Genomic DNA, 57,671 nt, shown 5'->3' with positions numbered 1-57,671 from the left:
ATACAATTTTAATTTGTAGTGCCACTGGATTTATTATCTTAGCAGCAGGTGGCTTTGCGGGCAGTGAAGCAGATGGAATCCAGTTAACACAAGATGCCTTTGCATTTCATTTGGGAGATTGGGCAGCTGCGTTTATTGCTATAGCTATTTTATTGTTTGCTTACAGCTCGATTTTAGGGAACTATTACTACGGGGAAAGCAATATCGCTTACGTGAGAAATAGCAAAATTGGTTTATTTATTTATCGATTAGCAGTGCTTGCAATGGTTATCTTCGGTGCAGTTGCTACATTTGATCTCGTTTGGGCTTTAGCAGATTTGACGATGGCATTTATGGCACTGATTAACCTTTATGCAATTACAAAGCTATATAAAATAGTAAATGTTGTTCTGAAGGACTATAGAAAACAACGAAAAGCGGGAAAGGATCCTGTATTCTACCGGGATACACTGGAGAATCAGGATGGAATTGAGTTTTGGGGACGTGAGCAGACGTCTGAAAAAGAAAAATAAATTATGATGCTGTCTATCTCTTGTGAGGTAGGCGGCTTTTTAATGTCTCTCTATGCCCAAATCGAGCTGAATCTGGTGCAAGCGTAGGATAATACGCCTCTCATGGACAAAACAGCCGAAATCAGAGCCGGAACTGTCCATGATCCCGCCTCTCATGGACAAAACAGCCGAAATCAGAGCCGGAACTGTCCATGATCCCGCCTCTCATGGACAAAACAGCCGAAATCTGGGCCGGAACTGTCCAAGAGAACGCCTCTCATGGACAAAACAGCCGAAATCAGAGCCAGAACTGTCCATGATCCCGCCTCTCAAGGACAAAACAGCCGAAATCAGAGCCGGAACTGTCCATGAGACCACCTCTCATGGACAAAACAGCCGAAATCAGAGCCGGAACTGTCCAAGAGAACGCCTCTCACGGACAAAACAGCCGAAATCAGAGCCGGAACTGTCCAAGAGAACGCCTCTCACGGACAAAACAGCGCAAATCTGAGACTAGATTGTCCATGAGATCACCTCTCACGGACAAAACAGCTGAAATCAGAGACTAGATTGTCCAAGAGAACGCCTCTCACGGACAAAACAGCTGAAATCAGAGCCAGAACTGTCCAAGAGAACGCCTCTCACGGACAAAACAGCCGAAATCTGAGCCAGAACTGTGTATGTAGCTGAAAGAATAAGATGTGAATGTGAGTTTCCCTCTGAAATATCAATTTTGCTGCCAACTCCAGGATAACTTGGAATGATGGAAAATGTTTTAGAAATGTGTGTAAAGTATGAAGGTGAATGAAGCGAAAGTTACTCGCCATTGTTTGGATTGCAATATATGGAGCGGAAAAAGACGAATTTTGAGGAATGGGTTTTATGGTTCCATAACATATACAATTGGAAACTAGATGAGAGAGCTCTAATAACGACATGTAAGATTGCAAAAATTTAAAAAACCGTATAATTAAATTAGGAACAGGTATTTTATCATCAACTAGTTATGGGAATTTAAAGAAATGGGCTTCTTTGTGTTCCTATCGTTAAAAGCAAGAAAAGAAAGCCGTGTTGTGACTAGTCCCCACACATTGCTTTCCTTTTTTATGCGACGCTTAACAACCAAATAGCTTTATTGGATTAACCGAATACTTTGCAACTTATGAGGATGAGTAAAAGAAAAAACAGAGGATGCAACTGGTAAGTAGTTCACTTGCTGTGAAGAAAAAACAAAATTACAAAACATTTAGCGTACTAAACTAAATCGCACATATATCTAGTACGCTGTTTTTAACTGATATGACAACGTTTGAATGAATTACTCAACATTTCCCCATCCTTATTAGCACCATAAACACTAATCATTGACCTAAAGTGCTGATAAAACGGATCCAAATTGCTTTGCTAAAATACATTTTAATATAAGTGCTGATTTAGCGTGCATTGTGCAAAAATAGGGATGCAATTTTAAATATTAACCAAGCTTTTGAATATTTATGTTAAAATAAATCAAAACATTGTAATAAAATGATCTTGAAATAGACGTATTGGGTTGAAACTTTATGCAACAAACGGGACAGTTAGTGAAAATGTTGTAGTGGTGTAAATCCGTAATAATCTGAGGAGGGATAATGTGAAAATTTTACTCTTTGTTATAGTATCCAGTTTACTTGTGTATATGAATATCACCCCCCATTTAACGGGTTTGCGTTTACGGCGGTCAATAAAAGTAAATAAGCAAAAATGCTAACCAATCGTTCCATTATAGGGTGCTTATCTGGAATAAGAAATGCCTTCCATATTCGGTTAAATAGCGGTTTAATTTGTAAAGGAATTTAACATTATTCTTTCAAGTTACTGCGAGGAGGTTAGTGTAGAATTGCCAAAATGTAAATCTTGTAACCGACAGCTTAAGTGGAAAAGAGTCTATACATCATTATGGTTTCCACGTAAGGTAATAAAATGTAGTGAATGTGGAACTAACCATAATATATCTTCACATACACATAGATATATTTCGTTATCCATTCTTATACCGATGCTATTATTAGGGTTGGTGCTAACTAGTTTATTATCACTCACATTTCCTATGAATCTTATTGTTGGTATAGTGCTGATCTTATTTTTAGGGATGCTTATTTCATTATTTATACCATATTTTATAAAACTAAAATCTAATTCAGTTTAATTAATCATTACAAAGCTAAACAAATGGGCGCTTTACAGGAACAAATTCCAAAGCGGCTATACTATGTGTGAAGAAAACAGAAAACTAACGATCCATAAATTATGAATCATGATGTAGGAGGTTTAACTAGATGGAGGTAAGTATTTTCAAAAAATGTGATTTCGAGGAAACGAAAAAACTATTTCTAGATGTATTTTCAAATGAACCTTGGTTTGATAAATGGAATAATGAAAAACAGTTAAATTCATATTTGAAAGATTTGACCGAAAATAATAACTCGCTTTCATTAGCTCTCTATGATGAAAAAGATGAGCTCATTGGTTGCTCATTAGGTTATATTTTTAACTGGTGGGAAGGTCGGGAATATTTTATTAAGGAATTTTTTATTTCGAGAAAAAAGCAAAATCAAGGATCAGGTAGTACTTTTCTTACTCTAATAAATGATATATTGAAAACTGAAGAGATTAAGCATATAACATTAGCCACTGAAAAGACGGTTCCAGCTTATCAATTTTATCAAAAAAATGGATTTTCAGTTTTGAAAGATTCAGCGTTCCTGGTAAAAAAAATCTCTGAATGAAATGACGTTTATCTGTAGATCTTAGTTATTCCACTATAGGGCCGATTGTTGAAGAATCAAATGAAAATAATAAAAGAAGCAGCTCAATTCAATGTGATTTGAGCTATTTTATTTTTATGATAAAAACCTTATTACTATAAAGTAATTTTTTAAAATGCATTATTTTCCTTGTTAATTAGCCTATTAATAATGGTCTATTAATGTTGATATTTAATAAGGTAATCATATTGATATTATAAGTATTTTCCACGTTAAGTGAACATCTTATGCAACTGGTACTAACTCTTTATGTTCATACTTTTTATGGTTGCTATCACTTGTGGATCGAGTAGAATATAAAAAGCTCTAGCAGGTTACATCTTGATAAAAAAATACCTTTCACTTTCAGAAGTCTTGCTTTATTTCCGGAAAACGCTTACAATAATAATAAGCTTATGAATAGAATAAGTACTGGAGGGCTGACATGATTTTAATTGTAAAGGCAGCGAACCCATTTAAATGTGATATAGCAAGGAGGCGTGGTTGATAACCATAGCCTCCTTTTACTTTGTCTGCTTTACTGTGATAAAGCAGTACCATGGAGGTGCAGTAATGTGATCAATTTAACTGGAAAAACGTTAACGCTGGATGAAGTGAAACGGGTCGTTTTTAAAAATGAATCTGTACGTTTATCTGCTGAGGCAATGACGAAAGTAGAAGAAAATAGATATACCGTTGAAGCAATGCTAACTGAAAAAAGGACAATGTATGGGATTAATACAGGATTTGGTAAATTTAGTGATGTCATCATTGAGGATAAAGATTTGGATGAGCTGCAGCTGAACCTTATTCATTCCCATGCCTGTGGGGTGGGCGAACCTTTTTCAGAAAAAATTAGTCGGGCCATGCTGCTGCTTCGTGCCAATGCATTATCGCAAGGACATTCTGGTGTAAGACCGGTATTGATTGAGCAATTAATTAATTTTATAAACGTAGGGATACATCCGGTTATTCCTCGTCAAGGTTCGCTCGGTGCCAGTGGCGATTTGGCACCTCTATCCCATTTGGCATTAGCTCTGTTAGGGGAAGGTGAAGTGTATTACCAGGGAGAGCGAGTAGAAACGAGGTATGTACTTCAGGAAGAAGACCTAACCCCATTAATATTAAAAGCGAAGGAAGGCCTGGCGTTAATTAATGGGACACAGGCTATGACAGCCGTTGGTGTGGTCACCTATTTGGAAATGGAGAAGCTTTTACATCAAAGTGAGCATATTGCTGCGATGACGTTAGAGGGACTTCAGGGAATTATGGATGCATTTGATCAGGATTTGCACCAAGTTCGAGGACATCAGGAGCAAATTGATGTAGCAGAAAGAATCCGCCAAATTCTATCTGATAGCAAACTGACAACAAGACAAGGAGAACAGCGCGTTCAGGATGCTTACTCACTAAGGTGCATCCCGCAAGTGCTGGGGGCATGCTGGCAATCTGCGCTATATGCTAAAGAAAAGCTCGAAATAGAAATGAATGCCGTGACAGATAATCCGTTAATTTTTTCCGAATCTAACAAGGTAATCTCAGGCGGGAATTTCCATGGTCAGCCAATCGCATTTGCAATGGATTTTATAAAACTGGGAATTGCTGAAACTGCAAATATTTCTGAAAGAAGAATTGAACGATTAGTAAACCCGCAGCTCAACGATTTACCTCCATTTTTAAGTCCAAATCCCGGACTTGAATCTGGTGCGATGATTATGCAATACAGTGCTGCATCACTTGTTTCGGAAAATAAAACTCTTGCTCATCCTGCGAGTGTTGATTCGATTCCGTCCTCGGCAAATCAGGAGGATCACGTGAGCATGGGAACAATTGCTGCAAGGCATGCACTGCAAATGCTTACAAATACGAGAAGGGTTGTAGCGATCGAGCTTATTTGTGCCATGCAGGCGGTGGAATATCGGGGGATTGAAAGAATGGCTACATCCACCAGAAAATTGTATAAAAAAACCCGGAATATTGTGGCAGGTATTACAAAAGACAGGGTATTTTCAACAGATATTGAAAAACTGACAGATTGGCTTAAAAACAGTGAAGAAAGTGATGTTAGACAAATGACAGTGGTTGAGAGGAGAGAAGCTTATGAACGATCGGAGTGTAAAAGCAAAAAAAGGACTTGAACTTGAATGTAAAGGATGGGAACAGGAAGCGACTTTACGAATGCTCTACAATAACCTGGATCCTGAAGTGGCAGAAAATCCAGATGAACTTGTCGTTTATGGTGGTATCGGAAAGGCAGCACGAAATTGGGAAGCCTTTCAAGCCATTGTTAAAACATTGCGTAAGCTGGAAAATGATGAAACGATGCTGATTCAGTCAGGAAAGCCTGTTGGTGTTTTTAAAACACATCAGCATGCACCACGAGTACTTCTTTCTAATTCCGTGCTTGTTCCAAAGTGGTCCACATGGGAGCATTTCCATGAACTTGATCAAAAGGGTTTAATGATGTACGGGCAAATGACTGCAGGCAGCTGGATTTATATTGGGACACAAGGGATTCTTCAAGGTACCTATGAAACATTCTCGGCACTTGCAAAAAAGCATTATAATGGAACGCTGAAGCATACAATCACGCTGACGGCAGGACTTGGTGGAATGGGCGGTGCACAGCCACTTGCCGTGACCATGAATGAAGGTATTGTGATAGCTGTTGAAGTTGATCAGAGCCGCATCGAAAAAAGGTTGAAAACCAACTATTGTGATGTTATGACAGATGATTTGGCTGAAGCAATCAATCTTGCAAAGGAAGCCAAAAAGGATGGGAAGGCTTTATCTATTGCGCTTCTGGGAAATGCAGCAGAGGTTCATCATGAACTTCTCAACAAAGATATCCAAATTGATATTGTAACAGATCAGACTTCTGCACATGATCCTTTGAATGGCTATGTTCCAATAGGATTCACGATAGAAGAAGCAGCGAAATTACGCAAGGATAATCCGAATAAATACACCCAGCTTTCCAAACAGAGTATGGCAAAACATGTGGAAGCGATGCTGGCATTTCAAAAAGCAGGATCAATCGTTTTTGATTATGGAAATAACATCAGACAGGTAGCGAAAAATGAAGGGGTTAAAGACGCTTTTAACTTCCCGGGGTTTGTTCCTGCATATATTCGTCCATTATTCACAGAAGGAAAAGGCCCGTTCCGCTGGGCAGCACTCTCGGGGGATCCAGAAGACATTTACAGAACAGATCAACTAATCAAGGAGCTTTTTCCCGAGAATGATGCCCTAATACGCTGGATTGACTTGGCACGTGAAAAAGTTGCTTTTCAAGGACTGCCATCCAGAATTTGCTGGCTTGGCTATGGTGAGCGTATGAAAATGGGCTTGGCTATAAATGAATTAGTCCGCAAAGGGGAAATAAAAGCACCGATCGTGATTGGGCGTGATCATTTGGATAGTGGATCTGTTGCATCACCAAATCGTGAAACAGAAGGGATGAAGGATGGCAGTGATGCAGTTGCGGATTGGGCTGTTTTGAATGCACTAATCAACACGGCAGCTGGTGGCTCATGGATATCCTTCCATCATGGTGGAGGTGTCGGTATGGGATATTCCCTGCATGCAGGAATGGTCGTAGTAGCTGATGGAACAGAGCTGGCTAAAGAACGTCTGGAGCGTGTATTAACAACAGATCCGGGCATGGGAGTTATCCGTCATGCAGATGCGGGCTATCAGACAGCGATCGATTTTGCTGAAAATCATGATATAACGATTCCGATGAAGGGGTGAGATCATGCAAGTGGATATAGTCATAACAAATATTGGTCAGCTTTTGACAATGGATAAAAAAGGTCCCGTTAAGGGGAGCGATATGAATGATTTAGCCATTTTGGAAAATGCTGCTATAGGCATTAAAAATGGAAAAATAGAATGGATTGGAACAGCTGATGTGGCAAAAAACATCCAAGCAAATACTACCACAGATGCCCAAGGAAAGCTTGTCACACCAGGACTTGTAGAGCCACATACCCATCTTGTCTTCGGTGGATCACGGGAGCAGGAAATGGCACTGAAGCAGCAGGGTGTACCTTATTTGGAGATTCTAAAGCAAGGCGGCGGCATATTATCAACGGTAAATGCTACAAAAAAAGCTTCCTACGATGAATTACTGGAAAAGGCCCTCTTTCATTTAGACAGAATGGCTGCGTACGGGATTACAACAGTGGAAGCTAAAAGCGGCTATGGACTTGATAAAGATACAGAACTTAAACAGTTGAAGGTTGCCAAGGAAGCTGGAGAAAAACATCCACTCGACATCGTTTCTACCTTTCTGGGGGCACATGCGATTCCACCAGAGTACAAAGATGATTCTGAAAGCTTCCTCTATCTAATGGCAGAGCTTTTTGATGAAATAAAAGCTGAAAATCTAGCAGAATTTGTTGATATTTTTACAGAAACTGGTGTTTTTTCGGTTGACCAGTCCCGACCTTATTTGCAAAAAGCGAAGGAAAAAGGATTTGGGGTTAAAATTCATGCAGATGAAATTGACCCACTTGGTGGAACGGAGCTTGCTGTCGAATTAGGTGCGATTAGTGGCGATCATTTGGCTGTTACTTCGGATGAGGGAATAAAGCAGCTCGCAGGATCTGACACGATTGGTGTTATTTTACCGGGAACAAGCTTTTATCTTGGAAAAGATACGTATTCCAGGGCAAGGGAAATGATTGATGCGGGTGCGGCAATTGCTATTTCGACAGACTTTAATCCGGGCAGTTCTGTAACGGAAAACCTGCAGCTAATCATGTCACTTGCTGCATTAAAGCTGAAGCTGTCACCTGAAGAAATTTGGCATGCAGTTACGGTAAATGCAGCACATGCGATTGGGCGTGGGGATGAGGCAGGATCGATTACAGTTGGAAGAAATGCAGACGTTGTCATATGGGATGCACCGAATTATATGTACATTCCCTATCATTATGGGGTGAATCATGTAAATACAGTGATAAAAAAGGGCTCGGTTATATTTGAAAGGCAGGAGATACGATGAAAGAATTACGTCATTTAAAACCAGCTGGCGAGGCTGTTTTTAAAGATAGGTATACAACAAAGGCAAGGGAGCTGTTAGAAAATTATGCGCCAGGAGTGAAGCGTGAATTTGCAGTTGTTGGTGTTCCTTTATCTAAGCCGTCCATCAGTCATTCGGGTGCTTCTTTTGCGCCCACTGCCATTCGCACAGCACTGCAAAGCTACACAACCTATTCTGGAGAAGAGAGGATGGAGTTAACGAATCGAATCATTGACTTTGGTGATATTTACATGAACCCAACAGATATTATAGGAAATCAAGCACGAATTACGGAAGGACTTACAGATGTTTTTGCAACTAATGCGGCAAACAACTGGATGATCTTAGGCGGGGATCATTCGATCAGCTATTCCTCGATTAAAGCATTTGCTGAAAAGAAAAAGGTTGGTGTTATTCAATTTGATGCACACCATGATTTACGTAATACAGCGGATGGAGGGCCGACAAATGGCACCCCGTTTCGCAGGTTGCTGGAAGATAACGTAATAAAAGGAGAAAATTTATCGCAAATAGGCATACGCGATTTTACAAATGCTGGGGCTTATGATGAATATGCCAAGGAACAAGGGGTTACAGTCTATACGATGGCGGATGTGGAACGTTTATCATTAACAAAACTATTGGAGATTGAGATACAGAGATTGGCTGAGGTCGTTGATGTGATTTATTTATCTGTGGATATGGATGTACTTGATCAGGCATTTGCCCCCGGCTGCCCGGCAATTGGCCCTGGTGGAATGGATAGCAAAACCTTATTACAGGGAATTTTACTTGCAGCACATCATGAAAAGGTGCAGGCAATGGATATTGTGGAAATAGATCCAACGATTGACTTTCGTAATATGACAAGTCGGCTAGCAGCTTATGTGATGTTGCAGTTTATCAAGGGGAAAACGAATAAATAATTTTAACTATTGAAGAAAATCAAAGAGCTGTGAACGTCAACAGCTCTATAAATTATGCATTTTGTTCACCTGTTTGCACGGCTGGTACATAGTCATCAGCCCAGGATTGTATTTCCTTGATAACTGGCTCCAGAGCTTTTCCTTTATCAGACAAGGAATATTCGATCCGAACAGGAAATTCAGAATATATATTTCGCTCAACAATACCTTCTTTTTCGAGCATTTTTAGTCGATCAGAGAGTAACCGTCCGCTAATAGGCAAATCCGCTTCCATTTCTGAGAAACGTTTTGTGCCTTTTAATAAATCAAATAAAATAAGCCCGACCCAGCGTGTGCTAAGAAGCCCCATTGCTTTTTCGAAACGGGGACATAACTCTTCCATGATCATCACCTCGCTCTACTTTATTAGGATACGCATGAGTAGTGAAAAATTAATAACATAGATTACAAAAAGTAACCTATTACAATAATAGCATACACTTATTGCTGAGTAAATAGTCATGACTTATATAGTAGGGTAGTATCGGGTTTTTATAAACAATTAGAATTTTGTAATTTCCTTGATTTTGTGAAATAATAACGGTAGATAAAATAACAATTATTTGGAGGTAACCATATGGTAAGTCAACGAACACAAGAGAAATATGCTGAACTGGCACTGCGCACAGGAGTTAATTTGCAAAAAAATCAGGCATTGATGATTAATGCACCAATTGAAGGAGCAGATTTTACAAGGATTGTTGTTCGCAAGGCCTATGAAATGGGTGCTAAAGATGTACATATTAATTGGGTTGATGATGAACTGACCTTGTTAAAGTATGAAAATGCGCCAGACGAAGTAATCACCAATTATCCTGAGTGGCGGGTGCTATTACATGATAATTTTGCCAAAGATGGTGGAGCAGTATTAAATATTCGCTCCACAAATCCTGATTTATTAAAAGATATTGATCCAACACGTGTAGCGAAAGCGAATAAAGCTGCCGCACAAGCAATGAAGAATTTCCGAAAGTACACAATGAATGACCGGATTGCATGGTCGATTATTTCTATTCCAACAGGCGATTGGGCACAGAAAATCTTTCCGAATAAGTCACGAGCGGATGCGGTGGAAAGTCTATGGGAGGCAATTGTGAAAATTGTTCGTGTTGATCAGGATGACCCGGTTGCAGCTTGGGATGCGCATAATGCAACATTAAAAACTGCCCGTGAAGTATTAAATGAGAAGAATTATAAAAAACTAATATTCAAAGCACCAGGAACAGAACTGGAAATGGAGCTTCCCGAAGGACATATTTGGAAAGGCGGATCAGCCGAAACGGAGGGTGGCGTGACATTTAATCCAAATATGCCGACAGAAGAGGTTTTCTCCTTGCCACATAAATATGGCGTTAATGGAACTGTTTCAAGTACAAAACCACTGAATTACGGTGGCAGCTTAATCGATAATTTCAGCCTAACCTTCAAGGATGGCAAAGTGGTTGATTTTAAAGCAGAACAAGGTGAAGACACATTAAAACACCTGCTTGAGACAGATGAGGGAGCTCGTCACTTAGGGGAAATTGCACTCGTGCCGCACGAATCACCTGTATCACAATCTGGTTTGATTTTTTATAATACATTATTTGATGAAAATGCCTCCTGCCATATTGCGCTCGGAAAAGCCTATCCGACAAATTTAGAGGGCGGCTCAGCAATGGATGATGAGCAGCTTGATGAACATGGGGTAAATGACAGCTTAACACATGTTGATTTCATGATTGGCTCAGAGGAACTGGATATTGATGGTGTAAAAGCAGATGGAACCACAGAAGCCGTTTTCCGAAGTGGAACATGGGCTTTGGATGTGAAGGGATAAATAAATAGTGTAATGTGAAACGCTGTGCCTTTTGGGGCATGGCGTTTGTTGTTGGGTTTGAAATAAAAAATGATCGGTTGATAAAAAGTGCAGGATAGTTTTTTATTAGTTAATTTAAACCAAGAGAAACTTTAAGTAGAGTGGATCTAACATTTCATAAAAGATGTGAAGAAGATTTAAAAGGGATTCCAATGACAAACTTGATATTGCATCAAATACCACCAACACTTCCTACATTAATCCTTAAGGTATTCATCACTAGCTTTATCAAACTTTATCAAAAAAAAACCACATCAAGGATAAACCAGCACAACCTTAATCCTAACCTGTCCATGAGACTGCCGCTCAAGGACAAAACAGCTCAAATCCAAGCGTAACCTGTCCATGAGAGTGTCCCTCAAGGACAAACCAGCCCAAATCCAAGCGTAACCTGTCCATGAGACTGCCGCTCAAGGACAAAACAGCTCAAATCCAAGCGTAACCTGTCCATGAGACTGCCTCTCAAGGACAAAACAGTTCAAATCCAAGCGTAACCTGTCCATGAGTGCGCACTTCCCATGCCACAAAATAGCTATAGTTCTTTACATATACCCATTCTTCACAAGCACAGCCTTAATCTTCGTATAATCAAATTCCTCAGGCAAAGCTTCTTTCAATGGTTTCAACCGTGGTTCATCAATTTCCTCGCGTGCTGCAAGTACAGCTGTCTCTTCTTCATCATTAAAGAAAATTCCCCACGCAACAGGATAGCCATCCTTGAATGCTTTGAAAATATGATTTTCTATTGTTTGCTTGGAAAATTCACGGATAACAGCAATATCCTTCATGGACTTTCCGGATTGAAGCATTTGATAGCTGATTAAATGACTTGGTCGATCATCATCCATTTTCCTAGGTCTTGGCTTAGATGCAGTTGATGGACCATCAGAGATACGAATTTTCTTCTTCACATCCGTATTTCCTTCACGCCATTCCTTAATAACAGCCAGGAAGTCTTCCCCAAATTGTTCAAATTTTTTCTCGCCGACACCTTTAATTTCAAGCATATCTTCCTTCGTCAAAGGGAAGTAGCGGCTTAATTCTTTGAGGGTTGCGTCCGAGAATAATACGTATGGTGGGACGTTTTTGGCATCGGCAATTTCTTTCCGGATTTTGCGTAATGCCTGGAACAGATCTTCATGATAATCAGCATCATCACTTGTCGGAATTGGTGCTGTAAACATTTCGACTGGTCTAATGCCTTTTAACACAGCAACTGAATTTTGATTTAAGCGTAATGTAGGAAATTTTCCTTCTTCTATAGATAATAGCTGCTCAGCGATTAAAAAGTGGATCCATTCAGTTAAATCCTTCTCTGTATAAGCGGATAATATTCCGTAGGTGGAAATGCTGTTGAGTTGAAAATCCTTGATCTTTTTGTCTCTGGATCCTTTTAAAACCTTCGCAGTCATGCCTACACCAAAACGCTCACCCATCCGTTTTACGCAAGAAAGGATCATCTGCGCCTCTTCGGTAATATCCATTTTCTCCTGACGTTCCATACAATTGCTACAGCGACCGCAGGAGTCCTTCGCAGTCGAATCATCAAAATAGTCAAGAATAAATGAAGTCAAACAGCCATGTGTATGACAATAATTGATCATAGACTGTAATTTTCGGTACTCTTTCTGCTTGGATACATCATCCATAAAGGATTGCTCAATTAGAAATTTTTGTAATTGAACATCCTGTGGGGAAAATAGCAAAATACAATCACTTGGTTCCCCATCACGGCCTGCTCTGCCTGCTTCCTGATAGTAGGATTCAATATTCATCGGCATCGCATAGTGAATGACGTAGCGGACATTCGATTTATCGATTCCCATCCCAAAGGCATTTGTTGCAATCATAATAGATTTCTCATCATGGATAAATGCCGCTTGGGCTTGTTTGCGCTCTATTTCAGATAAACCAGCATGGTATTTGGAAACAGAGAGACCCCGTTTTGTAAGTTGATCATGTAAGGCATCTGCCTGTTTCCGAGTAGCGGTGTAAATGATGCCTGATTCATCCTGGTGTTCCTCTAAAAAAGAACGAATATAAGATGGTTTGTCCTTCCCTTTTACAATATGAAAGGATAAATTTTCACGCTCAAAGCCAGTATTAACAACATGATCACGATTAATCTGCAGCAATTCCTGAATATCAGAAATAACCTCATCCGTAGCTGTGGCAGTCAATGCAACGTATACAGGGATGTTCGGCAATTTTTTCAAGGCAGGTACGATGGATCGATAGCTTGGTCTGAAATCATGCCCCCATTGAGAAATACAATGGGCCTCATCGAAAGCTACTAATGCAATCGGGATATTTTTAATGACATTTACAAAGCTCATGGATTCAAACCGTTCTGGAGCAACATAGACGAACTTATATCGACTTGCAGCTGTTTCGTGCAGCCGGGATTGCTGTTCTGCCGCCGTGAGTGAGCTATTAATATATGTAGCGGGGATACCTAAGGAATTGAGTGCATCCACCTGATCCTTCATAAGAGAAATTAATGGGGATATAATAATTGCTGTTCCATCAAGTGATAACCCGGGAATTTGGTAGCAAAGAGACTTTCCGCCACCTGTTGGCATGACAGCAAGTGTATTGTTCATTTGTAATATTTGATTAATGGTTTCCTTTTGACCAGGGCGAAAGGATTCATAACCAAAATAGGTTTGCAGGATTTTTTCTTCTTTTACTAGCATATGTGGGCCCTCCTTTTCCTAGGTTAATCCTAACATATTTTCCCTAAGGGTAGGGCAGGATTATTAAAAATAGAATTTTACATAAAATAACTTGCTAGATTTGAAGTAATTATTCTGAGAAGTAGTAAAAAAAGTACTATATTTTAGGTTAAACGATTGACTTCTATTTTTAGAAAATACATACTATTTTAAAGTGGATAAATGAAGTTAAATGGGGGAGTTAATGATGGATTATGACGTTATCGTAGTGGGAGCAGGTCTTGCGGGGTTGGTTGCAACAGCGGAAATTGCTGATGCTGGAAAAAAGGTTTTACTTTTAGATCAGGAACCGGAAAGTTCAATTGGTGGCCAGGCATGGTGGTCTTTTGGTGGTTTATTTCTAGTAGATTCACCGGAACAGCGACGGATGGGGATAAAGGATTCTAAGGAATTGGCACTTCAAGACTGGATGGGTTCTGCTGGTTTTGATAGAGATGAAGAGGATTATTGGGGGAAGAAGTGGGCAGAGGCATATGTGGACTTTGCTGCAGGTGAGAAGCGGGCATGGTTACATGATATGGGACTCCGCTTTTTTCCAGTAATCGGATGGGCAGAACGAGGCGGTTATCTTGCTGAGGGGCACGGAAATTCTGTACCACGATTTCATATTGTTTGGGGAACAGGGCCTGCAATTGTCGAACCATTTGAGCGATGTGTACGGGGACATATGAAAAGTGGATTAGTAGATTATCTGCCACGTCACCGGGTTGATGAGCTTATACATGAAAAAGGGTCGATTATTGGTGTAAGGGGTGTAGTTCTTGAAGCAAGTCCAGCTGCCAGAGGAGAGGAAAGCTCCAGAAAAGTGATAGGAGAGTTTGAATATCATGCTGAAGCTGTCATAGTATCTAGTGGTGGCATAGGTGCTAATTTTGAGTTAATCCGTAAAAATTGGCCAAAGCGACTTGGTGAACCTCCGAAAAATATGATTTCCGGTGTGCCTGCACATGTCGATGGTAGGATGCTTGCTATTACGGAAGAAGCTGGTGGTAAAATCGTTAACCGTGACCGTATGTGGCATTATACGGAAGGAATAAAAAATTGGAATTCAGTTTGGAAGAACCATGGGATCCGAATTCTTCCAGGTCCATCTTCCGTTTGGCTTGATGCAGAGGGACAACGTTTACCAGCCCCCAATTTCCCGGGGTTTGATACACTGGGAACGTTAGAAGCCATCCAAAAAACTGGCTATGATTATTCTTGGTTTATTTTGACGCAAAAAATTATTGAACGGGAATTTGCGCTCTCTGGATCGGAACAAAATCCTGATCTGACAGGCAAAAGTATTCAAAAGCTGTTATCCCGTTTATTGCCGGGTGCTCCATCCCCAGTAAAAGCATTCATGGATAAAGGAGAAGACTTTATTGTTGCTGACAATATCGATAATCTAGTTATTGGCATGAATAAATTAACTGGAGAAAAGCTAATAAAGACAGTGGATGTTGAACGGCAAATCCAGGCAAGAGACCGGGAAATTGAACATAAATTTACGAAGGATCTGCAAATAGCAGCACTTCGTGGAGCACGAAATTATCTAGGTGACAAACTTATTCGTGTTGCGGACCCGCATAAAATTCTTGATCCAAAAAATGGCCCTTTAATTGCTGTTCGTTTACATATTATTAGCCGCAAAACGCTGGGGGGACTGCAAACAAACTTGGATGCACAAATATTAAATGATGCCGGAGAGGCAATTCCAGGCCTTTATGCAGCAGGAGAAGTTTCTGGCTTTGGAGGTGGCGGTATGCATGGCTACAGAGCATTAGAAGGGTCCTTCCTTGGAGGATGCCTATTTACCGGTCGTGTTGCAGGTCGTGCTGTTGTGAAGGAATTAGGAAGGAAATAGGACTGCCCCCTATTGAAGGATAGTCATATACTAAATCACTTCTAAACTGAATACACAAAAGCACTTGGGGGAATTGCGCCCAAGCGCTTTTGACTTATTTTTGTACTAACTTCCAGACTGCATATCATAATTCCTGAAAATCATACCATTTGTTCTCATCATACCAAACTTTTCATAGTAAGGAACCAAATCATCATCACAGCATAAATCAATCATATATATGTCCTTAAGTTCTTTTAGCATCTGATTTACTAATTCCTTGCCTATACCTGAATTTTTGTATTCTGGTAAAACTTCAAGGAATGGAATGTAGGCAGATAGCACCCCATCACTGGTTGCGGTAATAAATCCAACTATCTGATTCGTTTGATCATCTAACGCAATAACCACTTTACTGCTATTTTTTAGCAGTTTTAAATGAGTTTGTGGATTTGGAGAATTAGGCCAATCCACGAAAAAACCTTCCAACATATCAGATGTAATACCATCAAGAGAATTTTTGTATATCATCCATATCAACCCCTAAATTGTTTTATAAAAAATGATTGGGCAGATGATTTAATATCAAGAGTATAATAACAAAACAGTTACCTCCAAACATTTCTAAAGATACTATAAGCTATTCTATATTAAAACTGAAAATCTTTGCTATTTTTAAATAAAAGACCAGATTCTTAAAAGACCTGGTCATAAAATTGATATACTATTTAACAAGTTCCTCCATAACAACCGCAACTACTTACCTCAAATTTAAACGGTTCTCCTCCCAGAAAACAACAATCCAATCAATCCCCCGACAATTGCCGGAACAAGCCAGCCTAATCCCAGGGAGAAGAATGGAAGTTTTTCCATGAATGGTGTAATTGCTGATAAATCCACATTAAATGCTGCAAGTCCATCATACAGGCTTACAATCGCTGTAAGCAGAATGGCACTACGGTATACGCCTTGCGAGCCGCCAAATAGCCTATGCATAAATGTAAGCAGGATAAGTACAATGGCAATTGGATATATAAATGTAAGTACTGGTACCGAAATACTTATAATTGTATTTAATCCTTGATTTGCAATGATGTAGCTTGCAATGGTTACGATTAAAATGATCCAGTTATAAGAAATCCCTGTAATTTTAGTGAAAAATTGCCCTGCAGCTACTACTAAACCAACGGATGTCGTGAAGCAGGCTAATGTAACGATTATTCCAAGTAATAGTGCCCCAAAACTGCCAAACATCAAATTTGCTGCACCTGATAAAATCTCTCCACCATTTGTGAACGTTCCATGTGCAGCCATTTTTGCTCCGATCCAGCCAATGGAGGCATACACAGCTATTAAACCAATTCCGGTAATGAGTCCGGCTTTCAAGGTTGATTTTACAAGTCCCTGTTTGGTTGTAATACCGCGATCCTTAAATGCATTTACGACAATAATTCCAAAAGCTAATGCTGCGATCGCATCCATCGTTAAGTAACCCTCCACAAACCCTGTGAAGAAGGGGGAGGAAGTATACTTTTCTGTTGGTGCAGATAATGGATTATCCAGTAATAAATATCCCCCGACACTTAAAGCAACGATGGCTATTAATAAAATTGGAGTCAGATATTGTCCAATCCGATTCACCATTTTTGAAGGATTCAAGCTGACGATAAATACAAAAAAGAAGAAAACGGTTGTAAAGATTAATAAAGCAATCGTTGAAGTTCCATCTAAAAATGGCTCCAAACTCATTTCATAGCCTACAGTTGCTGCACGTGGTATCCCGAAAAAAGGACCTATTGCAAGGTAAACGACGGAGGTGAAAATGAGTCCAAACATCGGATGAACCCGATCCGCCAACTCCCTTGCGTCATTTTTCACAAATGAAATGGCTGTAACTGCAAGGATTGGCAAGCCAACACCAGTGATAACAAAGCCACTGATTGCTGCCCAATAGGTAGTTCCGGAATTAATACCGAGTGTTGGTGGATAAATTAAATTTCCTGCACCGAAGAATAATGCAAAAAGCATAAATCCAATGATAAACGTATCTTTATTCATAATGAAGGTCCCCCTGATAATTTGTTTAAATCCTTGGCTTATATGATATTTAAAAGTTATACGGCTATATTATTTAGTATAATTTAATATTGGGAGAATATAATTTTCGATATTATCAGATAATAAACGTTGTACTTACTTATTGAATTGACTAGATGATGTGGTGAATTTGAGAGATGAAGCGATAATGTTGAGAGGCTTTCTGCATAAGTTGAGAGAGGGGGTGTTAAAGTTGAGAGATAAACAGGTTTTTCACATTTATCTCTCAACTACCTAGAGTTATCTCTCAAGTTTCAGTATTATCTCTCAACAATCTGAGGCTATCTCTCAAGTCTGAGCACTATCTCTCAACAATCTGAGGCTATCTCTCAAGTCTGAGCACTATCTCTCAACTACCCTGCACTATCTCTTAAGTTTTTAGTGCCGTAACTTTTTCTATTTATAAACCGAAATGAATATTTTCAGAACTATCATAAAGCATGGTAATCTTAACAATAACGATTTAGACTGTCAATTGATTTTTTTATTTATTTATAACATTTTCATGACAAAATATCAGAATGTTTCTTTTTAACTTTTTAAGGACAGAATTGTTTACATTCAGTGCTTTCCTATATAGAATGTCTTTATAAAAATTATTTGAGTGGGGGGATGAAATGATTCCGTCTTTATTGTTTGAAATAACGCTAATAGGGCTCTTGGGGATTGGATCACAATGGATAGCATGGCGTTACAGTATGCCGGCTATTGTAATAATGTCTGTTGCGGGACTGATCGTTGGTCCAATTTTCGGTATTATTAATCCTGGAGAAGATTTTGGCGGTTTGTATAGTCCAATTATATCTGTTGCTGTTGCAATTATTCTTTTTGAAGGTAGCTTAAATTTAAGCTTTAAAGAACTTCGCGGGATTGGTAAACCAATCTTTAGAATTTCTACGGTGGGAGCCTTTTTAGCTTGGATACTTGGTTCATTAACAGCACATTATATAGCAGGCTTGTCATGGGCGGTGGCATTTGTTATTGGTGGCTTGTTCATTGTTACAGGACCTACTGTTATTTTACCATTGCTAAGACAATCAAAATTAAAACCGAGACCTGCGAAAATATTGAAATGGGAAGGCATAATCGTTGATCCAATAGGAGCATTGCTTGCTGTTTTTGCATTTGAAATTATTGTATATATCACTGCTGTTGATCCAGATGGAACTAAGCTATTACTGTTCTTCGCTGCATCCTTCTTCGCAATTGTGTTAGGATGGGCACTTGGCAGAGGGCTGGGATGGATGTTTGAAACAGGTCATATCCCGGAATTCCTCAAGTCACCAGCAGTTATTGTCACAGTTATTTTCTGTTTCACAGGGGCAGATTTGGTCATGCATGAGACAGGGCTGCTATCTGTAACGGCAATGGGGATAACATTAGCAAATATGGGAATAAGTTCCATTTCTGATATGCGTCATTTTAAGGAAAACATTTCAATTCTGTTAATTTCGACCATATTTATTATGCTGACAGCTTCTTTAGAATTGGAAACATTGCTTCATATATTTGAACCGAATATTTTAGGGTATGTCCTGTTAATGATGTTCATTGTTCGTCCACTATCGATATTTCTATCGACCATTGGAACAGGGTTAACATTCAATGAAAAAGCATTGGTTGGCTGGATTGCACCAAGAGGAATTGTGGCCTTAACCGTATCTGGCTACTTTGCAACAATTTTATTGGAAGCCGGTTATGAAGATGCAAATATCTTAACTACATTAACTTTTGCATTAGTATTTTTTACTGTTCTTGCACATGGTTTCACGATCGGGCCATTGGCGAAAAGACTTGGACTTTCAATGGAGGGGAAACCAGGAACATTGATTGTTGGTAGTAATCCATTCACTGTTGAGCTTGCTAAGTCATTGTCTAAGGAGAACGTTCCTGTTCTGATTGTAGACTCTTCATGGCAGAATTTACGCAAAGCACGTGAGGCGGGAGTACCATTCTATCATGGGAATATGCTTTCTGAACAGACAGAATATAACCTGGATACGATCCCATACGACTTTTTACTTGCTGTAACTGATGATCATGCCTTTAACTCATTAGTATGTACTACATTCATGCCGGAATATGGCAGAACCAATGTATTTAAAATAAGTCCGTATACGAAACAAAGAAATGAATATTCCAGTGGGATTGTCTCCAAGGTTGGAGGAAGAATTTTATTTGATAAGAAATTTTCAATGGATGATTTAAATGATAAACTGAGCAATGGCTATGTGTTTAGAATAACGAATTTAACGAAGGCATTTAATTACAAGCAGTATGTAGAAGAAAAAGATAACTCGACTGTATTCCTATATTTGATTAAACCGTCCGGTCAGCTTAAATTCTATTCTGAGGAAATGCGAACCGTACCGCAAGTTGGTGATAAAATAATTAGCCTGACACCTCCGAGTAAAGAAAAGGCAAAAATACAGGCAAGGTTAGAAAATCAACGAAACAATAATGGAAATGGAAGTTAACATAAAGAGGCTGTCTTCGGGCAGCCTCTTCTATTTACGCTTCCATTTCGTCCAATTTCCGGTTAACCTCCGCTATTTCCCCTTCTAACCGGATGAGCTGCTCCTCAGCGGATGATACTCTTCCCCGAACATACTCCAATTTATCCATATCACTTTGTATCCGAACATAGTCTGACTTCAATTCAATTAATTTTTCCTCTAATTCTTTTCTTCCCATAATTAATCACCTCTGTAATCTAGTGTAGCTGAATTTGTCTTTACAATACAAGAAAATTAGCGAAATCATTGATGAGATCTAACGCATATAAAGGTGAATATTAATTAAATGCTGACTAAATACTTCATGCATTCATTTGGTGTATCAGTTTACCTTCTACATCAAAACAGTACGTAGCAATAATTCCTTTTCTATTTAATATTCACAGGCATAATGGTAGAATACAGTGAACAAATAGTTTTGTGGAGACGTTTTAGTCGATTGGGGGGATTATCAATGAAAGTAATATTCGCAGCATCTATTCATGACTACGCAGAAAAGGTTGAATCTTTGCTATTAAAAAAAGAAGCGTGCAATAATTTGATGCTTGGGTTGATGGGGCGACTGGTAGATAATAAAATGCATTGTTATCTGGGTTATGTTGAAAATGAGGGGGAAGTCGTTTATGCGTTTATGCAAACACCTCCAAACAACTGGATACTAGCCGATGTTGGCAATCAGGATCCGAGTATAATTGAAGCAATAGTAAAATTTATTTATCAGAAAGACCTGGAAGTTCCAGGAGTATTGGGACCTCTGGCTGAGACTGAGAAATTCGCAAAATTTTGGCAGGGCTTGACGAATAAAGAGACAGTTATACATATGAATCAATTAATATACCAATTAGATGAAGTGAAGATTGAACTATCTACAAGTGGAAAATTAATTAGAGCAACAGAAGAAAATCATCCATTAATAACAGATTGGCTATATAACTTTGGGCGTGAAGCAAATGAAAGAATAACGCATAATAAAGCGGAGGAAATAGCAAGTGGATTTATCAATAATCAAAGCATTTATTTATGGGAGATAGATGGACAGCTTGTTTCCATGGCAAATCGATCCAGAAAGACAAAAAATGGTGCAACAATTAATGCGGTATACACACCAGATGAGTTTAAACGAAAAGGGTACGCAACAAGTACTGTAGCGCACCTGAGTCAAAGGATACTCGATCAAGGGTTCCAATTTTGCAGTCTGTACACGGACAGTGCAAACCCAACCTCAAACAGCATTTATAAAAAAATTGGCTATTATGACGTGGGTTCATCGATTGTGTATAAATTTTAAAAAAGCGAGCAGCAGTGCTCGCTTTCTTTATATCAATGCATCATCTTTCCTTTTTTTCGATTTTTCATAGGTTTTGTAAAAATGGATAATGGTTGTTTTTACAACCGAATAAAATGGCACTGCGAATAGAATGCCTAAAAAGCCTGCAATACTTCCCGCAGCCAAGATAACGGTAATAACGGTTAACGGGTGCAGATCCAGTGCACGCCCCATAACATTAGGCGAAATTAAATTACTTTCAATCTGCTGTGCAACGATCATCACAATGGAAACCCAAACAATCATCATGGGATCCTGAAAGGCACCAACAATCAAAGCAGGGATGACAGAAATAAAAGGTCCGACAAACGGAATGACGTTCATCAGCATTCCGAATAAGGCGAGTGTTAACGAATAATCCAACCCAATAATGAGATAACCAATAAATAATAATACACCGACAGCAAAGCTAACAATTAACTGACCCTGTATAAAGGAGGTTAATGTTTCATCAACCTTGGAAAACAATGAACGAATATTATTCGCTTTTTTTGTGGTAAAAATTTGCGTTATAAATGGCAAGAATTTATCTCCATCCTTTAACAAAAAGAAAAGGAAAAAGGGTATTAACACAATCCCGGCAACAATATTAATCACCTGTCCAATAAACCCACCGATAAATCCAAAGATGTTTTTAGATATATTTTCAATATGGGATGGAATACTAGCAGTAAAGTCATTTATTGCCGTCACTACCTGGTCAGGAATACTTGTGTAATTTTCTTGCCAGTAATCAATAAACTTTTCCCCTGATGTGATCATGCCAGGAATACTATCAATAAGATTGGTAAATTGCTTTTGTGCGATTGGCCAAATGTACATCACAAATAAAAATAAAAGCAAAATTAATAATAGAAATACAAGTAAGATAGAAAAGATCCGATTGATTTTAAATCTTTCAAAAAAATGCATGACAGGTTTGGTTAAATAATACAAAATACCTGCCCCGATAAATGGAAAGGCAACAGCTCCAACATATTTCAGAACCGGAGCAAAGATAAAATCAGCTGTAGACATTAGCAAAATTAGCAGGAACACTAAAATAAAAAATACTAGAATCTGAAACCACCGTTTGTTGACCAAAACTATCACAACTTTCTTCCGTAAATTATATATCTATTATTTTACCGATAAATGCTAATAAAAGGAAGTAAACTTTATTACAGCTTTATTATTTTTACCAGAAAGCAATCAACTTAAACGACTTGGTTAATGGAATCATAGAATATTGATCAAAAGTATGCTAAAATTTGAACATATATAATTAATTAGAACTTGTTGGGGGATACCTTATATGAACAGTTGGGAGAAAGTCTATCAAAAATGGAATACCTTTCAAAACCTTGATCCATCACTAAAATTGGATTTGGATACTATAAAAGATAATCAAGTAGCATTAGAGGATGCTTTTTATAAAGAACTAACTTTCGGTACTGGTGGCATGCGAGGAGTTCTTGGACCTGGTATTAATCGAATGAATATATATACAATTAGGAAGGCTGTTAATGGACTGGCTAACTATTTACTCATTAACACGGTAAATGTGAAGGACCGTGGGGTTGTTGTTGCATATGACTCTAGGTACATGTCGCGTGAATTTGCAATAGAAACCGCAAAAGTCCTCGGCTCCTATGGAATAAGAACACATGTATTTAATACATTACGTCCAACACCACTGCTTTCATATGCAGTACGCTATTTGGGTACGGTGGCAGGCGTATTGATTACGGCAAGTCATAATCCCCCTGAATACAATGGTTTTAAAGTATACAATGAAGACGGTGGGCAGATTACACCAGATGAAGCATCAAAAGTTATCGCTTCCATTCAACAAACAAAAGACGAGTTATCCGTACCTTTTATGGAAAGAGAAGAATTGGAAAAGCAGGAATTAATGAAGTGGCAAGGCAAAGAAATTGATGATGCATACCTGAAACAGTTAAAGCAAATTTCCAAACTGAAACCGAATGAAGTGGAGAAAAGCAAGGATCTGCAAATTGTTTTTACACCATTGCACGGGACCGCCTATGACCTTGTAACAAGAGGATTGGATCAATTAAATTTCACAAATGTTGATGTCGTGCAAGAACAAGCAAAACCAGATCCGGAGTTTTCTACGGTTGAATCACCGAATCCAGAAGAGCATCAAGCCTTTACATTGGCGATCAAGCTTGGAAAGGAAACGAATGCGGATGTTTTGCTGGGTACGGATCCAGATGGCGACCGTCTAGGAGTTGCAGTGAAAGATGGTACTGGTGAATACAGGGTTTTAACAGGAAATCAACTGGGATCATTGTTGCTGGACTACATTCTCTCACACAGTGATCCAATTATTTTAAAATCTGCACGAATGGTAAAAACCGTTGTAACATCTGAGCTTGGCCGTGCTGTTGCAGATGCCTATGGTGTAAAAACAATCGATACATTAACTGGATTTAAATATATTGGTGAGAAAATCCGTCAATTTGATGCTACCGGAAAGACATTCATATTTGGCTATGAAGAAAGCTATGGTTATTTAATCAGTAGCTTTGCACGTGATAAAGATGCGGTTCAAGCAGCTGTAATGGCCTGTGAAATGGCTTATTTTTGGAAGAAACAAGGCAAAACACTGCTAGATGCATTAGATGTCTTGTATGAGAAGCACGGGTATTATTTGGAAGGAATGTCTTCACTAACATTAAAAGGAAAAGAAGGATCACAGCAAATAGCTAAAATTATGGAGGAAATCCGACATAATCCATTAACAGAGATTGCGCAATTTAAGGTAGAAAAAGTAGAAGATTATTTAGCAGGTGAACGGACTTTGACTGGAGGAGAAAAAGAAACCATTCAACTACCAAGCGAAAATATGTTGAAATTCATTTTGGAAAAGAACAGCTGGATTTGCCTGCGTCCATCAGGTACAGAACCAAAGATTAAATGTTACTTTGGTGTTTGTACTAGCAGTTCCGAAGATAGCAAGCAAAAATTAGCTGCATTAAAAGGGAAAATGGATGGGCTGATTCAAAGTATTATTTCATCTAATTAATGTGCGGGTTGCATAGATCTCAAAAATACCGGGAAAAATAGTTAAAAACATATAGCCTGGTAGGGTCATGGTTTGACATTTTTTACAAAAAGGGCTTTAATAGAGTCAATATAATATTCCTAAAGGGGAGTAGCTGTACAATTAAAGTCGTCATTACGAGATATTATCTCCGGCTTGATTGGCAACGAACGTTGTTTGCGAGACCTTTACCACTTAACAGGTAAGGGTCTTTTTCTATGGTCTTTACCTGTTGGTAGGATCATTTTTTATTTTAAGGAGAATAAGTATGGGAGCAGAATTATTAATTGAGTATTTATGGGTATTAGTTGTGTTAATTGGTCTTGAAGGTCTATTGGCTGCAGATAATGCATTGGTGTTAGCGATAATGGTTAAGCATCTTCCGCCAAAACAAAGAAAAAGAGCTTTATTCTATGGGTTGGCCGGAGCATTTGTTTTACGTTTTGGTTCATTATTTGTTATATCGTTCCTTGTGGATGTTTGGCAGGTGCAAGCATTAGGGGCACTTTACTTACTAGGTATATCAGTTAAGAATTTATATGACAGATTTAAACCGAAAAAACAAGAAGAAGAGACAAAAGAGCTGCAAAAGAAATCCGGAAGCGGTTTTTGGATGACCGTTTTAAAAGTGGAATTTGCCGATTTAGCTTTTGCAGTGGATTCCATTCTTGCCGCTGTAGCATTGGCGGTAGCCCTTCCACCAACTGGGTTAGGTACTATTGGAAGCCTGGATACCGGCCAGTTCATAGTTGTGTTTGCTGGTGGTATGATTGGTCTGATAATTATGCGGTTTGCAGCAAATATATTTGTTGAGTTGCTCCATAAACGTCCAGGTCTTGAAATAGCAGCATTTGTTATTGTGGGCTGGGTTGGTGTAAAGCTTGCATTAATGGTATTTGCCCATGATGATATTGCCTGGATTCCACATGAATTCCCGCACTCTACCGTATGGAAGGTTATATTCTATGGTGTGTTGGTTGCAATTGCAGTCATTGGCTGGTTCGCATCAGGACGTATGGTTAAAGAAGAGTCAACAAAAGAGCAATAATTTTTCTAAGCAATCATCCCTTGGGTGGTTGCTTATTTTTAATGAAATAGGGTAATGAAAAAGGAAAGGAGAGATATGTTAAATGCCTGTACAAATTAAAAGAATATACGAGGATTCGAATAAAAGTGATGGGGTTCGTGTATTGGTGGATCGTGTGTGGCCAAGAGGAATGTTGAAGGAAGATGCTGAGCTTGATCACTGGATGAAGGAAGTAGGACCGACAAACGACCTCAGAAAATGGTTTGGCCATGATCCAAGCAAATATGACGACTTTAAGGAAAAATATAAAAAAGAGCTTACAAGCGGAAATCAGCAGGAAGAGCTGGAAAAATTAAAGGATATTACAAAAAAACATAATAAAAATGTGACCTTGCTATATGCAGCTAAGGATGAAAAGCATAATCAGGCACAGGTGTTGAAGGAGATCTTGGATCATCAGTGATGGAAGGAAAGCTTTGTTATTTGCTTTTAGAATACGAATGAAAAGATAATGAACTGTACTTATTCCAGTGCATTCAATTAAGAAGGAGAAGTAACCTTTATTATTGAATTTATAAATAACAGGGCAGGTTAGGTTTAGGCAAAAAGCTAACCCCTGACCGACCACGTATTGCTACAGCATTGGCAGTTGCTTTAATTATGCTGCTCTTTCCATCAGCTATTGTATAAATTTCGATAATTATAGGTGCGGCAATACTAGGTTACTTTTTGTTTTCAAAACAAGCAGAGACAAAGCTACCATCCTTTTCTGATTCTATTACAAAAAAACAAGGAGTTATTTCATTATCCATTGTTATCCTAGGCGAAATAATTGCTTATCTCTTTATTTAACAGATAAAATGAAGTGTGAGGTGAGTACATTGGCAGAACATCATTTTTATTTAAAAGCAGACTGGCCAGGTGGGAGAAATAGTGAGGGGTACATCGAAGCAGGGAATCTGCAGACAAAAATCTCAATTCCACCTGAAATGGATGGGCCAGGGATTGGGACAAATCCTGATGAAATGCTGTTAGGAGCCGCAGCAACTTGCTATATTATAACACTGGCTGCCATGATGGAGCGCCTTGATCTCCCGCTTGAAGAGATGTCGCTTGAATCGGAGGGGATTGTCGATGTGACAAAAGGTATATTTACCTATAAAAAAATCATTCACAAGCCTTCAGTTGTTTTAAAAGCAAACGCATCAGATAAGGAACATAATTTGTTAAAAAAATTAGTCGAAAAAGCGGAGAAAGGTTGTATGATTTCACGTGCTATTGAGGGAAATGTTGAAATCGAACTCCTGCCTGATTTGCACTGAAATGAGGGGTACTTCTTCAGGTGAGGGGGTATCTTTTTTGTTAGCAGGGATTTTTAAAATAGAATCATATAATTTATGCATTATAATAATCAGGGAATCATATCAGTTCTGAAAATACAAATGAATCACAGTGAAATCATTTCCTTGACACTTCAGCAAAATCGTTGTATCTTATTAAAAGTCATACTAATTTTATCGGAATTATATAATATAAGTGGTACGACAAATCCATTGGTTGCATATGATAAGTTCAACATTAGTTGCAAACAATAGGGGTAATGATAATAAAAGGGAGGTAAGTGAAATGGATTTATTTTTTGTTTCATTAAATATAGCGATTTTATTAGGGATCATTGGCGTACTTCTTTGGATGCAAAAGAAGCATTTTTCATTTACGAAACGCGTATTCACAGGTCTAGGAGCAGGTATTGTGCTTGGAGCTTTATTGCAAATGGCTTACGGTGCTGGCTCCGAAGTATTGGCTGAAACAACTGAATGGTACAATATTGTAGGTAGGGGTTATATTAATTTCCTAATGATGATTGTTGTGCCAATTGTTATGGTATCAATTATTCAATCGATAATTAATCTAGAAAAGACTGCGGAGCTTGGAAAGATGTCTGTATGGATTATCGGAATTCTTATCGGAACTACTATGATCGCAGCAATAATTGGTATTGGAACTGCAGTTGTATTTGATCTGGATGCAGGACAAATTGAAGCAGGCACTGCAGAGACAGAACGGGGAACAATGCTGGAAACTCGTGCGGCAGAAGATCAGTCAGCACCACAGAAAATTCTTAACTTCATTCCGTCCAATATATTCTTGGATATGACTGGGCAAAGATCTACATCAGTCATTGCAGTCGTTATATTCTCCATTCTTGTTGGTATTGCTGTACTAGGGGTTCGCAGGAAAAATCCGGAGCAAGCTGAAATGTTTACGAAAATAATTAATTCACTTTATGCTGTCGTTATGCGTATCGTTACATTGGTATTACGCTTAACCCCATTTGGCATTTTGGCATTGATGGCAAACACAGTGGCAGGTACAGATTTTGCAGGGGTTTTGGAGCTAGGCAAATTTGTTATTGCTTCCTATGTTGCATTATTTATTATGTTTATTATCCATTTAATATTAGTAGCTGTATTTGGTTTAAGTCCGATGACCTATTTGAAAAAGGTAATCCCAGTACTGGGCTTTGCTTTCACATCTCGTTCAAGTGCCGGTACGATCCCATTGAATATTCAAGCGCAAAAGAATTCTCTCGGTGTTGATCAGGGGATTGCAAACATGTCAGCCTCCTTTGGGGCAACAATGGGGCAAAACGGCTGTGCTGGGATTTATCCAGCTATGTTAGCAGTAATGATTGCTCCAACAATGGGTATCGATCCATTATCACCAGGGTTTATCATCCAATTAGTGCTTATTATTGGTGTTAGTTCCTTTGGTGTAGCCGGTGTTGGTGGTGGAGCAACCTTTGCAGCAATTATCGTATTGTCTTCTATGGGTATGCCTGTAGCATTAGCTGGTCTGCTAATCTCGATTGAAGCATTAATCGATATGGGTCGTACTGCACTTAATGTAAATGGTTCCATGCTTTCAGGAACATTAACATCACGTATATTGAAGAATTTAAATCTAAAAAAATTTAATGATAAAAATGCAATTGAAGAAAATGCTTCACTATAATTATTACAGTCGTTCCTAGATGGGAGCGGCTGTTTTTTTATGGGGTTTTGTGGGAAATTTGTCGTTTGTGTCTGGTTTGCTGATGTTATACGATTGCAGTTCTCTCCGCGGTGAGATTATCTTAATTTGATGCAGTATCCAGAGCAGTTTTGTCCATGAGGGATGCAGTCACGGACATTTTGTGTCTGGATTAGAGCAGTTTTGTCCAAGAGGGGTGCTGTCACGGACAGTTTGAGCATGGATTAGAGTAGTTTTGTCCGTGTACAGGCTATAACATAGTTTATTCAGCCCAATTCCTGAATTTAAAGCTCTCTATATATAAATATTATTTATTTTTTAACAAGCTTCAAAACCTTATCCAGCTTTTGCTCTTTTCCTACATCAAAATATTCCTTGAACGGACAACCAAGCTTTTGCACACGTTCCACCACATTTTTGATTGTAAAATGTTCTGGCTTTAAATCTTCGTTTACTTCTTGCCAAAATAATGGTGTCGCAACAGTTGCATCTTCAGTTTTTCGCGGAGAATAGGGGGCTATTATTGTTTTATCCATCCCATGCTGTACGTAATCAATATATAACCGCTCATTTCTATTTTTTTTCAGACGTTCTGTTGTAAATTGACCTGGATAGGCGCTTTCAACCGTCCAGGCGATGGCTTGGGTAAAAATAGCTGTTTCGTCATAAGTCATACTTTCTTTTGGAATAGGAATGTGAATTTGTAATCCCTTATTTCCGGAAGTTTTTACAAAAGAAACAAGCCCGAGGTCATTAAGCAATGGCTTTATCAAAAGTGCTGCCTGTATTGCCAGTCCAAATCTATCTCTATCAGGCGGATCTAAATCAAAAACAATTTCTTCAGGATGACCGCTCCCCACCGTTTGAAAAGGAACATGAAATTCAATTGTTCCATGATTGGCAAACCAAACTAATGAATCCAGATCATTACAAATAATCAGGTTACCCTCATCTGTTTTAATTGAATTTATATAGGAAGGTGCATAATCAGGGAGATGTTTTTGAAAAAAGTGCTTTTCGCTTACACCATCAGGACAGCGGACGAGTGTTAACATGCGACCTTGCAAAAAAGGAAGCATGTATGGAGAGATTTCCCTTATGTATGCAAGCAAATCCCCCTTTGTTAAGCGCTGATCCGGCCAAAATATCTTAGTCGTATTTGAAAGTCCAACACGAGGGGGAAGCAATGCTAGATCTAGATTTAATTTTTGAATTGTAACGTCTTTAGGTGAAGCATCTGGAAGTAAAGAGGAAAATCGGGGTTCCCGAAGCTCGCTTTTATCCATATCAAGTGTATGAATTGCAGCGCAAATAGCTGGAGGAAGTTTGAGAACTCCCGAATCTTTTTCTCCTTTTGCAACAAATAATTGTTTAAGTGTTTGAAATGTTTCTGGATCAAGACCATGTTTACATTTTCCAATTTCCCTTGTCGAATTATTTTCATAAACTTGTATCGTAAAATAGCTATTTTTTGTATCAAAATGAGTTAGTAACCCATGAATGGTTCGCCAGTTTTTGATTTTAAACCAGTCATGATGTTTTTTTCCGGTACTATAAATGCTTTTCTTGCGTTTGGCAATGATTCCTTCTGCTTTGTAGTCAAAGATAATTTTCCATAATTTCATAGGGTTCTTATAACTTGGAATAAACTGAAGACGATTAGTTTGGCTGAACTTTTTCATTAATTTTTCTAACAAAGCTTTTCGCTTGGAAAAACTTTCATTTGTTTGTGATTTTGCAGATTGCTCTAACATGTCAAAAACTAAAAAGCTTGCAGGTCGGGATGCTGCTGCTTTTTTATGGAATCTTTGCTTTTTAATCTGCCACGCTGCTGAATTAGGGAGAAATTTGCCTGGTAGGAATTATTTAAAATGACCAGTTCTCCATCAAGCTTTATCGGTAGAAGCGAATGAATCAGGGATTGTTGTTCCGAACAAGAGTCAACTATTTCTGGAAAGTTAGCCGTTAAATCCTTATCGTTTCTGCTGACTAGACGGATACTATCTTTTTTCCAATTTAAAACGCATCGAAAACCATCGTATTTCACTTCATATAACCACTCATCTCCAGTAGGAATTTCTGAACTTGGCTTTGGTTTCATTATATCCATTAAAACTCACTCCCTCTTATCTTTTAAAATGGCTCATAATGAAAAAAATAAACTACTGTCAGGATAAAAATAATCATTACTGACAAACTAAAACCAACGTTGCCTGGCTATAGTGTCAAATTTTTACAAGAACCGAAGTTGTAAAAGGGAGGTTTTTACATGCATACGATGTGGAAGGGAACGATTAGTTTTGGGCTGGTCAATATTCCCGTAAAAATGCATGCTGCAACAGAAAATAAAGATGTTAAACTGCGGCAGCTGCATAGAGAATATCAGTCGCCGATTCAATATGAAAAGGTTTGTCCCGTTTGTGAGCAGGAGGTAAAAAATGAAGACATTGTAAAAGCATATGAATATGCAAAAAACAAATTTGTTATTTTGGATGAAGAAGAATTAGAAGCATTACAGAAAGAACAGGCAGATAAGGCAGTAGAGATTGTTGATTTTGTAAAATTGGAAGAGATTGATCCCATTTATTTTGAGAAAAGCTATTATTTATCTCCTAATGAAGGGGCAGGAAAAGCCTATGGATTGTTACGCAATGCGCTAAAAGATACGGGGAAAATTGGTGTTGCAAAAATGATCATCCGGTCAAAAGAACAGATGGCTGTGATCCGTGTGTACGAAAACACTTTAGTAGCGGAAACGATTCATTTTCCGGATGAAGTGCGCAGTGTTCAGGATGTTCCAAATATTCCAGAGGAAGTGGACACGGCAAAAAAAGAATTAGATACAGCGAAAATGCTTATTGACCAATTGACTACAGAGTTTGATCCCGAAAAATATAAAGACGAATACCGTTCAGCACTGCTAGATCTAATTGAAGAAAAGAAAAACGAAGATCTAACAACAACTGCAAAAGAAAAACCGACACCTGATGCTGCAACCAATTTAATGGACGCTCTACAGGCGTCACTTGCCCGGGCAAAAAAGGAAAAACCAACGAGGCCGGCTAAGCGGAAAACAAAGACAACAACTGCAAAAAAGAAAAAAACAGCAACTTAAAAATGTCTCCTTAAATGGGGCATTTTTATTTTCCGCAACTTTATAGCGCAAGAGGGGTGGAATTAATGAAGTAATAGTGATGAACTTTAGAGCGAAAGCGGTAAAGCTGAGAGATCGTACGTAAAAGTTGAGAGACAAACCGGTTTTACCCATGTATCGCTCAACTATCCATGTTTATCTCTCAAGTTCCAGCGCTATCACTTCCTGCCATCCAATTTCCGCCAATCATTTTACAAAATTACTTCATTATTTCACTCCACTTACAAATCAATAACAACTCCATGAAATCGGTTCACATTAATTTAAAAACGGGTAAAGTTGATAATACACATGTTATGAACATAAAAGGGATGAAAAACAATGAAGAGGAATGCATTTTTAGATAATGCAAAAGTAGTATTGATTTTTTTAGTCGTTTTTGGTCACATAATTCAGCCGTTTGTTGAAGGATCACAAGAGATGAATACACTGTATATGTGGATTTACACATTTCATATGCCGGCATTTATCTTGCTTTCAGGTTTTTTTGCGAAAGGATCAGGGAATAAGGAGTATATCATCAAATTAGCAAAAAAATTATTGCTACCATATTTGATTTTTCAGCTTCTCTATACAGGATATTACTTCTTCATAGGGAAAGAAGGCTGGCAGACGGGAATGTTTTATCCGCATTGGTCATTATGGTTCCTGTTTAGCTTATTCAGCTGGCATATCCTCTTATTTTGGTTTAAAAAAATACCAGCTGCACTAAGTGTTATGATTGCTGTTTTAATAGGTGTTATTGTTGGCTATTTTGGTGAAATTGGTCATGCATTTAGCCTGTCACGTACATTTGTCTTTTTCCCGTTTTTCCTGATTGGTTATTGGATCACGGAAAATCAGATGATGTGGGTGAAACACAGAGCTGTAAAAGCAGCATCACTGGTGATGATGGTCTTAGTAGCTACAGCAATCTATTACGCCCCCGAGTTTAATTCAGGATGGCTGTTGGCTTCGAAATCCTATGGTGATTTAGGAATGGCGGAATTTGGTGGATTTGCTCGACTTGCAGTCTATCTAACTGCAACCGTTATGACAGTTAGTATTCTGGCATGGGTGCCTGCTAAACATTTGAAAATATCCAAGCTGGGCACAAGAACATTGTATGTATATCTTTTACATGGATTTTTCATTCAATATTTTCGTCAGGCAGATTTATTTGAAGTCAATAATGTGGTGGATTTAATTGGTTTAGCTGCGATCTCAGCGTTAATTGTACTTGTTTTATCAAGCAAACCGGTTCTGGGAGTGTGGCAGCCAATGATTGAAGGGAAGTTTTCCATTATTAAAAATGCAATGAAACAAAAGGCGAACAAGAATTCAACACAGACAGACTCTTAATATTACAATAGTAGTAAAGGGAAGGTGTTATCATGAAGGTTTGTGTATTTGGCGCGAATGGGTATGTCGGGGCTTCGGTATATAAAAGCTTGAAGAAGGTACCAACGATCGATGTAAGCGGAACGTATTTAAGTGAACCGCCATTATTTGATGAGCTTTATAAGCTTGATATTAATGAACCTGAATCATTTTCAAGTTATTACAAACAAGAAAACCCGGATGTGGTCATTTGGTCGGTAATGGACGGTCCGAAAGAACATATGCTAATAGACCAGGGATTGATGCATCTGCTCACTTTTCTAACGCCGCAAACAAAGCTTATTTATATTTCTTCGGATTTTGTATATAGTGAAGGTAAAGGTCCTTATGATGAGGAGGATTCCTTATCAACATTGCCTGATGACCATCTATTCAGTAATTATACAAATGCAAAAGTAAAAGCAGAGTACCTGATAAACAATGAACGATCAAATTACGTGATTCTCAGAGCAGGACCAATTTATGGAGAAAACCAAATTGGCAAATTGGATGATCGAACAGATAAGTTATCCTATCATTTACGATCAGATAAAACGATTGCCTTTCGAGATGATCTAATTCGAACCTTTGTCCACGTAGAGGATCTGGCGAGTGTTATAACTGAATTGGTTCAAAATGATGTGACAGGTGTGTATAATATCGGCCAATCTGAAGGCAAAAGTTACTATCAATTCATGAGGTTATTGGCAGAACAAATGGGCTATAATCCAGAACTTGTTGAAAAGGAATCGGAATATGAAAAGGTTGATCAGGAAATTCCAAAAGATACTTCATTAATTACGAAAAAAATAACAGAAATTACGAAACAAAAGTTCAGATGAAACGTATAACTAATTACCCCCCCTTTTTTTAAAATATAGAAAAGCAGACAATCAATTGCTGGTTGTCTGCTTTTTGTATTAATTATCTTTTTGAACAGGGGCTTTAGTGTTTGTTCGTAATGCAGCAAACGATCGCATAGAGTGCCTCTTTAACCCGATTTCGCTCCGTTGGTTAATAGATATCGGTGGGACGGGCAGTGCCGCGCAGTCTTGAATTAAAATATCATGTGTGCAATTAGCGTAATGATCGGTAGTGTTATGAGTGTACGCAGTAAAAATATAATAAATAAATCTTTAAACGACACGGGAACTTTTGATCCTAATAGCAATCCACCGACCTCAGACATGTAGATTAACTGTGTGACAGATAGTGCTGCGATGATGAACCTGGTAATTTCTGCCTCGATTGATGAACCGATAATAGCCGGCAGGAACATATCTGCAAAGCCGATTAGAATTGTTTCGGAAGCGGCAGCGGCATGTGGAATTTGCATCAATTCCAATAGGGGAATAAATGGCATTCCGAGCCACTGAAATACAGGTGTGAATTCAGCGATAATCAACGCAACTAAGCCGAACGCCATTACAACGGGAGCAACACCCATCCACATATCTAAAATATTTTGACCGCCTTCTTTAAAGAACTTAAAGACACTCGATTCTTTCTTTCCGCGATCCAGCGCTTTTTGATAACCATATGTAAAAACATTATGCTCCTTAGGAATTTCTTCATCTATACCAGTTGCTGAATCTGTTATATAAGTGTTTACTTTCCTGGAAAGAGGTGGAATCCGTGGCATGATTAATGCTGCAACCAACCCGGCTACAAAGACGGTAGCATAAAAAGGAACAAACATATGCTCAAGGCCAACCTCAGTAATAACAACTAACGTAAACGTAATCGAAACGATCGAGAATGTCGTCCCAATAACAGCTGCTTCCCTTTTTGTATAATAGCCATCCTCATATTGTTTACTTGTTAAAAGCACGCCAATTGTTCCATCACCAATCCAGGATGCTAAAGCATCAATTGATGAACGTCCAGGCAGTTTGAATAACGGCCGCATAATTTTTGTCATTAATGTACCAAATAGCTCAAGTAAACCAAAGTTCATTAACAATGGCAAAAATAGCCCGGCGAATAAAAAGACAGAAAACAATACATGCAATAGACCCATAAGCGTTTGCCCGGTTAACTCTCCATGAATTGCTTCAGGACCTAATTCGAAATAGATCATAATCGCAAAAACGGCTGCAATAGCTCTCGTTACCGTCCAAAATCCACTGGTGTAGAAGAGTTTTTGAAAAAAAGGAGTTTGTGCAAAAGCATTATTCCCTATGACCTTGGCCATTATAGTAAAAACAGCTGTAATAAAAATAATAAATGTCATGATGGCTGATAGCTGATTTGCGAGTATTTCCTGAACCCAGTTCGCTAAAAGAGCGATCGGAATGGTGAATCCATCATCTGTTTTCACTGGTGACATGAATAAAAATATTCCAAGTAATGATGGGATGATGAATTTTATATGATCAGCTATAGAATAATTATGTTTCATAGGTACCTCCTTAGATGCTGTTTTTTCCTATTATAATGGAAGAATAGAAAGATGTATATTATTTTACGGAAATGATAAAGTGTTATAATAAATTTATGATAGGGTAAAGTATGATGAGGTGTTATTGGTGAAGAATTCTTTAAAATATAGTCTGATTTATCGTTGCACCGTTATTGTTTGGCTGGCGGTGAAGTTTATCTTCCAAATATCTTTATTTCATTTTCTTCATCGAACCTGGGATGAACGAACAAAGAAAAAATGGGATAAACTATTAGTGAAACTGGCGAAGGAATATCGAATAAAAGCTGTTAGACTAGGTGGCGTTTTAATTAAGGTAGGACAGTTTCTGAGTACAAGAACTGATTTTATGCCTGATGTGTTTATCAAGGAGCTTACTGGATTAGTGGATCGTGTACCGCCAATGGAATTCAGTTATGCCAATTTTCTACTGGAAAAGGAATGGGGAACGGAAATTGATGAGCATATAATGGAAATAGAAAAGTCATCCATTGCCTCTGCTTCGATTGGTGAGGTGTACCGGGCGATATTAAAGGATGGAACACAGGTAGCGATAAAAGTACAGCGCTACCGGATTCAAGAGATTTTTCATAAGGATTTTAGAGCATTAAATATTGTTTTCTGGATTTTATCTGTTTTTACGTCATTCGGTAAAAAGGCAGATTTGAAGGCACTATACCGTGAACTTATTTATGTAATGGACAGGGAACTGGACTTTGAAAAGGAATTAAGCTTCGGGGAATATTTCAAAGAACGTTATAAAGATAATAAATCCATACATATTCCGTTTTATTGTAATGAGTTATGTACGAAAAGGGTACTTGTGATGGAGTGGATAGCTGGAAAGAAAATTACGGATCTTGCATTTATGAATAAACATGATATAGATGTGCAGCAAACAGCAAAATGTTTGTTTGATTTTTATCTGGATCAGTTTTTAAATGTCGGTAAATTCCATGCAGACCCTCATGCGGGAAATGTTTTAATTAAAAAGGATGGCACGATTGGGATCATTGATTTTGGTATGGTTGGAGAGATAACCAAACAGGATACGTATTATTTTAAACTGCTTGTCCAAGGGTTAATTATCGACAATTATGATATCGTATTTGAAGCGCTGAATGAAATGAATTTTATCCTACCAAATGCAAATAAAAAGAAACTGAAAAAAACAATCAAGCAAACGTTGGAAATGTATCAGAATGGGTCATTTAACCATATGGATGCTCAAATATTGGATCAAATTAAAGAAGAAATAATTGATCTCATAAAAGATCAGCCAATTCAATTGCCTGCAGATTATGCTTATCTAGGTAGAGCGATATCGATTGTAATAGGGATATTATTTGCAATATATCCTGATTTCGATATGGAAGCATGGGCCAAGCCAAAAGTGAAGAAATGGTTTGGCAGTAAAAATTTAGTGGAAATATTTTATAAGCAATATGCAAAAGAAACGGTAGAACCTCTTTTATCATTTCCACGGGCGATGTTAAATTGGCTGGAGCGTGGGGAAAAGGATAGACAATGGGAGAAAGAAAAACAGCAGATACAAATGAAGCATCACTTTTATTTACTCCTTGAGGTGATTTCATTTATTATGATAGTATTAGGGATTGCAGCAGTGAGTTATGGTTTTCTTTTTAGTCTGCCTGGTATGATAATAATTGCGTCCGTACTAACAGTCATATTTATTGTTATAATAAGTATTATTCTGTTTAAGCATTTTCGAATGATTAAGCTCAGAATGTGAGGGGGTGTTGGAGATGAATGAAATTCTCAAAAAAGGATTCTTGCTAGGACTTGGAGCAGCAGTAAGCAGCAAGGAAAAATTTGATCAAAAACTGCAGGAATTAGTTGAAAAAAATGAACTAACCCAGGATCAGGCACGATCTGTCATGCAAAAATTTGTTGAAAAAGGCGAAATGAAAAAGGACGAATGGAATACAAAGCAATTCGAACAAACACAGAAAATGGCAAAAGACTTAGGCCTTGCAACAAAAGAAGACATTAATGAACTCAGAGCACGTATAACAGAACTGGAAGAAAAATTAAATGAAAAAGAATAATACATTGAAAAAAAGTGAACCTGTAAAAGGGTTCATTTTTTGTCTGGGAAGCGAGCGTATATCGTCCGGAGAGCGGGGAATATCGCCTGGATCGAGCGTATATCGCCGTGAAGAGCGGGGATATCGCCGGGAGATCGAGGATATCGCCGTGAGAGCGGAAATATCGCTGGGAGATCGAGAGATATCGCCGTGAGATTGAGAAATATCGCCCGGAGCGAGCGTATATCACCCGGAGCACAGAAGTATTGATGGGGAACCATCATAAAGTGAGCTCAAGAAGTGTTTATAGGTAACTTCATTAGGGAAAGTGCTAAGCAACTATAATATAAAAAGGTTTGAGATCAGCGATGAAAAAATTAGCATAACTACCGAGTCTATTATTTTTAACCGGATGCAATATAGCGGTTTTGGAACCACAAAGTGAAACAGCCAATGACCAGGCTTTTTTAATAGTTTTTAGTTTTTTGCTTATGATGATCGTTGTATTAACGGTCTTTATTTTATTTGTGCGATTTGTATATAAATACCGTTATACAGAAAATAAAAAGGATTTAATGCCAAAGGATGTGAAGGGTAATAAAAAACTGGAAGCCACGTGGATCATTCTCCCAATTCTGCTATTGGCTGTTTTAGCGGTCCCAACAATTGCGATTACATATGAACAATCGCCGGTAGCAGGTGACCAGACCGATCATGAAAATGAAGGTACACATATTTACGTGACTGCACAGCAATTTACCTGGAACTTTGAACATGAAACTGGCAAGGAAGTGCAAAATGATTTGGTTATTCCTGAAGGGGAGTCGATTATCCTGCACTTCACCTCCAAGGATGTGATTCACTCATTCTGGGTGCCTCAATTAGGTGGTAAAGTGGATGTGTTGCCTGAGAAAGAACTCGTTTATATTATTGAAAATCCGGAAATAGGCACCTATCAAGGTAAATGTGCGGAGTATTGTGGAGTGCAGCATGCCAAGATGACTTTTACAGCAAATGTGGTATCAATGGAGGACTATGAACGGTATGTGAATGAAGAATAGACTGTCTATTTGTGAAGAAGAGGTGAGCTAAAAATGGATATACCATTGTTTGGAGATACACTATTTGTACCAACAGATGTTATAGCTGCATGGGTTTTCACAATACTTTTGGCAATTCCAATTGGTTTATTTATACTTAAAAAGAAAATAGTTGGACTCATTTTTGATTATGTTAAAACGACAAATCATCGGAAAATAGGAACATTATATATTTTATTTGGGATTGTTTACTTTTTTAGAGCCGGGGTGGATGCACTGTTTATTCGGGCGCAGCTGGCATTTCCCAATAACGACTTTTGGGTGTTTCAGGGTGAAAAGTATAATGAGGTATTTACAACACATGGCACATTAATGATATTTTTTGTGGCAATGCCTTTATTGCTTGGATTGATGAATGTTGTTGTTCCATTGCAAATTGGTGCAAGGGATCTGGCATTTCCACTTTTAAATGCGGTTGGGTTCTGGCTGTTCTTTGCAGGATCTGTCTTCTTAAATGTCTCATTCTTTATTAATATGACACCAGAGGTAGGATGGACAGGCTATGCCCCATTATCAACAGAACAGTTTACCCCTGGGCCTGGAACAGATTTCTATGTATTTGGCTTGCAAATAGCGGGACTTGGTACAATCTTCACAGCACTTAACCTGATTGTGACGATTATTAGGCATCGTGCACCGGGAATGAAGATGACAAGAATGCCTCTTTTTACGTGGGCAACTCTGATTACTTCATTTCTCATATTAATCGCATTCACCGTACTGGCAATTGCTCTTTACTTACTTATGTTTGATCGACAATTTGGAACAGGATTTTTCTCCGGAAGTGAAGGGAATCCTGTATTTTGGCAGCATTTATTTTGGATTTTTGGCCATCCGGAAGTTTATATTCTGGCATTGCCGGCATTTGGGATTTTTTCCGATATTATTTCAACCTTTTCGAAAAAAGTCATTTTTGGTTATCCCATTATGGTAATATCCATCGCATTAATTGGCTTTTTAGGATTTATGGTCTGGGCACATCATATGTTTACGGTTGGACTAGGCCCAATGGCAAATACCTTTTTTGCGATAACAACGATGGCTATTGCTGTACCGACAGGGATAAAAGTCTTTAACTGGTTATTTACAATCCGGGGCGGGGTGGTTCGGTTTACGACACCAATGTTATTTGCATTAGGATTTATTCCTTCCTTTGTCATGGGAGGAGTTACGGGAGTTATGCTTTCCGTCTCTGCTGCAAACTTTCAATTTCATGATACACACTTTGTTGTAGCACATTTTCATTATGTCATTATTGCCTCAACGATTTTTGGGATTTTTGCAGGGCTTTATTATTGGTATCCAAAAATTACCGGATTTGTATTGGGTGAAAAATTGGGAAGATGGCATTTTTGGACATTTCTTATTGGGTTTCATTTAACATTTTTCCCTATGCATATAACAGGTCTTGAAGGTATGCCACGCCGTGTATATACGTATACAGAGGCAGATGGAATTTTCCTTCTGAATTTCACAAGTACAATTGGTGCATTTCTAATGGGGATCAGCATGTTATTTCTTGTATGGAATGTATATAAGACACATACAAACGGTGAAAAAGTGGGCAATGACCCATGGGATGGTAGAACGTTGGAATGGTATGTGCCGTCACCTGCACCTGTCCAGACATTTGATCCAATGCCAATCGTTAAGGAAATGGATCCACTATGGTATACAAAGTTGGAAAATAGATCCTTGCGCACAACGACAAATACACGTCCTGCTCCAATCGAAACAGAATCCTTTATCCCGATTTCGATGGCTATGGCTGTATTTATACTAAGTCTTGGATTAACTTTTTCCTTGTACCGGCTGGCTATTATGGGTGGAATAGGAATCTTAAGTCTATTCATTGTTCGTTCGTTTACGGATGAACGTGAGCATGTGTATGGGAAGGGGGATTCTCATGAATGACTATGAATCAGCTTTGTTTAAGGATAAACAAATTGGCTTCTTGATTTATTTGGGCGCTGAGGCAATCATGTTTACCGTATTGTTTGCTACCTATTTGATATTTACACCAGCCGAACAGGGACCACATCCAACAGAAGTTTTCAAAGCTGTCAGTGTAATTTTATCCTCCTTCTTTCTGTTGTCGAGCAGTGGAACATTAATAGCTGCTGAAAAGGGTTTGGCAAAAAATAATCAAAGGAAATTTATCACTTGGTTTGCAATAACTCTATTATTTGCCATGATTTTTCTTGGCTTGGAAATTCATGAGTTTTATACATTAGTCAGTGATGGTTACGGAATTAGCGTAAATGTTTTTATGTCTTCCTTTTATGTGTTGGTTGGACTCCACGCAGCCCATGTCGCCTTTGGGATCGGTTGGATGATTGTGTTGTTCATCCATTACATGAGAAAAATACCCATGTCCTTATTTAGCGAAAAACACAAGATATTTTCCTGCTACTGGCATTTTGTTGATGTAATCTGGGTGTTTATTATTTTGTTGGTCTATCTTCCGTATCTATTTTGACAGAATGATTGATAATATTATGTAATTATATTTTGTGAAATGCCGACTGCTGCAGGAATCGTTTCACTAATTATTTTAGGCTCAATATAATGCTTTTTAGTACAAAATAATATTAAATAATGTCGTAATAAATAGGAAACCATTGTCAGGAAAAGTAGTTTTCTGTAAATTCTGGTTATTTACAACATTTTTATTGATTCTCTGGACAAACCACGTTACAATAGAAACATAAAACTCGAGGAATACACGTTTAGGGGGTATCTTGGCGTTATGAAGAGCTTATTGCAGATATGTAAAGAGACAGAAAAAAAGCTTGGCAGACAATTGCACAAAAATGAAGTGGAATTTTTGCAATGGATGTATGAACGCTATGAGGCGGAAAGCTCAGGGGAGATCTGCGAGTATTCTAATGTGTAGAGGGAGGAAGCGCATATGATGCAGTTTTTACTGTATATAATTGTGGCAATCATAGTCGGGTTAATTGTCGCAGCACTATTTGGCTTTAAAATCGCAGGTGGCTGGTTTGGCGCCATTATAGCTGGTTTATTAGGAGCATGGATCGGTGATATACTGATACGGGAGCTTGGCCCTACAGTAGGTGACTATTATGTACTGCCTGCAGTCATTGGTGCATTTGTAGTAACTTTAATTATCGGGCTTTTGGGGAGAAGAGCTAATATTAGAACATAAGGTTGTAGTATAAAGTCCTGGTGTAGCCTTGGACCAGCTCTGAGGAGTAAAAATTCTTCGTGCTAATTTCAAATATTAATCCCCCTAAGATATGTTAAATATGGGATAATATAACATATTTTAGGGGGAGTTTCATTTGGTGACTAGAAAAGAAAAAAGAACAGGAAAAAGACCAAAAATATTATTTCTAGTTTCTAAAAGTAAAAAATCATTTTTACAAAGACTTAAACAAGAAATTAATACAAGTAAAAGATCCAAGACATCAAAGTTATACCACGTACGAACCGGATATTAAATTAATGATGGTTATCATGAAAAATGCATTTAGCATAGAGACCATGCGAGATATGACGGATGAATATAATATCGATGCAAGTATTGAAAATCTATCAACTATTTTAGACATAACACCAACCACCCTATCCGACATCAAAAGATGAAACTCGAATGAATATCTGACTCTATTATACCACAAATACCCATAAACTACCTTCCCATTTATCACTAAAACCCTGTTCTATCAGGGCTTTTCTTTGTTTCGAACCATCCTTTCAGAAGTATCGTTTATTCCAAATACAAAAAAAATTGGATTAGCGTTTGATTTTAACGTATCTATTTCTCTTTTTATAATGCAACAAAATAATGAGAGAAAGGAGAATGAATATGGCACACTATAATCTTATTTATGATTTCAAGCACACGCTAGTGGGAAAGAGTAGGACGTTAAATGACAAGGGTCACGACCAGACCATTACATTAAGGCTGAGTTCACAAGAAATGGATTCAGGTGGTCGTTCAGATACCTTCGTCGTTCAATTACAGGCGCAAGTTCAGCGTATGTGGTTTACCGTAAAAACAGCCTCATTTCCAAGGAATGGATTGAAAGAGGTAAAGTGGACTGGTATGGCTGGGACCGCTTACCGACTCCGATTTGAGAAATCAACGGACGATGTCCAAGTTATCGGTGTTGGGGTCATCCATAACTAAGATAACCCCAAGCCAACTAACCGGCGCATTTTACATAAGATGTGCCGGTATTCTATTAATCTAGGTGCTTGCTGTAAAAATTGTTACATTCGTTTTGATTATATCGGGTCACACGGCTCTTTTTAATTATGAGGGAGGTGGAAAAGAAATGAATGACGTGACCGTGTATGTTGAAGCGCATTGTGGGTATTGCGGCCAGTTGAAGGATTTTCTGAAAAAGAACCAAATTGATTACACCGAGAAGGATGTCTCTAACCTTGAGTATTTCGATGAGTTGATGGAATTGAAAGGACAAGGGTTCCGTTAACATTGATACACAATAAGCCATATGCAGGCTTCAATGAGAGAGTAAAAACAGCTCTCATGAATTATAAATCTCAAAATCAGTAAAAAATAATAATAGAGGTGATTGGAATGAATAAATTTTCTCGTTTTATCCCAAGTTACGAGAAAGAACAATGTGAAGCTATTTTTACGCAAGCTGCTTTTACAGACGTTTTAAACGAATTAAATCTGGGCGAACCGGAAAAGACAGATATCGTGAAGGTTACGCATACAGATGAAGAAATCAAGGGTACCGTAATCGAAACCAATAAGCTAATGAGCTTTGGTAGCAAAGCCCAAGTAATCTTAAAACAATATGAAGCGAAGTTGGAAAATCAAACAGACACAGCAGAAGTAGTACAAGTCTGGGTGCAAAACGATGATAATGTTGTTGTTAAGGAATATGTGAATGGAGAACTTAATTCAGAACAACCCGTAGAAGAAGTACAAGATGTCTATAAGGATTATGTAAAAACTCCAGAAGTAGCGGGGGAACACGAAGAAATTTTAGCTGAAATTATGTATGATCCAGCCAGCTGTGTGACATCTGGTTCCTGCTGCTACTTTGAGAGTCAGCGCTATGAGCATTGCGGGTATTCATGCGGCACTTATAATAATGCGGGTGGAGGGTCCCCAATCAATGTATTTGACCGTTGTTGCCGAGGTCATGACAGGGAACTCCAAGGTCCACCGCCGCGCCTATCCACATGTGACGCTCATAAAAATTTCATGAGTTGTACGAAGAATTTAAAGGCACCAGGTGATGGTACGATACGCGCTGGAATCCGACTTAAAGCTCTTTGGGATGGTTGCGGGCTTATCTGATAAAAACGTCGTAAAAGAATGGTATGCCCACATCCAGGATAAGCAAAGTGATGGCGACGAACAGGACAGTTCCGGCTATTGGTAGAAACCATTTTCTTTTCCTGACTTGGAACCAGTAATTGATTGCCCACATTACGGTTAGGATAGCAAGAGTAACGAATGCTATCATGCCAGAGGTGAAGTTTTTGTTTGGGCTAATATTCACCATAGAGAAAAACGCGAGAAAACCGATAGCTCCCAATAGGATTAAATTGACAACATGCACGACAATATTATAAATATTATAGTTGTTTTTCATTAAATCTCCACCCCGTTAATTTGTAGTGTATTCCCTTACAGAATACTACGAATGCCCTGTATAAACAACAGAAAATTGTAATAGAGATAAAGTAGGGTTTTCCGAATAAGCGTTGGAATACAGGGCGAATTCCAAAAAACACAGTCAGATTTGGCTGTGTTTTTTTATTAAGTCGTGTTTAAATACATACTTTCCCCGTTCTTGTTTAATGAAATCTTTGTAACGATGCAACGAAAACGGATGTGTTAAATGAAAATACCGTTGCATTTCTTTGTCATTCTGACCACTTTTGACGTGATCCAGAATGCAGCTGTTTCGTAAATGCTTTGCAGAAAGTTTACGAAGACCTGCCAGCTTCACCTCATCTTTAATCATTTCCTGTATGCTTCGTGTCGATAAGTTGCTTTTCCGTCAGGCGGTCAATATAAGCGGTCACATGAGTAGTATTGATGTGTAAAAGGTCTTTTTTGATGGTGTCGTCCATCCACGAAATGAATTGCTTGAGGTCTGATGCGTATTGCTTTAACGACCCCTGCTTTTTCCTTCTTTTTTCAATGCTTAGAGATAGTGATTCAGATGAAAACCATTTTCCATGATATAAGCCCCTTTACGACAAATTCTACGCATCCAATGTATTACCTATTCTACTATAGTGCTCGTCTGGATGAGAGTTTAGTCATGTTTAGGTGGAACTCGTTTCGATAGAGTGGTTGATTCATCAGTCACCGGATATATAAAATTTTAATTAAATTGCACGCCCCGTTTGAAGATGTGGTTTATTTTCCCGCTCAACTATCTCTTTATCTAATGAAATACCAGGTTTGTGACTCTTAGAAAGGATGGGGGTGAGAGAAATGAAGGATGCAAATAAGCCACAAGAGGACATCAAAGTGCAACCAATGGCGATTCCTTATTGTCACAAGCACCCAAATTGTTGTTACGTTCAAGGTTGTCCTGCAGAATTTGAACACTATCCAATTACAGGAGCCGACATGTTTAAGCGATGCGGTTGCTCATTCTAACGCGAAATGAATTAATTAGACCCTTCTTTTCATTGGAATCGATACGTATTCCTTTAAAAGAGGGGTCTTTTTTGTTTTTAGGGTGGACAGCTACATGCTGCGAATATTATAGTGGAAATGTCATAATGTATTACCGGATCTACGGGGTTATGATATATTGGATGAAAGTCACGATAAAAGGAATAGGTGATGTGATGCGGGTTCTTTATTTGAGCATTTCTTTAATTTTTTTGATATTAAGTATACTGCCGCCAATTATGATTCAATTTAGTTATGAATCGTATCTCTTATTTACCTTTGGCCAAAAGGGGCTTGTCGGGTTGCTGCTTCCCGTTATTTACGGTCTGATAAGTTTAGTGTTTGCATGGCTGTCAAGAAGTAAGCACCGTACACTAATAGTTATCTTTTGTGTTATCTTTTTGGTCGTCAACGCAGCTTTTGCATTTATCGGTATGTTTGGTTTTAGGGAGCCATAATAGTTGCGGTACGGGGTATCGTTTTTCGTTGAGCACAAAGAACTTCTTCTATTACAGAAGAAGTTCTTTGTGGAGTTAGCATCCTTGGTATGCCATTTTAAGTCTGAATGCCGTAGAAATCAGACTGGCGGCACGATAACCTGTTCCGGATACACAATTAATTAGATTTCTGTCGCAAGAACAGCGATCCGGGTAACTTCTGAAACTCTGATAGCAATAATCATGAGTTCGGCAGCAAGTGTCTACGCTATTGACCGGCGTTCCGCTACCACAACCTGATCCACACCATTTATAAATGATTGGGATGGTTGGAGATGCACCAGGGTATAGAGGCTCTTTGATGATACAACAACCACTGCCGACACAAGGAAGACCACTGTACCAAGCGTTAGTGGAAATACTACCATCGTCCTCCTCCACATTGAATAAATCATTGTAAATCTCCATCAGCTCCGGGTTATCCAATGCATCATTCTGATAGACTTCTTTCGTATCGGCAATGATTTCGCCTCCTAAATTGGAGACAAATCGAAGCGTGGATTCTCCTGGTTCAGCTTCCTCCAAATGAAAGACCTTTACACCAAATAGGGATAGATCACCAGGCGTAGAAATAACTTCTAAACGCGTTTTTTCATCGAATTGGATATTTTGCAGCGTAATCGTTGCAGGTTCTTCTTCGTCTGTAGTCTGATTAATCATGTTGATGGTATTCGATGCCTTACTTTGATGCCTTACTTTCCGTGTTTAGAGCGATTTCCAGATTAAGGTATTTCAAGGTGGTTTTGACTACTTCTTTTTCTTCCTGTGAAAGCCAATGAAGGTCTTTCAGCTGCACACTTTCCGCTTTCATGTTTTGAAATTCTTGTGCTTCGCTCATATTATCATCCTCCTGCTATGATTTCAGGTAAATGCGTTTACCTGTTACACCTTAAAGAGAAAAATTTATATTTTTATTAACCGTTTAATACAAAAAAAAGAACCTCGGTGTGTTGGGGCTCTCCAGGCGTTATTCTTTCGCCTTTACCTCGCAATATTCTTTCACCAGACAAGATGAATAACTCGCATGTTGGATGAGTTTGTATAACAATTCTTTCTCTTTATCTGTTAGGTCCTGGTCCGTAAGACAGTTCGTATAAAATGCTTGGGTTTCTCTGGCTTTACAGTAACAAGTCATAATATCCTCTATTTTGATAGTTATCGCTCCCCTCATTTATTTTTATCAGTCGCTTTAATGACATCGGATAGATGCTGGATGACAGCTTCTAAATCATCTAATTTGCGTTCAAATCGAACGAACAGGTAAATGGTTATGGCGATTGGGAATCCAAAGTTCCCTACTAATGAGATCCAAATCGGTATCGTTTCAGAAGTCATTCGGTCTCCTCTCCATTCTCTATATTATTTTTAAGGTGATACCCGGATTCGAACCGAGGATAAAGGTTTTGCAGACCTTCGCCTTACCGCTTGGCTATATCACCATGCTGTGTCGTATATAATCAGTAAAGTGATGACGCCTCGTAAAAATAAACCATACGATTAATTTTTTGATGTGGTGTATTTTCGGAATACCTCCCTCTCTTTTTTTAAAGGGAAATGTATAAGCTATAAACTAACGGTATATTCTAGCGATACATGTCATCATTGCGTTAATTTGAAAAAGTGGTTGAATGATAACAATTATCCTTACATCAATAAGGATGTAAACGATGCGGATGTGAGGAAGGAACTTGCGGAATATAATGTAAACGCCATTCCATTTACTATCTTTCGAGACGAGAATATCAAGAAAGAAAAAGAGATTATTGGGTATCATCCTGAAAGAATAGCTGAGTTAGTAAATAACTGATAGAAAAACCATCTACTCTATGGAAGTGGGTGGTTTTTTTACATAATGCGGGACTAATGGACTGATTTTGAAAATACATGTGGAACATAGGTTCTTTTGGTTTATAATAGAAGGGAAGCGTCTCTTTAATATATGTGGTAAAAAAAGTCAAAAAGATCAAAAAATCGAAGGGGTGATTCATACATGCATAAAGAGCAAGAGAAAAAGTTGATAGACGACTTTTTCCGCAGGAATCAACAAAACTTAGAGAACCCAATAATAAAGAGTTTTTTAAAGAACAGTGAAAACTACCAACTGGTGTTACAAGCGTTTTTGGAACCTACGCTAACGAATATGGAAAAAGTGGATCGTTCGTTTCAAGCCCATTATATGAAGGTCAAGAAAATCAAATATATCAGTAATTTGATTCACTTTTTTAGTATTGATTACGATAAGAGAAAAAGAAGGGATGACCAGAGGAATTTGTTGGTTCTGGACAAACCTCTGTCAGAGGATAACACGGCGTTGCCCAAAGACTTAATCATCGATGAACAAAGTCCACCTATGACATTTGGTAGCAGTTTATTAGACCATATAGAGGATGAAAAGCTGGCCGAAGCATTAAAGAAATTAAATTCGAAGCAGCTGAGGATACTCGAAATGCTCTATCTGGAAAATCGTCCATTAAAGGAAGTTGCCGAAATACTAAAATTATCCCCCCAGAACACATCCAACCACCACAGAAAAGCGCTGAGAAAGATTTATAAATACTGTACAGGGGTTGAGCAAGATGACTAAACCGCCAAAACAAGAGAATTCAGAGTTATTGGAAATCATTGATGAATTCAACTGGAAAATAAAGAAAAGTTTAGCGAATACCTCATTTCAGGAAAGAGAAGATTTAGAGCAGGAAATTAAATTAAAGTTAATCGAGAAATTATATACGGTTGAATTTAACGAACCTCCTAGCTTTTGGAACTTTGTAACATAATCATAAGTTTGTTCCATGAATCATGTTATTTGTCACTATTTCTTTTAAGTATAAGAGTTAAAGATAAATAAAATATAATAGAAATACCATTTAGTATTACGTGTTATGTAACATATTTATTAAACACAACATGTAATACTTTTTTATTATTTTTGCATAAAGGTTGGAGCGTTGTGTAAAAATATTATATTAATCGTAAATTTAATAAGATTAATTATACTTAAAAAAGAAAGTTATATTATTTACCGTACCCAAATTTAAAAGATTTGGACTACTGGCTCGGTCGCCTGCTTACTAGTGCTGCGGGGTATCCTTTTGCGAGTGTTATCGCATGGTTGTTTTTGTACTTCATATATAAAGAAAACTACACTGTGATTTTGATTATACTGACAAGCGTGCTTGTGATTGGTTTTCTGTTTTGGATACGCAATATATATAGATTTTTATGGGTGACTACATTCGGGGTATTATTCGCCGGGATGTTTTGGCTAGACAACACTATAATGATCGAAAATGTCTTGTGTTAATCACAACTGTCATTTTCGTTGAGTCAATCACATCAGCATGTACGATTATGGTTATGAGTTTTCGAACACCTAAAGACGCCAGAAATGCGACAAGCCTGGCGAGAGCAACGTTTATTATTTCGGAGAAAACTTAGGTAGTGAGCAATGCCTCACAAGACCGGCACTCCTTTTGCAGAATGGTAGTGCTAGCCTTGGGCTTTTTTAATTTTTAACAGGCAAAACTAATGGTATACTAAAATTGCTTTAAAATGCTATAAGGAGTGTTCGCAGGTGGCGGTGGCAAATGATACGATCATACAAAAAATGATCAGTGAGCTAAATCAGGCAAAAGCGAAATCAACGGATCAAACGAAAATGATAAAACATATTGAGCATGTGCGTTTATTATGTGATTTATTTTTAGATGGGTCTGCGGTTGATGCGAATGAAATTTCAGCTGAAGAAATGAAGGCAATGACCGGGGCACAGTCAAGTCCGGGAAAACAAAAACAAAATAAAGATAATAAATCAATTATTAATCACGATGAAGCAAATGGTGATTCACTTTTTGACTTTTAACTGGTGAGGTGGAAAGAATGAAGTTATTTTTACTATTAGGTGTTATTAATGGATTTCTGGCAGTTGCATTAGGTGCGTTTGGTGCGCATGGATTGGAAGGAAAGCTATCGGAGAAAGCATTAGGCATATGGGAAAAAGCGGTTAACTATCAGATGTTTCACACGATGGCACTGCTTGTAACCGGATTGCTTATTGCGAAGGTCAGTGGTGGCAGTATTGTCTGGGCGGGCTGGATGTTCTTTATTGGAATTATTCTGTTTTCAGGGAGTCTCTATATTTATTCCACGACGGCTATCAAAACGTTTGCAATGATTACACCACTTGGCGGTGTGGCATTTTTGATTGGCTGGGTTCTACTTGGTACTGCTGTGGCAAAATACTTATAATACGTTACAGAAACATCAGATAAGTAGTAAAAAGAAGGATCATAATTGCCCGGATTACCTGTTTTCCGGCGCTAGCTGATTGGTGTGAGTACCATTCAATCATAGCATTACACAACAGCCCAATTGCCAGCAAATAAAGGCTCAGAAAAATTAATAACAGATAGCCTTGAAGGAGAGCGATTACACCAAATAAAAGGACACAAAAAATTGTTAAAAGTTCCATTCGGATTAATTTTTCATAGGGGTGTTTCATAGGATCGCCTCTTTTCGTTAGCTGTTGGACTATAATGTGAGAAAAGGATGACACGGCCTGAAGTATGTGTCATCCTTTTAGGCAGTTAAGAAAGTATAAAATACTTTCTTACTGCATAAGTGCATAAGTAATACTTCGTAGCATTCGCATCGCAGACGAAAAGTATTTTTCGTTGAACTAAGGCTGTCACCTAAAGGCTGGTGACAACCAAGTTTTCTAATAATTATCTTGGCGAATACATCGACATTTGTGTATTGGAACCATATGGATAGGAATAATTAATTTCTTCATCAAAAGTAATGTAATCAAGGTAGATCATTAATAGTAAATATCTTTTGCCTGTCTGGGTATCACTTAGTATAATATGATCTCTTCCGGCAGCCTCAATCACCCCTTTAAAGATTTGTGCATTCCATTGGTCGTTATTTTCAAATGTCATGTAAACAGTAGCCTGCTTTCCTTTGTTCAAACGTAAAATGTTTTCGATGTATGATTCCTGAATTGGAAGCATACTTTGATTATTGGCTGCAGGTGCTTGTTGATTTTGCTGAGTCTGTGGCGGAAATTGCTGTCTTGTGTTATAAACTGGGTAATAAGCTGGGGATGATTGTGGGTAATAGTAGTATGGATAAGCTTGGTATGGATTTGCAAATTGATTTGTTGTACTTTCTTGCTTTTCACTCATTAAAAAACCTCCTTGTAATTTAAATACGTAACGAAAAGTTATCTAAAAACTGCGGGGCAGTCAGCAGCTGTTGGTGCATAAAAACAATGGGATTTATATCTGCCCACATTCCACTGGTTATACCATTGCGCCGGACAGGCTCCTGCTGGCATAAAGAACCATAAAGTATTGGTAGCCGGGTGCTGACGTTCACCCTGAATAATTCTGCGTGCTAATCGTTTATCAATCTCCCGCGCTCGTTGATAGAAATATCCTTTTTGTGTTGCCTCAAATCCTCCAGGGCTTTGAAAAACCATATCATTAATATTTCGAATATCTGTGAAATCCAGGCAATCTGCAATTACTCGATTCACACCAGTATTACCAACCATTAGCATGCCTAATTCTCCATCGCCCTCAGCTTCAGCACGCATTAATCTTGCCAGTAATGAAATATCTTTTTCTGTATGTGCTACAACAGCCATATACATTCCTCATTTCTGCTGAAAATCTTGATGCAATGCTCACTAATTATATGTATGATATTAGCCCGGAAAGAATGACAATTAATTAGCTAGTTCGGTTTGGTTGGTCCTAATTTAACACAGAACAGGTTCTTGCGCATTTTACGATATGTACCTACTGCACCCAAGAATTAGTACGTACCGTGTAAACATAATTACAATCATAATAGCACTACGTCGTTTTATGCGTAAAAGCTACAGAACATAGAGACTATTTAGCCCTTTTACATTAATCCTGTTATGCTGTCTATGTCATTAAAAAAGACCTCCCGTTGCCAATAACAAGAAGGTCTGATGGAAATCTATTTAAACTGTCAAATATGCTGCTACACTTTCATTTGGCAAATGGTTTCCAACGAAAAATTCACCAAATTCGCCATAGCGGGAGCTTACTTCATCGAAGCGCATTTCATAAACGATTTTCTTGAACTCAAGGGGTTCGTGGGCAAACAATGTTACGCCCCATTCCCAATCATCAAGTCCAATTGAGCCTGTAATAATTTGTTTTACTTTTCCAGCATATTTGCGTCCGGTTTTACTGTGTTCATAAAGAAGTTTCCCGCGTACATCCTTTTCTAGTGTGTACCAATTTTCTTCACCCTCACGACGTCGATCCATTGGGTAGAAGCAAATATGCTCCCATTTTGGAAGAATTGGTTTTAGTCGTGCTTGTGTTTCAGGTAAAGTTTCCGGATCAATCCCATCTTTTGCGGGACGGTATTTGGAAAGCTCAACAACAGATACATAGGAATGTGCAGGAAGTAAAAATTCCCCTAATTTTGATTTATTTAATGCTGTTTCGATAGCATTTAATTCTTCCATTGTTGGACGGAGAAACATGAAGATTAAATCAGCTTTTTGTCCAACCACATTATAAAGAACATGACTGCCATTCTTTTCTTCCTCAACAGCATCCCATTTTCCAAGTAATTTTTCAAAGCCGGCAATTGCTTCCTCACGTTCTTCAACAGAAGCTAATTTCCAGGACGTCCAATCAATTGTACGTAAATCATGTAATGAATACCAACCATCCATGGTTTCTACTGCTTCAACCATCATCTATCTCTCCTTCTAATCAGAAAAGTATTTAGCGTATGTTTTTAGTCTATCATAATTAGGGAAAGATAATCACATGTGAGCTATTTAATCAAATGGATCTCTTCCTGGAATGTTCATCGTCCTGTCAAAATTGGTCATATAACTAAATGGGATTAGTTTAATTGCGACAAGAAATGATTTATTATGAAATAGTAGGTCAATGTGGAGATACTTTGGAAATAGGAGGCATTAGCAAATGAGTAACTTGTTTGATCAATTAAAAGAAAAGATAATCAACCAAAATAAATCAATTGTTTTTCCGGAAGGGTTGGACGAACGTGTATTAACTGCGACAAGCCAATTAGGTGCGGCAGGTATAATAACACCCATCCTAATAGGGGAAAAGGCAAGTGTTAAACAGAAAGCGGAGGAAGTTGGAGTGGATGTTTCTTCCTGTAAAATAATGGATCCGAGCGATTTCCCGGAATTTAACTTAATGGTTGAAACATTTGTAGAACGTCGAAAAGGGAAGGCAACGAAAGAGGATGCGATGAAAATATTGCTTGATGAAAACTATTTTGGAACAATGCTTGTCTATATGAACCAAGCAGATGGTTTGGTGAGTGGTGCAGCACACTCAACTGCTGATACAGTACGACCTGCTTTGCAAATTATTAAAACAAAAGAGGGAATCAAGAAAACATCCGGTGTATTTGTTATGGTTCGTGATGATGAAAAATATGTTTTTGCCGATTGTGCCATCAATATTTCACCAGATGCCCAGGATCTTGCTGAGATTGCGGTTGAGAGTGCTATAACAGCAGAACTATTCGATGTTGATCCACGTGTTGCAATGTTGAGTTTTTCAACGAAAGGATCTGCAAAATCAGAGGAAACAGACAAGGTCGTTGATGCACTGGCAATTGCCAAAGAAAAAAACCCATCCTTAGTTATTGATGGGGAATTTCAATTTGATGCAGCCTTTGTCCCAAGTGTTGCAGAGACAAAGGCCCCAGATTCTGTGCTTAAGGGTGACGCGAATGTATTTATTTTCCCCAATTTGGAAGCTGGAAATATCGGTTATAAAATTGCGCAGCGTTTAGGCGGATTTGAAGCAATCGGCCCTGTGCTGCAAGGATTGAACAAACCAGTAAATGATCTATCACGAGGGTGCAGCGCGGATGATGTTTATAAATTGGCGTTGATAACTGCGGCTCAGGCTGAGTGATAGATTTATCGGGAGCTTGCGAATGGAGTGGATTACTCTGTTGCGAGCTTTTTTAAATTATATCAGCTGGAGAGCTGGATATATCAGCCGGAGAACAGATTTATCGTCCGGAGAGCAATTATATCAGCCGGAGAACAGATATATCAGCCAGAGAGCGAATATATCGCCCGGAAAAAAATATCACCAGCCCAGTTCCCCACTGCACAAACTTAGCGAAAATATACAAGCAACCAAGCATTCACTCAGAAATCACTGCATTTCCGCAATCACTTCATTCCGCTTCTTCATCTGCCCAAGACGTTTACTAAATGTTTCAAGCTCTATAGCCGAAAAATCAATCTCCACTACCTGATCACTAAAATCATTCAGCGCAGTATAAACTCTGGTTTTCATATCTTCCACTGTCATATTAATATCCAACAATTCCGATAAGGATCCCATAACAGCTGGATTAACCGTGGGATAATCAAATTTAGTCGGTTCATTTTTTTTACTGATATCATAAAATCTTCTGATTAAAGCAGCACGCACAAAACTATTCCCTTCCACATCCAAATAGATTTGAATAGCCGCACCATCTTTAATACGTCGTTGTGAGATGCCAGCGAATTTTTTTCCATCAATGCTTAAATCATAATCTCCGGGGCAGTAGGATCCAACAATCTCAAAAGCTTCAATGTTATTTGTTAAATCCTGTAGCATATATTGTACAAAACTAACCATTGCCTCATAGCAATCATGGATGGAAATATGTTTTACACCGGGTAGAATCAGAGAAATATTTAACACACCATGATCCAATGCAACAGCAAGTCCGCCAGAATTTCGTACAACAACATGATAGCCATTTGCAGAAAGTAATTGAACCCCTTCCTCAATATAAGGAAGCTTGGCATCTGGAATGCCGAGTACAATCGTCTTTGGATGTACCCATAATCGAATGACGGGCGGGGAGTGCTCATCACTTACTGATAAAGCAAGCGCATCATCGATTGCAAAAGACGTTATGGCAGAGTAATTTTCACCGGCAAACGTTTGCTCATTTGAATGATCGATATATCGAAATGTCTTATAACTTATAATGTCTTTCCAGCTTTTCATCATTAAACTCCTTCGTATCTCTGTTTTCCTATTGCCATCTATTATATAATAAACTAAAATCACCGAAAAGAAACGGGATGAGAAAATAGATGGCATATAAAGATGAACAATTAAATGAGGAGAAGGTTTTCAAAGATCCTGTCCATAGATATGTCCATGTGAAGGATCAGGTTATTTGGGATTTAATCGCCACACCGGAATTTCAGCGCCTGCGCAGAATCAAGCAGCTCGGGACAACAAATTATACTTTTCACGGAGCGGAGCATAGTCGTTTCAATCACTCACTAGGGGTATATGAAATTGTGCGCCGGATTATTTACAATTTTCAGGATCGTCCGCACTGGAATAACGATGAGCGGCTTTTATGTTTATGTTCGGCATTGCTGCATGACCTGGGGCATGGGCCGTTTTCCCATTCCTTTGAAAAGGTGTTTAAGCTGGATCATGAATATTTTACTCAAGCAATTATATTAGGGGATACATATATTAATAAAATATTGGAGCGTGTTGCTTCAGGTTTTGCTCAGAAGGTTGCTGATGTGATTGCGAAAACATATAAAGATAAATTAGTTGTTAGTTTAATTTCAAGCCAAATTGATGCCGATCGGATGGACTATCTGCAGCGCGATGCCTATTTTACAGGGGTAAGCTATGGTCATTTTGATATGGAAAGAATTTTACGTGTGATGCGGCCAATTGAGGATCAGGTAGTGATAAAATCCACTGGTATGCATGCAGTCGAGGATTATATTATGAGTCGTTATCAAATGTATTGGCAGGTATATTTTCATCCTGTTACAAGAAGTGCTGAAGTCATTCTCTCGAAAATCCTGCATCGTGCTAAATTTTTATATGAAACAGAGGAGTTTACATTTAAACTTGAGCCCACACATTTTATTTCCTTTTTCAAAGGGAAGGTAGCTTTGGATGAATATTTAAAACTAGATGAGTCGATTGTTCATTATTATTTTCAGCTGTGGCAGGAAGAGGATGACCACATTTTAAGGGATTTATGTGAACGGTTTATGAATCGCCGTTTGTTTAAATACGTGGAGTTTAATCCAAATCTGCAAATGAATGATTGGATGGAGCTGAATCGATTATTTCAGGATGCAGAAATTGATCCGGAATATTACCTTGTTGTGGATTCCTCGTCCGATTTGCCGTATGATTTTTACCGACCGGGTGAGGAGGAAGAGCGTTTGCCGATTCATTTACTTATGCCAAATAAGGAGCTGAAGGAGCTATCCAGACATTCGGATATTGTAGAATCAATTTCCGGGAAAAAGCGTACAGACCATAAGTTATATTTTCCAGCCGATTCATTGAATGAGATCAAGGATGCAACTATCAAACAGAGAATTAAAGCTATATTATATGGTCAAGGAGAGATCAAGAATGATGAATAATCATGCAAAGCTAATGCAGTTTTTTTCAGTGGCCAATGAAGTTACCGGACGTAAAAAGCTGCAAAAGATGATTTATATTCTGCAAAAAAATAAAATCCCCTTTGAGGAAAAATATCAATTTCATTTTTACGGTCCCTATTCAGAGGAACTAACATTGCGGGTGGAAGAGCTTTGTAATCTTGGATTTATTGATGAAGTGAAAGAAGAGAAAAGCAACTATTATCAATATCATTATACAATTACTTCAGCAGGTGAAGCGTTTTTAAATCAATTTTCAACAGGACTGCCTGATTTTACAGATAAAGTGGACACGCTTAAAGGAAGAAGCTCCAGATTTCTTGAGCTCGTTTCGACAATGCTTTATTTTGATGATTTACCGAAACATGAAGTGGAAGAAAAAATACAAATTACCAAGCCTAAGCAAAAATACAGTCCGGGTGAAGTTTCTGATGCATGGGATTTTATCAAAAAATTATCATTGTAAAAGGTCGCTCAGAGAGTAGTGTGAAATCGAATAAGTTAAATAATGTAACCCCCTATGCTACAATAATTAATAAGATAGAAATTGAAGGAGGGTTTCCTAAGATGAGTTCTGAACAATCTTCAAACAAAAAGAAAAGTAATGCATTTACAATAATTAAGGATGATTCTACTGACGGACATGGCGGTTATGGGGCAGGAACCATCAGCTTAGAAAATATGTCCCCCGTGATTGTTGACCCAAATGAAAACACAGCATATGTCGATATGGGTGCAATGCATGCACGTAGTGATATAGAGCGACGTGTGAAATATTTGCCCAATAAAGATGAGGTTCCAAATGGAAAGTTATATTGGATCGTATGGGTAAACGTGGAACGTGGTGAAAATGGGCCATATTATGCAGGGGTAGCCGGAAGCGAGCTGCGTGTCGATCGCTCCATCAAACGTGCATACAAATCCATGGCAGAGCATGTGACCCATATGGAAAAATCATTAAAAGGCAAAATTATTGTCGAGCATATGGATGAGCAGTCTAAAAAATTATTGAAGGATTTCCTTGTCGATTTCAATGGAGATATGTGGAAGAATTCTACGGATGAATTGAAAGAGGCACTTCCGAAATAGGGTAATTTTGTTACTTAAAAATGAACATTTTGTGACGAATGATGAATAATCAGCTAAAATCTTGTACTTTCTAACACTACAGCGTGACTTTATAAAAAACTAGACAACCTCTCTCAGATGCGTTATACTTACAGTAGAGGA

At 38.2% G+C, this 57,671-nt stretch carries 64 protein-coding genes and 1 tRNA gene (1 of these 65 running past the window's edge); 44 read left to right on the top strand and 21 right to left on the bottom strand.

Annotation, left to right across the window (positions count from 1 at the left end; all coding sequences use genetic code 11):
• From AC6HVZ_RS10330 to hutG, 7 genes are all read left to right on the top strand, one after another.
• Positions 1–512, top strand: partial view of an alanine/glycine:cation symporter family protein gene (locus AC6HVZ_RS10330; RefSeq protein ID WP_497558074.1) — the end only. The gene continues 913 nt to the left of window position 1, outside the view; only the last 512 of its 1,425 coding nucleotides appear in the window; its start codon lies beyond the left edge, outside the window; the stop codon is at positions 510–512.
• A 1,858-nt stretch (positions 513–2,370) separates the two neighbouring features.
• A complete protein-coding gene (locus AC6HVZ_RS10325) occupies positions 2,371–2,679 on the top strand; it encodes a TIGR04104 family putative zinc finger protein (protein WP_497558073.1) in 309 nt (102 codons plus the stop codon).
• A 130-nt stretch (positions 2,680–2,809) separates the two neighbouring features.
• The gene (locus AC6HVZ_RS10320) at positions 2,810–3,259 is read left to right on the top strand and encodes a GNAT family N-acetyltransferase (RefSeq protein WP_497558072.1); all 450 of its coding nucleotides are present in this window, start codon (positions 2,810–2,812) and stop codon (positions 3,257–3,259) included.
• A 593-nt stretch (positions 3,260–3,852) separates the two neighbouring features.
• On the top strand, positions 3,853–5,415 hold the full coding sequence (gene hutH / locus AC6HVZ_RS10315) for a histidine ammonia-lyase (protein ID WP_497558071.1): 1,563 nt from the start codon (positions 3,853–3,855) through the stop codon (positions 5,413–5,415).
• Positions 5,378–7,030 carry a urocanate hydratase gene (gene hutU / locus AC6HVZ_RS10310; RefSeq protein WP_497558070.1) on the top strand — a complete coding sequence of 551 codons (1,653 nt, stop codon included), beginning with the start codon at positions 5,378–5,380 and terminating at the stop codon, positions 7,028–7,030. Before hutH ends, hutU begins: the two co-directional genes overlap by 38 nt.
• A 4-nt stretch (positions 7,031–7,034) precedes the next feature.
• Positions 7,035–8,288, top strand: coding sequence for an imidazolonepropionase (hutI, locus tag AC6HVZ_RS10305; RefSeq protein WP_497558069.1), 1,254 nt, complete (start codon positions 7,035–7,037; stop codon positions 8,286–8,288).
• On the top strand, positions 8,285–9,232 hold the full coding sequence (gene hutG, locus AC6HVZ_RS10300; RefSeq protein WP_497558068.1) for a formimidoylglutamase: 948 nt from the start codon (positions 8,285–8,287) through the stop codon (positions 9,230–9,232). The genes hutI and hutG overlap by 4 nt, the downstream gene beginning before the upstream one ends.
• 52 nt (positions 9,233–9,284) lie before the next feature.
• Here hutG and AC6HVZ_RS10295 read toward each other — a convergent pair whose 3' ends face one another.
• Positions 9,285–9,620, bottom strand: coding sequence for a winged helix-turn-helix transcriptional regulator (locus tag AC6HVZ_RS10295; protein ID WP_497558067.1), 336 nt, complete (start codon positions 9,618–9,620; stop codon positions 9,285–9,287).
• A gap of 228 nt (positions 9,621–9,848) precedes the next feature.
• On the opposite strand from AC6HVZ_RS10295, the gene AC6HVZ_RS10290 reads away from it, so the two are divergent.
• On the top strand, positions 9,849–11,090 hold the full coding sequence (locus tag AC6HVZ_RS10290; RefSeq protein ID WP_497558066.1) for an aminopeptidase: 1,242 nt from the start codon (positions 9,849–9,851) through the stop codon (positions 11,088–11,090).
• 581 nt (positions 11,091–11,671) lie between these two features.
• Here AC6HVZ_RS10290 and recQ read toward each other — a convergent pair.
• The gene (recQ, locus tag AC6HVZ_RS10285; RefSeq protein WP_497558065.1) at positions 11,672–13,825 is read right to left on the bottom strand and encodes a DNA helicase RecQ; all 2,154 of its coding nucleotides are present in this window, start codon (positions 13,823–13,825) and stop codon (positions 11,672–11,674) included.
• A 226-nt stretch (positions 13,826–14,051) separates the two neighbouring features.
• On the opposite strand from recQ, the gene AC6HVZ_RS10280 reads away from it, so the two are divergent.
• Positions 14,052–15,710, top strand: coding sequence for an FAD-binding dehydrogenase (locus tag AC6HVZ_RS10280; RefSeq protein WP_497558064.1), 1,659 nt, complete (start codon positions 14,052–14,054; stop codon positions 15,708–15,710).
• Between the two features lie 105 nt (positions 15,711–15,815).
• On the opposite strand, the gene AC6HVZ_RS10275 is transcribed toward AC6HVZ_RS10280, so the two are convergent.
• A complete protein-coding gene (locus AC6HVZ_RS10275; protein WP_497558063.1) occupies positions 15,816–16,220 on the bottom strand; it encodes a GNAT family N-acetyltransferase in 405 nt (134 codons plus the stop codon).
• 240 nt (positions 16,221–16,460) lie between these two features.
• On the bottom strand, positions 16,461–17,747 hold the full coding sequence (brnQ, locus tag AC6HVZ_RS10270; protein ID WP_497558062.1) for a branched-chain amino acid transport system II carrier protein: 1,287 nt from the start codon (positions 17,745–17,747) through the stop codon (positions 16,461–16,463).
• 656 nt (positions 17,748–18,403) lie between these two features.
• On the opposite strand from brnQ, the gene AC6HVZ_RS10265 reads away from it, so the two are divergent.
• A complete protein-coding gene (locus AC6HVZ_RS10265; RefSeq protein WP_497558061.1) occupies positions 18,404–20,263 on the top strand; it encodes a cation:proton antiporter in 1,860 nt (619 codons plus the stop codon).
• A gap of 34 nt (positions 20,264–20,297) precedes the next feature.
• Here the strand turns inward: AC6HVZ_RS10265 and AC6HVZ_RS10260 are convergent, their stop codons facing one another.
• Positions 20,298–20,480: an SE1832 family protein gene (locus AC6HVZ_RS10260; protein WP_497558060.1), complete on the bottom strand. Its 183-nt coding sequence runs from the start codon at positions 20,478–20,480 to the stop codon at positions 20,298–20,300.
• A gap of 276 nt (positions 20,481–20,756) precedes the next feature.
• On the opposite strand from AC6HVZ_RS10260, the gene AC6HVZ_RS10255 reads away from it, so the two are divergent.
• Positions 20,757–21,590 (top strand): GNAT family N-acetyltransferase, encoded by an 834-nt coding sequence (locus AC6HVZ_RS10255; RefSeq protein ID WP_497558059.1) that lies wholly within the window; start codon positions 20,757–20,759, stop codon positions 21,588–21,590.
• 27 nt (positions 21,591–21,617) lie between these two features.
• Here AC6HVZ_RS10255 and AC6HVZ_RS10250 read toward each other — a convergent pair whose 3' ends face one another.
• Positions 21,618–22,667, bottom strand: a complete 1,050-nt coding sequence (locus AC6HVZ_RS10250; RefSeq protein ID WP_497558119.1) for an AI-2E family transporter — start codon at positions 22,665–22,667, stop codon at positions 21,618–21,620.
• A 256-nt stretch (positions 22,668–22,923) separates the two neighbouring features.
• Between AC6HVZ_RS10250 and AC6HVZ_RS10245 the strand changes: the two genes are divergently transcribed.
• The 5 genes from AC6HVZ_RS10245 to AC6HVZ_RS10225 all read left to right on the top strand — a co-directional run bounded on the left by AC6HVZ_RS10245 (position 22,924) and on the right by AC6HVZ_RS10225 (position 28,720).
• Positions 22,924–24,660, top strand: a complete 1,737-nt coding sequence (locus tag AC6HVZ_RS10245; protein WP_497558058.1) for a phospho-sugar mutase — start codon at positions 22,924–22,926, stop codon at positions 24,658–24,660.
• 286 nt (positions 24,661–24,946) lie between these two features.
• Positions 24,947–25,726, top strand: coding sequence for a TerC family protein (locus AC6HVZ_RS10240; protein ID WP_497558057.1), 780 nt, complete (start codon positions 24,947–24,949; stop codon positions 25,724–25,726).
• Between the two features lie 82 nt (positions 25,727–25,808).
• Complete coding sequence (locus AC6HVZ_RS10235) at positions 25,809–26,168, top strand: DUF488 domain-containing protein (RefSeq protein ID WP_497558056.1); 360 nt, start codon at positions 25,809–25,811, stop codon at positions 26,166–26,168.
• A 418-nt stretch (positions 26,169–26,586) separates the two neighbouring features.
• Complete coding sequence (locus AC6HVZ_RS10230; RefSeq protein ID WP_497558055.1) at positions 26,587–27,027, top strand: OsmC family protein; 441 nt, start codon at positions 26,587–26,589, stop codon at positions 27,025–27,027.
• 304 nt (positions 27,028–27,331) lie between these two features.
• Positions 27,332–28,720, top strand: coding sequence for an L-cystine transporter (locus AC6HVZ_RS10225; protein WP_497558054.1), 1,389 nt, complete (start codon positions 27,332–27,334; stop codon positions 28,718–28,720).
• 329 nt (positions 28,721–29,049) lie between these two features.
• Here the strand turns inward: AC6HVZ_RS10225 and ligD are convergent, their stop codons facing one another.
• Complete coding sequence (gene ligD, locus AC6HVZ_RS10220) at positions 29,050–30,558, bottom strand: DNA ligase D (protein ID WP_497558118.1); 1,509 nt, start codon at positions 30,556–30,558, stop codon at positions 29,050–29,052.
• Complete coding sequence (locus AC6HVZ_RS10215) at positions 30,501–30,848, bottom strand: ATP-dependent DNA ligase (RefSeq protein ID WP_497558053.1); 348 nt, start codon at positions 30,846–30,848, stop codon at positions 30,501–30,503. Before AC6HVZ_RS10215 ends, ligD begins: the two co-directional genes overlap by 58 nt.
• A gap of 159 nt (positions 30,849–31,007) precedes the next feature.
• On the opposite strand from AC6HVZ_RS10215, the gene ku reads away from it, so the two are divergent.
• From ku to AC6HVZ_RS10200, 3 genes are all read left to right on the top strand, one after another.
• Positions 31,008–31,853, top strand: coding sequence for a non-homologous end joining protein Ku (ku, locus tag AC6HVZ_RS10210; protein WP_497558052.1), 846 nt, complete (start codon positions 31,008–31,010; stop codon positions 31,851–31,853).
• A gap of 360 nt (positions 31,854–32,213) precedes the next feature.
• On the top strand, positions 32,214–33,233 hold the full coding sequence (locus AC6HVZ_RS10205; RefSeq protein ID WP_497558051.1) for an acyltransferase family protein: 1,020 nt from the start codon (positions 32,214–32,216) through the stop codon (positions 33,231–33,233).
• Positions 33,234–33,265: 32 nt separating this feature from the next.
• Positions 33,266–34,093 (top strand): sugar nucleotide-binding protein, encoded by an 828-nt coding sequence (locus AC6HVZ_RS10200; RefSeq protein WP_497558050.1) that lies wholly within the window; start codon positions 33,266–33,268, stop codon positions 34,091–34,093.
• 215 nt (positions 34,094–34,308) lie between these two features.
• Here the strand turns inward: AC6HVZ_RS10200 and AC6HVZ_RS10195 are convergent, their stop codons facing one another.
• Positions 34,309–35,652, bottom strand: a complete 1,344-nt coding sequence (locus AC6HVZ_RS10195) for a YjiH family protein (RefSeq protein WP_497558049.1) — start codon at positions 35,650–35,652, stop codon at positions 34,309–34,311.
• A gap of 127 nt (positions 35,653–35,779) precedes the next feature.
• On the opposite strand from AC6HVZ_RS10195, the gene AC6HVZ_RS10190 reads away from it, so the two are divergent.
• The 12 genes from AC6HVZ_RS10190 to AC6HVZ_RS10135 all read left to right on the top strand — a co-directional run bounded on the left by AC6HVZ_RS10190 (position 35,780) and on the right by AC6HVZ_RS10135 (position 44,123).
• Entirely contained in the window at positions 35,780–37,423 is a 1,644-nt protein-coding gene (locus AC6HVZ_RS10190) for an ABC1 kinase family protein (protein WP_497558048.1), read from the top strand.
• A 13-nt stretch (positions 37,424–37,436) separates the two neighbouring features.
• A complete protein-coding gene (locus AC6HVZ_RS10185) occupies positions 37,437–37,739 on the top strand; it encodes a phasin family protein (RefSeq protein ID WP_497558047.1) in 303 nt (100 codons plus the stop codon).
• The gene (locus AC6HVZ_RS10180; protein ID WP_497558046.1) at positions 37,726–37,932 is read left to right on the top strand and encodes a hypothetical protein; all 207 of its coding nucleotides are present in this window, start codon (positions 37,726–37,728) and stop codon (positions 37,930–37,932) included. The genes AC6HVZ_RS10185 and AC6HVZ_RS10180 overlap by 14 nt, the downstream gene beginning before the upstream one ends.
• Positions 37,933–38,146: 214 nt before the next feature.
• Entirely contained in the window at positions 38,147–38,779 is a 633-nt protein-coding gene (coxB, locus tag AC6HVZ_RS10175; protein ID WP_497558045.1) for a cytochrome c oxidase subunit II, read from the top strand.
• A gap of 33 nt (positions 38,780–38,812) precedes the next feature.
• Complete coding sequence (locus AC6HVZ_RS10170) at positions 38,813–40,732, top strand: cytochrome c oxidase subunit I (protein ID WP_497558044.1); 1,920 nt, start codon at positions 38,813–38,815, stop codon at positions 40,730–40,732.
• Positions 40,725–41,297 carry a cytochrome c oxidase subunit 3 gene (locus tag AC6HVZ_RS10165; RefSeq protein ID WP_497558043.1) on the top strand — a complete coding sequence of 191 codons (573 nt, stop codon included), beginning with the start codon at positions 40,725–40,727 and terminating at the stop codon, positions 41,295–41,297. The genes AC6HVZ_RS10170 and AC6HVZ_RS10165 overlap by 8 nt, the downstream gene beginning before the upstream one ends.
• A 270-nt stretch (positions 41,298–41,567) precedes the next feature.
• Entirely contained in the window at positions 41,568–41,714 is a 147-nt protein-coding gene (locus tag AC6HVZ_RS10160; RefSeq protein WP_497558042.1) for a hypothetical protein, read from the top strand.
• A gap of 15 nt (positions 41,715–41,729) precedes the next feature.
• Positions 41,730–41,987 (top strand): GlsB/YeaQ/YmgE family stress response membrane protein, encoded by a 258-nt coding sequence (locus tag AC6HVZ_RS10155; protein WP_497558041.1) that lies wholly within the window; start codon positions 41,730–41,732, stop codon positions 41,985–41,987.
• Positions 41,988–42,286: 299 nt separating this feature from the next.
• Complete coding sequence (locus AC6HVZ_RS10150; RefSeq protein WP_497558040.1) at positions 42,287–42,427, top strand: hypothetical protein; 141 nt, start codon at positions 42,287–42,289, stop codon at positions 42,425–42,427.
• Positions 42,428–42,692: 265 nt separating this feature from the next.
• Complete coding sequence (locus AC6HVZ_RS10145) at positions 42,693–42,974, top strand: hypothetical protein (protein ID WP_497558039.1); 282 nt, start codon at positions 42,693–42,695, stop codon at positions 42,972–42,974.
• A 148-nt stretch (positions 42,975–43,122) separates the two neighbouring features.
• Positions 43,123–43,281, top strand: coding sequence for a glutaredoxin family protein (locus tag AC6HVZ_RS10140; protein WP_497558038.1), 159 nt, complete (start codon positions 43,123–43,125; stop codon positions 43,279–43,281).
• Positions 43,282–43,388: 107 nt separating this feature from the next.
• The gene (locus AC6HVZ_RS10135; protein WP_497558037.1) at positions 43,389–44,123 is read left to right on the top strand and encodes a hypothetical protein; all 735 of its coding nucleotides are present in this window, start codon (positions 43,389–43,391) and stop codon (positions 44,121–44,123) included.
• On the opposite strand, the gene AC6HVZ_RS10130 is transcribed toward AC6HVZ_RS10135, so the two are convergent.
• From AC6HVZ_RS10130 to AC6HVZ_RS10120, 3 genes are all read right to left on the bottom strand, one after another.
• On the bottom strand, positions 44,116–44,421 hold the full coding sequence (locus tag AC6HVZ_RS10130; RefSeq protein WP_497558036.1) for a hypothetical protein: 306 nt from the start codon (positions 44,419–44,421) through the stop codon (positions 44,116–44,118). The two genes, AC6HVZ_RS10135 and AC6HVZ_RS10130, sit on opposite strands and share 8 nt — an antisense overlap.
• A gap of 144 nt (positions 44,422–44,565) precedes the next feature.
• The gene (locus tag AC6HVZ_RS10125; protein ID WP_497558035.1) at positions 44,566–44,796 is read right to left on the bottom strand and encodes a hypothetical protein; all 231 of its coding nucleotides are present in this window, start codon (positions 44,794–44,796) and stop codon (positions 44,566–44,568) included.
• Positions 44,789–44,977 (bottom strand): site-specific integrase, encoded by a 189-nt coding sequence (locus AC6HVZ_RS10120; RefSeq protein ID WP_497558117.1) that lies wholly within the window; start codon positions 44,975–44,977, stop codon positions 44,789–44,791. The genes AC6HVZ_RS10125 and AC6HVZ_RS10120 overlap by 8 nt, the downstream gene beginning before the upstream one ends.
• Positions 44,978–45,592: 615 nt before the next feature.
• Here AC6HVZ_RS10120 and AC6HVZ_RS10115 point away from each other — a divergent pair.
• Positions 45,593–45,919, top strand: a complete 327-nt coding sequence (locus AC6HVZ_RS10115; RefSeq protein WP_497558034.1) for a hypothetical protein — start codon at positions 45,593–45,595, stop codon at positions 45,917–45,919.
• 75 nt (positions 45,920–45,994) lie between these two features.
• Here the strand turns inward: AC6HVZ_RS10115 and AC6HVZ_RS10110 are convergent, their stop codons facing one another.
• The 4 genes from AC6HVZ_RS10110 to AC6HVZ_RS10095 form a co-directional block, all read right to left on the bottom strand.
• Positions 45,995–46,618, bottom strand: coding sequence for a phospholipase A2 family protein (locus AC6HVZ_RS10110; RefSeq protein ID WP_497558033.1), 624 nt, complete (start codon positions 46,616–46,618; stop codon positions 45,995–45,997).
• A gap of 19 nt (positions 46,619–46,637) precedes the next feature.
• The gene (locus AC6HVZ_RS10105) at positions 46,638–46,796 is read right to left on the bottom strand and encodes a hypothetical protein (RefSeq protein ID WP_497558032.1); all 159 of its coding nucleotides are present in this window, start codon (positions 46,794–46,796) and stop codon (positions 46,638–46,640) included.
• 329 nt (positions 46,797–47,125) lie between these two features.
• A complete protein-coding gene (locus AC6HVZ_RS10100) occupies positions 47,126–47,293 on the bottom strand; it encodes a YvrJ family protein (protein ID WP_497558031.1) in 168 nt (55 codons plus the stop codon).
• Between the two features lie 33 nt (positions 47,294–47,326).
• Positions 47,327–47,397: transfer RNA gene (locus tag AC6HVZ_RS10095), tRNA-Cys, on the bottom strand.
• Between the two features lie 71 nt (positions 47,398–47,468).
• On the opposite strand from AC6HVZ_RS10095, the gene AC6HVZ_RS10090 reads away from it, so the two are divergent.
• From AC6HVZ_RS10090 to AC6HVZ_RS10060, 7 genes are all read left to right on the top strand, one after another.
• Positions 47,469–47,765, top strand: coding sequence for a glutaredoxin family protein (locus tag AC6HVZ_RS10090; RefSeq protein WP_497558030.1), 297 nt, complete (start codon positions 47,469–47,471; stop codon positions 47,763–47,765).
• 183 nt (positions 47,766–47,948) lie between these two features.
• Entirely contained in the window at positions 47,949–48,542 is a 594-nt protein-coding gene (locus tag AC6HVZ_RS10085; RefSeq protein ID WP_497558029.1) for a sigma-70 family RNA polymerase sigma factor, read from the top strand.
• Positions 48,535–48,735 (top strand): hypothetical protein, encoded by a 201-nt coding sequence (locus tag AC6HVZ_RS10080; protein WP_497558028.1) that lies wholly within the window; start codon positions 48,535–48,537, stop codon positions 48,733–48,735. Before AC6HVZ_RS10085 ends, AC6HVZ_RS10080 begins: the two co-directional genes overlap by 8 nt.
• Before the next feature lie 266 nt (positions 48,736–49,001).
• Positions 49,002–49,262: a M50 family metallopeptidase gene (locus tag AC6HVZ_RS10075; RefSeq protein WP_497558027.1), complete on the top strand. Its 261-nt coding sequence runs from the start codon at positions 49,002–49,004 to the stop codon at positions 49,260–49,262.
• Positions 49,181–49,396: a hypothetical protein gene (locus AC6HVZ_RS10070; protein ID WP_497558122.1), complete on the top strand. Its 216-nt coding sequence runs from the start codon at positions 49,181–49,183 to the stop codon at positions 49,394–49,396. The genes AC6HVZ_RS10075 and AC6HVZ_RS10070 overlap by 82 nt, the downstream gene beginning before the upstream one ends.
• 136 nt (positions 49,397–49,532) lie before the next feature.
• The gene (locus AC6HVZ_RS10065) at positions 49,533–49,820 is read left to right on the top strand and encodes a YwdI family protein (protein WP_497558026.1); all 288 of its coding nucleotides are present in this window, start codon (positions 49,533–49,535) and stop codon (positions 49,818–49,820) included.
• A gap of 17 nt (positions 49,821–49,837) precedes the next feature.
• Positions 49,838–50,206 carry a DUF423 domain-containing protein gene (locus AC6HVZ_RS10060; RefSeq protein ID WP_497558025.1) on the top strand — a complete coding sequence of 123 codons (369 nt, stop codon included), beginning with the start codon at positions 49,838–49,840 and terminating at the stop codon, positions 50,204–50,206.
• 4 nt (positions 50,207–50,210) lie between these two features.
• On the opposite strand, the gene AC6HVZ_RS10055 is transcribed toward AC6HVZ_RS10060, so the two are convergent.
• The 4 genes from AC6HVZ_RS10055 to hemQ form a co-directional block, all read right to left on the bottom strand.
• A complete protein-coding gene (locus AC6HVZ_RS10055; protein ID WP_497558024.1) occupies positions 50,211–50,459 on the bottom strand; it encodes a hypothetical protein in 249 nt (82 codons plus the stop codon).
• Between the two features lie 223 nt (positions 50,460–50,682).
• Positions 50,683–51,144, bottom strand: coding sequence for a spore coat protein GerQ (gene gerQ, locus AC6HVZ_RS10050; protein WP_497558023.1), 462 nt, complete (start codon positions 51,142–51,144; stop codon positions 50,683–50,685).
• Between the two features lie 38 nt (positions 51,145–51,182).
• Positions 51,183–51,608: a cell wall hydrolase gene (locus tag AC6HVZ_RS10045; RefSeq protein ID WP_497558022.1), complete on the bottom strand. Its 426-nt coding sequence runs from the start codon at positions 51,606–51,608 to the stop codon at positions 51,183–51,185.
• Between the two features lie 345 nt (positions 51,609–51,953).
• Positions 51,954–52,703, bottom strand: a complete 750-nt coding sequence (gene hemQ, locus AC6HVZ_RS10040) for a hydrogen peroxide-dependent heme synthase (protein WP_497558021.1) — start codon at positions 52,701–52,703, stop codon at positions 51,954–51,956.
• A 238-nt stretch (positions 52,704–52,941) separates the two neighbouring features.
• Between hemQ and pta the strand changes: the two genes are divergently transcribed.
• Together pta and AC6HVZ_RS10030 are read left to right on the top strand one after the other, a co-directional pair.
• Positions 52,942–53,913 (top strand): phosphate acetyltransferase, encoded by a 972-nt coding sequence (gene pta / locus AC6HVZ_RS10035; protein WP_497558020.1) that lies wholly within the window; start codon positions 52,942–52,944, stop codon positions 53,911–53,913.
• A 27-nt stretch (positions 53,914–53,940) separates the two neighbouring features.
• Positions 53,941–54,126 carry a hypothetical protein gene (locus tag AC6HVZ_RS10030; protein WP_497558019.1) on the top strand — a complete coding sequence of 62 codons (186 nt, stop codon included), beginning with the start codon at positions 53,941–53,943 and terminating at the stop codon, positions 54,124–54,126.
• Positions 54,127–54,162: 36 nt separating this feature from the next.
• Here AC6HVZ_RS10030 and AC6HVZ_RS10025 read toward each other — a convergent pair whose 3' ends face one another.
• A complete protein-coding gene (locus AC6HVZ_RS10025; protein ID WP_497558018.1) occupies positions 54,163–55,014 on the bottom strand; it encodes a lipoate--protein ligase family protein in 852 nt (283 codons plus the stop codon).
• An 89-nt stretch (positions 55,015–55,103) separates the two neighbouring features.
• Between AC6HVZ_RS10025 and AC6HVZ_RS10020 the strand changes: the two genes are divergently transcribed.
• The 3 genes from AC6HVZ_RS10020 to AC6HVZ_RS10010 all read left to right on the top strand — a co-directional run bounded on the left by AC6HVZ_RS10020 (position 55,104) and on the right by AC6HVZ_RS10010 (position 57,530).
• Positions 55,104–56,423: an HD domain-containing protein gene (locus AC6HVZ_RS10020; RefSeq protein ID WP_497558017.1), complete on the top strand. Its 1,320-nt coding sequence runs from the start codon at positions 55,104–55,106 to the stop codon at positions 56,421–56,423.
• Positions 56,413–56,907, top strand: coding sequence for a YwgA family protein (locus AC6HVZ_RS10015; RefSeq protein ID WP_497558016.1), 495 nt, complete (start codon positions 56,413–56,415; stop codon positions 56,905–56,907). Before AC6HVZ_RS10020 ends, AC6HVZ_RS10015 begins: the two co-directional genes overlap by 11 nt.
• A gap of 101 nt (positions 56,908–57,008) precedes the next feature.
• Positions 57,009–57,530 (top strand): YwhD family protein, encoded by a 522-nt coding sequence (locus AC6HVZ_RS10010; protein ID WP_497558015.1) that lies wholly within the window; start codon positions 57,009–57,011, stop codon positions 57,528–57,530.
• Positions 57,531–57,671: the final 141 nt, after the last annotated feature.

The organism is Oceanobacillus sp. NCCP-135 (assembly GCF_059698015.1).
This window is presented reverse-complemented; position numbering and strand designations above follow the sequence as displayed.

Coding starts and splice junctions, on each gene's coding strand:
- AC6HVZ_RS10265 (WP_497558061.1), top strand. CDS start 18,404: ATGATTCCGTCTTTATTGTTTGAAATAACGCTAATAGGGCTCTTGGGG.
- AC6HVZ_RS10185 (WP_497558047.1), top strand. CDS start 37,437: ATGAATGAAATTCTCAAAAAAGGATTCTTGCTAGGACTTGGAGCAGCA.
- AC6HVZ_RS10275 (WP_497558063.1), bottom strand. CDS start 16,220: ATGATATACAAAAATTCTCTTGATGGTATTACATCTGATATGTTGGAA.
- AC6HVZ_RS10110 (WP_497558033.1), bottom strand. CDS start 46,618: ATGATTAATCAGACTACAGACGAAGAAGAACCTGCAACGATTACGCTG.
- hutG (WP_497558068.1), top strand. CDS start 8,285: ATGAAAGAATTACGTCATTTAAAACCAGCTGGCGAGGCTGTTTTTAAA.
- AC6HVZ_RS10020 (WP_497558017.1), top strand. CDS start 55,104: ATGGCATATAAAGATGAACAATTAAATGAGGAGAAGGTTTTCAAAGAT.
- AC6HVZ_RS10025 (WP_497558018.1), bottom strand. CDS start 55,014: ATGAAAAGCTGGAAAGACATTATAAGTTATAAGACATTTCGATATATC.
- AC6HVZ_RS10015 (WP_497558016.1), top strand. CDS start 56,413: ATGATGAATAATCATGCAAAGCTAATGCAGTTTTTTTCAGTGGCCAAT.
- recQ (WP_497558065.1), bottom strand. CDS start 13,825: ATGCTAGTAAAAGAAGAAAAAATCCTGCAAACCTATTTTGGTTATGAA.
- AC6HVZ_RS10105 (WP_497558032.1), bottom strand. CDS start 46,796: ATGAGCGAAGCACAAGAATTTCAAAACATGAAAGCGGAAAGTGTGCAG.
- hutI (WP_497558069.1), top strand. CDS start 7,035: ATGCAAGTGGATATAGTCATAACAAATATTGGTCAGCTTTTGACAATG.
- AC6HVZ_RS10170 (WP_497558044.1), top strand. CDS start 38,813: ATGGATATACCATTGTTTGGAGATACACTATTTGTACCAACAGATGTT.
- AC6HVZ_RS10225 (WP_497558054.1), top strand. CDS start 27,332: ATGGATTTATTTTTTGTTTCATTAAATATAGCGATTTTATTAGGGATC.
- AC6HVZ_RS10080 (WP_497558028.1), top strand. CDS start 48,535: ATGACTAAACCGCCAAAACAAGAGAATTCAGAGTTATTGGAAATCATT.
- AC6HVZ_RS10140 (WP_497558038.1), top strand. CDS start 43,123: ATGAATGACGTGACCGTGTATGTTGAAGCGCATTGTGGGTATTGCGGC.
- AC6HVZ_RS10150 (WP_497558040.1), top strand. CDS start 42,287: ATGATGGTTATCATGAAAAATGCATTTAGCATAGAGACCATGCGAGAT.
- AC6HVZ_RS10295 (WP_497558067.1), bottom strand. CDS start 9,620: ATGATCATGGAAGAGTTATGTCCCCGTTTCGAAAAAGCAATGGGGCTT.
- AC6HVZ_RS10255 (WP_497558059.1), top strand. CDS start 20,757: ATGAAAGTAATATTCGCAGCATCTATTCATGACTACGCAGAAAAGGTT.
- AC6HVZ_RS10165 (WP_497558043.1), top strand. CDS start 40,725: ATGAATGACTATGAATCAGCTTTGTTTAAGGATAAACAAATTGGCTTC.
- AC6HVZ_RS10205 (WP_497558051.1), top strand. CDS start 32,214: ATGAAGAGGAATGCATTTTTAGATAATGCAAAAGTAGTATTGATTTTT.
- hemQ (WP_497558021.1), bottom strand. CDS start 52,703: ATGGTTGAAGCAGTAGAAACCATGGATGGTTGGTATTCATTACATGAT.
- AC6HVZ_RS10180 (WP_497558046.1), top strand. CDS start 37,726: ATGAAAAAGAATAATACATTGAAAAAAAGTGAACCTGTAAAAGGGTTC.
- AC6HVZ_RS10125 (WP_497558035.1), bottom strand. CDS start 44,796: ATGATTAAAGATGAGGTGAAGCTGGCAGGTCTTCGTAAACTTTCTGCA.
- ku (WP_497558052.1), top strand. CDS start 31,008: ATGCATACGATGTGGAAGGGAACGATTAGTTTTGGGCTGGTCAATATT.
- brnQ (WP_497558062.1), bottom strand. CDS start 17,747: ATGAATAAAGATACGTTTATCATTGGATTTATGCTTTTTGCATTATTC.
- AC6HVZ_RS10290 (WP_497558066.1), top strand. CDS start 9,849: ATGGTAAGTCAACGAACACAAGAGAAATATGCTGAACTGGCACTGCGC.
- pta (WP_497558020.1), top strand. CDS start 52,942: ATGAGTAACTTGTTTGATCAATTAAAAGAAAAGATAATCAACCAAAAT.
- AC6HVZ_RS10320 (WP_497558072.1), top strand. CDS start 2,810: ATGGAGGTAAGTATTTTCAAAAAATGTGATTTCGAGGAAACGAAAAAA.
- AC6HVZ_RS10130 (WP_497558036.1), bottom strand. CDS start 44,421: ATGAAAAACAACTATAATATTTATAATATTGTCGTGCATGTTGTCAAT.
- AC6HVZ_RS10060 (WP_497558025.1), top strand. CDS start 49,838: ATGAAGTTATTTTTACTATTAGGTGTTATTAATGGATTTCTGGCAGTT.
- AC6HVZ_RS10260 (WP_497558060.1), bottom strand. CDS start 20,480: ATGGGAAGAAAAGAATTAGAGGAAAAATTAATTGAATTGAAGTCAGAC.
- AC6HVZ_RS10115 (WP_497558034.1), top strand. CDS start 45,593: ATGATATATTGGATGAAAGTCACGATAAAAGGAATAGGTGATGTGATG.
- AC6HVZ_RS10100 (WP_497558031.1), bottom strand. CDS start 47,293: ATGACTTCTGAAACGATACCGATTTGGATCTCATTAGTAGGGAACTTT.
- AC6HVZ_RS10085 (WP_497558029.1), top strand. CDS start 47,949: ATGCATAAAGAGCAAGAGAAAAAGTTGATAGACGACTTTTTCCGCAGG.
- AC6HVZ_RS10240 (WP_497558057.1), top strand. CDS start 24,947: ATGGGAGCAGAATTATTAATTGAGTATTTATGGGTATTAGTTGTGTTA.
- AC6HVZ_RS10235 (WP_497558056.1), top strand. CDS start 25,809: ATGCCTGTACAAATTAAAAGAATATACGAGGATTCGAATAAAAGTGAT.
- AC6HVZ_RS10215 (WP_497558053.1), bottom strand. CDS start 30,848: ATGGATATAATGAAACCAAAGCCAAGTTCAGAAATTCCTACTGGAGAT.
- hutU (WP_497558070.1), top strand. CDS start 5,378: ATGAACGATCGGAGTGTAAAAGCAAAAAAAGGACTTGAACTTGAATGT.
- AC6HVZ_RS10160 (WP_497558042.1), top strand. CDS start 41,568: ATGAAGAGCTTATTGCAGATATGTAAAGAGACAGAAAAAAAGCTTGGC.
- AC6HVZ_RS10010 (WP_497558015.1), top strand. CDS start 57,009: ATGAGTTCTGAACAATCTTCAAACAAAAAGAAAAGTAATGCATTTACA.
- AC6HVZ_RS10155 (WP_497558041.1), top strand. CDS start 41,730: ATGATGCAGTTTTTACTGTATATAATTGTGGCAATCATAGTCGGGTTA.
- AC6HVZ_RS10280 (WP_497558064.1), top strand. CDS start 14,052: ATGGATTATGACGTTATCGTAGTGGGAGCAGGTCTTGCGGGGTTGGTT.
- AC6HVZ_RS10195 (WP_497558049.1), bottom strand. CDS start 35,652: ATGAAACATAATTATTCTATAGCTGATCATATAAAATTCATCATCCCA.
- gerQ (WP_497558023.1), bottom strand. CDS start 51,144: ATGAGTGAAAAGCAAGAAAGTACAACAAATCAATTTGCAAATCCATAC.
- AC6HVZ_RS10070 (WP_497558122.1), top strand. CDS start 49,181: ATGGGTGACTACATTCGGGGTATTATTCGCCGGGATGTTTTGGCTAGA.
- AC6HVZ_RS10135 (WP_497558037.1), top strand. CDS start 43,389: ATGAATAAATTTTCTCGTTTTATCCCAAGTTACGAGAAAGAACAATGT.
- AC6HVZ_RS10055 (WP_497558024.1), bottom strand. CDS start 50,459: ATGAAACACCCCTATGAAAAATTAATCCGAATGGAACTTTTAACAATT.
- AC6HVZ_RS10200 (WP_497558050.1), top strand. CDS start 33,266: ATGAAGGTTTGTGTATTTGGCGCGAATGGGTATGTCGGGGCTTCGGTA.
- AC6HVZ_RS10045 (WP_497558022.1), bottom strand. CDS start 51,608: ATGGCTGTTGTAGCACATACAGAAAAAGATATTTCATTACTGGCAAGA.
- AC6HVZ_RS10245 (WP_497558058.1), top strand. CDS start 22,924: ATGAACAGTTGGGAGAAAGTCTATCAAAAATGGAATACCTTTCAAAAC.